The sequence below is a fragment of the Streptomyces sp. NPDC056231 genome, from assembly GCF_048270745.1.
Lineage (GTDB): Bacteria > Actinomycetota > Actinomycetes > Streptomycetales > Streptomycetaceae > Streptomyces.
Map to the genome: position 1 here is coordinate 24,728 of NZ_JBLVKW010000010.1, position 55,364 is coordinate 80,091.

At 70.0% G+C, this 55,364-nt stretch carries 55 protein-coding genes and 2 pseudogenes (1 of these 57 cut by a window edge); 33 read left to right on the forward strand and 24 right to left on the reverse strand.

Annotated features, from left to right (window positions below; genetic code table 11):
* Positions 1-77: 77 nt before the first annotated feature.
* Positions 78-527 (reverse strand): annotated as a pseudogene (locus ACNPQM_RS11025) (carboxymuconolactone decarboxylase family protein); the annotation flags it as partial.
* A gap of 401 nt (positions 528-928) precedes the next feature.
* Between ACNPQM_RS11025 and ACNPQM_RS11030 the strand changes: the two are divergent.
* Both ACNPQM_RS11030 and ACNPQM_RS11035 read left to right on the forward strand, forming a co-directional pair.
* Positions 929-1,381, forward strand: coding sequence for a DoxX family membrane protein (locus tag ACNPQM_RS11030; RefSeq protein ID WP_418083872.1), 453 nt, complete (start codon positions 929-931; stop codon positions 1,379-1,381).
* Positions 1,378-1,800, forward strand: a complete 423-nt coding sequence (locus ACNPQM_RS11035) for a Zn-ribbon domain-containing OB-fold protein (protein WP_418083873.1) — start codon at positions 1,378-1,380, stop codon at positions 1,798-1,800. The genes ACNPQM_RS11030 and ACNPQM_RS11035 overlap by 4 nt, the downstream gene beginning before the upstream one ends.
* 10 nt (positions 1,801-1,810) lie before the next feature.
* Here the strand turns inward: ACNPQM_RS11035 and ACNPQM_RS11040 are convergent, their stop codons facing one another.
* Complete coding sequence (locus tag ACNPQM_RS11040) at positions 1,811-2,401, reverse strand: DUF1707 SHOCT-like domain-containing protein (protein ID WP_358856805.1); 591 nt, start codon at positions 2,399-2,401, stop codon at positions 1,811-1,813.
* 22 nt (positions 2,402-2,423) lie between these two features.
* Positions 2,424-2,831 (reverse strand): hypothetical protein, encoded by a 408-nt coding sequence (locus ACNPQM_RS11045; protein ID WP_358856806.1) that lies wholly within the window; start codon positions 2,829-2,831, stop codon positions 2,424-2,426.
* A gap of 226 nt (positions 2,832-3,057) precedes the next feature.
* Here ACNPQM_RS11045 and ACNPQM_RS11050 point away from each other — a divergent pair, with 226 nt between their 5' ends.
* The gene (locus ACNPQM_RS11050) at positions 3,058-3,357 is read left to right on the forward strand and encodes a Scr1 family TA system antitoxin-like transcriptional regulator (RefSeq protein ID WP_418083874.1); all 300 of its coding nucleotides are present in this window, start codon (positions 3,058-3,060) and stop codon (positions 3,355-3,357) included.
* A 3-nt stretch (positions 3,358-3,360) separates the two neighbouring features.
* Here the strand turns inward: ACNPQM_RS11050 and pspAB are convergent, their stop codons facing one another.
* From pspAB to ACNPQM_RS11070, 4 genes are all read right to left on the reverse strand, one after another.
* Positions 3,361-3,945 (reverse strand): PspA-associated protein PspAB, encoded by a 585-nt coding sequence (gene pspAB, locus ACNPQM_RS11055; RefSeq protein ID WP_358856808.1) that lies wholly within the window; start codon positions 3,943-3,945, stop codon positions 3,361-3,363.
* A 10-nt stretch (positions 3,946-3,955) separates the two neighbouring features.
* On the reverse strand, positions 3,956-4,867 hold the full coding sequence (gene htpX, locus ACNPQM_RS11060) for a zinc metalloprotease HtpX (protein ID WP_418083875.1): 912 nt from the start codon (positions 4,865-4,867) through the stop codon (positions 3,956-3,958).
* 66 nt (positions 4,868-4,933) lie between these two features.
* On the reverse strand, positions 4,934-5,611 hold the full coding sequence (locus tag ACNPQM_RS11065; protein WP_358856810.1) for a pyridoxine/pyridoxamine 5'-phosphate oxidase: 678 nt from the start codon (positions 5,609-5,611) through the stop codon (positions 4,934-4,936).
* 46 nt (positions 5,612-5,657) lie between these two features.
* Entirely contained in the window at positions 5,658-6,839 is a 1,182-nt protein-coding gene (locus ACNPQM_RS11070; RefSeq protein WP_418083876.1) for a thiolase C-terminal domain-containing protein, read from the reverse strand.
* 162 nt (positions 6,840-7,001) lie between these two features.
* On the opposite strand from ACNPQM_RS11070, the gene ACNPQM_RS11075 reads away from it, so the two are divergent.
* Together ACNPQM_RS11075 and ACNPQM_RS11080 are read left to right on the forward strand one after the other, a co-directional pair.
* Complete coding sequence (locus ACNPQM_RS11075) at positions 7,002-8,231, forward strand: acyl-CoA dehydrogenase family protein (protein ID WP_418083877.1); 1,230 nt, start codon at positions 7,002-7,004, stop codon at positions 8,229-8,231.
* Positions 8,210-8,710: a nitroreductase family deazaflavin-dependent oxidoreductase gene (locus tag ACNPQM_RS11080; protein ID WP_418083878.1), complete on the forward strand. Its 501-nt coding sequence runs from the start codon at positions 8,210-8,212 to the stop codon at positions 8,708-8,710. The genes ACNPQM_RS11075 and ACNPQM_RS11080 overlap by 22 nt, the downstream gene beginning before the upstream one ends.
* A gap of 148 nt (positions 8,711-8,858) precedes the next feature.
* Here the strand turns inward: ACNPQM_RS11080 and ACNPQM_RS11085 are convergent, their stop codons facing one another.
* Positions 8,859-9,506, reverse strand: coding sequence for a TetR family transcriptional regulator (locus ACNPQM_RS11085; protein ID WP_358856814.1), 648 nt, complete (start codon positions 9,504-9,506; stop codon positions 8,859-8,861).
* Positions 9,507-9,805: 299 nt separating this feature from the next.
* Between ACNPQM_RS11085 and ACNPQM_RS11090 the strand changes: the two genes are divergently transcribed.
* Positions 9,806-10,711, forward strand: a complete 906-nt coding sequence (locus ACNPQM_RS11090) for a VOC family protein (RefSeq protein WP_358856815.1) — start codon at positions 9,806-9,808, stop codon at positions 10,709-10,711.
* Between the two features lie 176 nt (positions 10,712-10,887).
* Positions 10,888-13,290 carry a PQQ-binding-like beta-propeller repeat protein gene (locus tag ACNPQM_RS11095; RefSeq protein ID WP_418083879.1) on the forward strand — a complete coding sequence of 801 codons (2,403 nt, stop codon included), beginning with the start codon at positions 10,888-10,890 and terminating at the stop codon, positions 13,288-13,290.
* An 84-nt stretch (positions 13,291-13,374) separates the two neighbouring features.
* Here ACNPQM_RS11095 and ACNPQM_RS11100 read toward each other — a convergent pair whose 3' ends face one another.
* Positions 13,375-13,977, reverse strand: coding sequence for a hypothetical protein (locus tag ACNPQM_RS11100; protein WP_358856817.1), 603 nt, complete (start codon positions 13,975-13,977; stop codon positions 13,375-13,377).
* A gap of 190 nt (positions 13,978-14,167) precedes the next feature.
* On the opposite strand from ACNPQM_RS11100, the gene ACNPQM_RS11105 reads away from it, so the two are divergent.
* The gene (locus ACNPQM_RS11105) at positions 14,168-14,725 is read left to right on the forward strand and encodes a hypothetical protein (protein WP_418083880.1); all 558 of its coding nucleotides are present in this window, start codon (positions 14,168-14,170) and stop codon (positions 14,723-14,725) included.
* A gap of 12 nt (positions 14,726-14,737) precedes the next feature.
* On the opposite strand, the gene ACNPQM_RS11110 is transcribed toward ACNPQM_RS11105, so the two are convergent.
* The 3 genes from ACNPQM_RS11110 to ACNPQM_RS11120 are packed head-to-tail and all read right to left on the reverse strand — an operon-like array spanning position 14,738 to position 17,125.
* Positions 14,738-15,517 (reverse strand): enoyl-CoA hydratase/isomerase family protein, encoded by a 780-nt coding sequence (locus ACNPQM_RS11110; RefSeq protein ID WP_358856819.1) that lies wholly within the window; start codon positions 15,515-15,517, stop codon positions 14,738-14,740.
* Positions 15,518-15,527: 10 nt separating this feature from the next.
* The gene (locus ACNPQM_RS11115; RefSeq protein WP_358856820.1) at positions 15,528-15,968 is read right to left on the reverse strand and encodes a Zn-ribbon domain-containing OB-fold protein; all 441 of its coding nucleotides are present in this window, start codon (positions 15,966-15,968) and stop codon (positions 15,528-15,530) included.
* An 8-nt stretch (positions 15,969-15,976) separates the two neighbouring features.
* A complete protein-coding gene (locus ACNPQM_RS11120; RefSeq protein WP_418083881.1) occupies positions 15,977-17,125 on the reverse strand; it encodes a lipid-transfer protein in 1,149 nt (382 codons plus the stop codon).
* Between the two features lie 97 nt (positions 17,126-17,222).
* Here ACNPQM_RS11120 and ACNPQM_RS11125 point away from each other — a divergent pair, with 97 nt between their 5' ends.
* A complete protein-coding gene (locus tag ACNPQM_RS11125; RefSeq protein WP_418083882.1) occupies positions 17,223-18,779 on the forward strand; it encodes a FadD3 family acyl-CoA ligase in 1,557 nt (518 codons plus the stop codon).
* A 6-nt stretch (positions 18,780-18,785) separates the two neighbouring features.
* Here the strand turns inward: ACNPQM_RS11125 and ACNPQM_RS11130 are convergent, their stop codons facing one another.
* Positions 18,786-19,058 (reverse strand): hypothetical protein, encoded by a 273-nt coding sequence (locus tag ACNPQM_RS11130; protein WP_418083883.1) that lies wholly within the window; start codon positions 19,056-19,058, stop codon positions 18,786-18,788.
* Positions 19,051-19,410: a hypothetical protein gene (locus tag ACNPQM_RS11135; protein ID WP_418083884.1), complete on the reverse strand. Its 360-nt coding sequence runs from the start codon at positions 19,408-19,410 to the stop codon at positions 19,051-19,053. The genes ACNPQM_RS11130 and ACNPQM_RS11135 overlap by 8 nt, the downstream gene beginning before the upstream one ends.
* A gap of 121 nt (positions 19,411-19,531) precedes the next feature.
* Here ACNPQM_RS11135 and ACNPQM_RS11140 point away from each other — a divergent pair, with 121 nt between their 5' ends.
* Complete coding sequence (locus tag ACNPQM_RS11140; RefSeq protein WP_418083885.1) at positions 19,532-19,795, forward strand: hypothetical protein; 264 nt, start codon at positions 19,532-19,534, stop codon at positions 19,793-19,795.
* A pseudogene (locus ACNPQM_RS11145) lies at positions 19,795-20,189 on the forward strand (hypothetical protein). The gene ACNPQM_RS11140 and the pseudogene ACNPQM_RS11145 overlap by 1 nt, the downstream one beginning before the upstream one ends.
* 55 nt (positions 20,190-20,244) lie before the next feature.
* On the opposite strand, the gene ACNPQM_RS11150 reads toward ACNPQM_RS11145, so the two are convergent.
* The 3 genes from ACNPQM_RS11150 to ACNPQM_RS11160 form a co-directional block, all read right to left on the reverse strand.
* Positions 20,245-20,412, reverse strand: a complete 168-nt coding sequence (locus ACNPQM_RS11150) for a hypothetical protein (protein ID WP_418083886.1) — start codon at positions 20,410-20,412, stop codon at positions 20,245-20,247.
* A gap of 199 nt (positions 20,413-20,611) precedes the next feature.
* The gene (locus ACNPQM_RS11155; RefSeq protein ID WP_418083887.1) at positions 20,612-20,803 is read right to left on the reverse strand and encodes a hypothetical protein; all 192 of its coding nucleotides are present in this window, start codon (positions 20,801-20,803) and stop codon (positions 20,612-20,614) included.
* 209 nt (positions 20,804-21,012) lie between these two features.
* Positions 21,013-23,979, reverse strand: coding sequence for an AfsR/SARP family transcriptional regulator (locus ACNPQM_RS11160; RefSeq protein ID WP_418083888.1), 2,967 nt, complete (start codon positions 23,977-23,979; stop codon positions 21,013-21,015).
* Positions 23,980-24,267: 288 nt separating this feature from the next.
* Here ACNPQM_RS11160 and ACNPQM_RS11165 point away from each other — a divergent pair, with 288 nt between their 5' ends.
* Positions 24,268-25,494: an amidohydrolase family protein gene (locus ACNPQM_RS11165; protein WP_418083889.1), complete on the forward strand. Its 1,227-nt coding sequence runs from the start codon at positions 24,268-24,270 to the stop codon at positions 25,492-25,494.
* Positions 25,495-25,564: 70 nt separating this feature from the next.
* Here the strand turns inward: ACNPQM_RS11165 and ACNPQM_RS11170 are convergent, their stop codons facing one another.
* Both ACNPQM_RS11170 and ACNPQM_RS11175 read right to left on the reverse strand, forming a co-directional pair.
* On the reverse strand, positions 25,565-26,392 hold the full coding sequence (locus ACNPQM_RS11170; RefSeq protein WP_418083890.1) for a MerR family transcriptional regulator: 828 nt from the start codon (positions 26,390-26,392) through the stop codon (positions 25,565-25,567).
* A gap of 163 nt (positions 26,393-26,555) precedes the next feature.
* A complete protein-coding gene (locus ACNPQM_RS11175) occupies positions 26,556-26,759 on the reverse strand; it encodes a cold-shock protein (protein ID WP_037693088.1) in 204 nt (67 codons plus the stop codon).
* Positions 26,760-27,137: 378 nt separating this feature from the next.
* Between ACNPQM_RS11175 and ACNPQM_RS11180 the strand changes: the two genes are divergently transcribed.
* From ACNPQM_RS11180 to ACNPQM_RS11195, 4 genes are all read left to right on the forward strand, one after another.
* Entirely contained in the window at positions 27,138-28,016 is an 879-nt protein-coding gene (locus tag ACNPQM_RS11180) for a menaquinone biosynthetic enzyme MqnA/MqnD family protein (RefSeq protein ID WP_418083891.1), read from the forward strand.
* 374 nt (positions 28,017-28,390) lie between these two features.
* The gene (locus ACNPQM_RS11185) at positions 28,391-30,118 is read left to right on the forward strand and encodes a serine/threonine-protein kinase (RefSeq protein ID WP_418083892.1); all 1,728 of its coding nucleotides are present in this window, start codon (positions 28,391-28,393) and stop codon (positions 30,116-30,118) included.
* Positions 30,119-30,190: 72 nt separating this feature from the next.
* A complete protein-coding gene (gene mqnC / locus ACNPQM_RS11190) occupies positions 30,191-31,390 on the forward strand; it encodes a cyclic dehypoxanthinyl futalosine synthase (RefSeq protein ID WP_266982739.1) in 1,200 nt (399 codons plus the stop codon).
* A 7-nt stretch (positions 31,391-31,397) separates the two neighbouring features.
* Complete coding sequence (locus tag ACNPQM_RS11195; RefSeq protein WP_418083893.1) at positions 31,398-32,051, forward strand: imidazolonepropionase-like domain-containing protein; 654 nt, start codon at positions 31,398-31,400, stop codon at positions 32,049-32,051.
* 15 nt (positions 32,052-32,066) lie between these two features.
* On the opposite strand, the gene ACNPQM_RS11200 is transcribed toward ACNPQM_RS11195, so the two are convergent.
* The 3 genes from ACNPQM_RS11200 to ACNPQM_RS11210 are packed head-to-tail and all read right to left on the reverse strand — an operon-like array spanning position 32,067 to position 34,406.
* A complete protein-coding gene (locus ACNPQM_RS11200) occupies positions 32,067-32,975 on the reverse strand; it encodes a DUF3152 domain-containing protein (RefSeq protein ID WP_418083894.1) in 909 nt (302 codons plus the stop codon).
* Positions 32,965-33,885 carry a hypothetical protein gene (locus ACNPQM_RS11205; RefSeq protein ID WP_418083895.1) on the reverse strand — a complete coding sequence of 307 codons (921 nt, stop codon included), beginning with the start codon at positions 33,883-33,885 and terminating at the stop codon, positions 32,965-32,967. Before ACNPQM_RS11205 ends, ACNPQM_RS11200 begins: the two co-directional genes overlap by 11 nt.
* An 11-nt stretch (positions 33,886-33,896) precedes the next feature.
* Positions 33,897-34,406: a SigE family RNA polymerase sigma factor gene (locus tag ACNPQM_RS11210; protein WP_418083896.1), complete on the reverse strand. Its 510-nt coding sequence runs from the start codon at positions 34,404-34,406 to the stop codon at positions 33,897-33,899.
* Positions 34,407-34,554: 148 nt separating this feature from the next.
* Here ACNPQM_RS11210 and ACNPQM_RS11215 point away from each other — a divergent pair, with 148 nt between their 5' ends.
* The gene (locus ACNPQM_RS11215) at positions 34,555-35,250 is read left to right on the forward strand and encodes a demethylmenaquinone methyltransferase (RefSeq protein ID WP_418083897.1); all 696 of its coding nucleotides are present in this window, start codon (positions 34,555-34,557) and stop codon (positions 35,248-35,250) included.
* Between the two features lie 11 nt (positions 35,251-35,261).
* On the opposite strand, the gene ACNPQM_RS11220 is transcribed toward ACNPQM_RS11215, so the two are convergent.
* Positions 35,262-35,462 carry a hypothetical protein gene (locus ACNPQM_RS11220; protein ID WP_418083898.1) on the reverse strand — a complete coding sequence of 67 codons (201 nt, stop codon included), beginning with the start codon at positions 35,460-35,462 and terminating at the stop codon, positions 35,262-35,264.
* A gap of 129 nt (positions 35,463-35,591) precedes the next feature.
* On the opposite strand from ACNPQM_RS11220, the gene ACNPQM_RS11225 reads away from it, so the two are divergent.
* Positions 35,592-36,875 (forward strand): geranylgeranyl reductase family protein, encoded by a 1,284-nt coding sequence (locus tag ACNPQM_RS11225; protein WP_358856837.1) that lies wholly within the window; start codon positions 35,592-35,594, stop codon positions 36,873-36,875.
* 149 nt (positions 36,876-37,024) lie between these two features.
* On the opposite strand, the gene ACNPQM_RS11230 is transcribed toward ACNPQM_RS11225, so the two are convergent.
* Positions 37,025-37,837 (reverse strand): C40 family peptidase, encoded by an 813-nt coding sequence (locus ACNPQM_RS11230; protein WP_418083899.1) that lies wholly within the window; start codon positions 37,835-37,837, stop codon positions 37,025-37,027.
* A gap of 771 nt (positions 37,838-38,608) precedes the next feature.
* On the opposite strand from ACNPQM_RS11230, the gene ACNPQM_RS11235 reads away from it, so the two are divergent.
* The 15 genes from ACNPQM_RS11235 to recQ all read left to right on the forward strand — a co-directional run.
* Positions 38,609-38,968, forward strand: a complete 360-nt coding sequence (locus tag ACNPQM_RS11235) for an NADH-quinone oxidoreductase subunit A (RefSeq protein WP_003992243.1) — start codon at positions 38,609-38,611, stop codon at positions 38,966-38,968.
* Between the two features lie 18 nt (positions 38,969-38,986).
* Positions 38,987-39,541 (forward strand): NuoB/complex I 20 kDa subunit family protein, encoded by a 555-nt coding sequence (locus ACNPQM_RS11240; RefSeq protein ID WP_030926341.1) that lies wholly within the window; start codon positions 38,987-38,989, stop codon positions 39,539-39,541.
* On the forward strand, positions 39,538-40,248 hold the full coding sequence (locus ACNPQM_RS11245; protein WP_418083900.1) for an NADH-quinone oxidoreductase subunit C: 711 nt from the start codon (positions 39,538-39,540) through the stop codon (positions 40,246-40,248). Before ACNPQM_RS11240 ends, ACNPQM_RS11245 begins: the two co-directional genes overlap by 4 nt.
* Positions 40,248-41,606 (forward strand): NADH-quinone oxidoreductase subunit D, encoded by a 1,359-nt coding sequence (locus ACNPQM_RS11250; protein WP_418083901.1) that lies wholly within the window; start codon positions 40,248-40,250, stop codon positions 41,604-41,606. The genes ACNPQM_RS11245 and ACNPQM_RS11250 overlap by 1 nt, the downstream gene beginning before the upstream one ends.
* Before the next feature lie 29 nt (positions 41,607-41,635).
* Positions 41,636-42,397, forward strand: a complete 762-nt coding sequence (gene nuoE / locus ACNPQM_RS11255; RefSeq protein ID WP_358856918.1) for an NADH-quinone oxidoreductase subunit NuoE — start codon at positions 41,636-41,638, stop codon at positions 42,395-42,397.
* Positions 42,394-43,770, forward strand: a complete 1,377-nt coding sequence (nuoF, locus tag ACNPQM_RS11260; protein WP_366137058.1) for an NADH-quinone oxidoreductase subunit NuoF — start codon at positions 42,394-42,396, stop codon at positions 43,768-43,770. Before nuoE ends, nuoF begins: the two co-directional genes overlap by 4 nt.
* Positions 43,767-46,274 (forward strand): NADH-quinone oxidoreductase subunit G, encoded by a 2,508-nt coding sequence (locus ACNPQM_RS11265; protein WP_418083902.1) that lies wholly within the window; start codon positions 43,767-43,769, stop codon positions 46,272-46,274. The genes nuoF and ACNPQM_RS11265 overlap by 4 nt, the downstream gene beginning before the upstream one ends.
* Positions 46,271-47,707 (forward strand): NADH-quinone oxidoreductase subunit NuoH, encoded by a 1,437-nt coding sequence (gene nuoH / locus ACNPQM_RS11270; RefSeq protein ID WP_418083903.1) that lies wholly within the window; start codon positions 46,271-46,273, stop codon positions 47,705-47,707. The genes ACNPQM_RS11265 and nuoH overlap by 4 nt, the downstream gene beginning before the upstream one ends.
* Positions 47,700-48,314: an NADH-quinone oxidoreductase subunit NuoI gene (gene nuoI / locus ACNPQM_RS11275; protein ID WP_358856844.1), complete on the forward strand. Its 615-nt coding sequence runs from the start codon at positions 47,700-47,702 to the stop codon at positions 48,312-48,314. The genes nuoH and nuoI overlap by 8 nt, the downstream gene beginning before the upstream one ends.
* On the forward strand, positions 48,311-49,138 hold the full coding sequence (locus ACNPQM_RS11280; protein WP_358856845.1) for an NADH-quinone oxidoreductase subunit J: 828 nt from the start codon (positions 48,311-48,313) through the stop codon (positions 49,136-49,138). The genes nuoI and ACNPQM_RS11280 overlap by 4 nt, the downstream gene beginning before the upstream one ends.
* Positions 49,135-49,434, forward strand: coding sequence for an NADH-quinone oxidoreductase subunit NuoK (gene nuoK, locus ACNPQM_RS11285; RefSeq protein ID WP_037693122.1), 300 nt, complete (start codon positions 49,135-49,137; stop codon positions 49,432-49,434). The genes ACNPQM_RS11280 and nuoK overlap by 4 nt, the downstream gene beginning before the upstream one ends.
* Positions 49,435-49,448: 14 nt before the next feature.
* Positions 49,449-51,344, forward strand: coding sequence for an NADH-quinone oxidoreductase subunit L (gene nuoL / locus ACNPQM_RS11290; RefSeq protein WP_358856846.1), 1,896 nt, complete (start codon positions 49,449-49,451; stop codon positions 51,342-51,344).
* Between the two features lie 5 nt (positions 51,345-51,349).
* The gene (locus tag ACNPQM_RS11295) at positions 51,350-52,921 is read left to right on the forward strand and encodes an NADH-quinone oxidoreductase subunit M (RefSeq protein ID WP_418083904.1); all 1,572 of its coding nucleotides are present in this window, start codon (positions 51,350-51,352) and stop codon (positions 52,919-52,921) included.
* The gene (gene nuoN, locus ACNPQM_RS11300; RefSeq protein ID WP_358856848.1) at positions 52,918-54,582 is read left to right on the forward strand and encodes an NADH-quinone oxidoreductase subunit NuoN; all 1,665 of its coding nucleotides are present in this window, start codon (positions 52,918-52,920) and stop codon (positions 54,580-54,582) included. Before ACNPQM_RS11295 ends, nuoN begins: the two co-directional genes overlap by 4 nt.
* A gap of 141 nt (positions 54,583-54,723) precedes the next feature.
* Positions 54,724-55,364: the 5' portion of a DNA helicase RecQ gene (gene recQ, locus ACNPQM_RS11305; RefSeq protein ID WP_418083905.1), read on the forward strand. 1,375 nt of this gene lie beyond the right edge of the window; 641 of the gene's 2,016 nt are visible here — the first part of the coding sequence; the start codon lies at positions 54,724-54,726; its stop codon lies beyond the right edge, outside the window.

Here is a 55,364-nt window from a genome sequence, read left to right on the forward strand (position 1 = left end):
CCCCTTGTGCGGTTGGCAAACCGCGTCCCGCCCCGCGGGGGCGGGGCCCCCCATACCCCCCGCGCCCAACCCCTGGGGGCCGCCCCCGCCGGCTGCCTGGTGGTGGCGTTGAGCCGGTTGAAAAGGTTGGTGATGCCGATCATGAGGGTCAGCGCGGCGAGCCCCTGCTCGTCGAAGTGGTCGGCCGCGGCGTCCCAGATGTCGTCCGGCACCGCGTCGCCCCGGTCGCTCAGCCGGGTTGCCGCCTCGGTGAGTGCCAGCGCCGCGCGCTCCTCGTCGGAGAAGTACGGCGCCTCGCGCCAGGCCGCCACGGCGAACAGCTTCTCGTCGGACGTGCCCGCCTTCCTGGCGCTGCGGACCCCGTAGTCGACGCAGAAGCTGCATCCGTTGATCTGGCTCGCCCGCAGGTGGACGAGTTCCAGCGTCGAGTCCGGGACGCCACGGTTCCGGGTGGCCTTCAGGAGTTCCTGGATGGCGGGCATGGCCTCGGGGATGACGGCGGCCGGGTTCTTCATCCGTGCTTCCATGGTGCTGCTCCTCCGGATCTTCGGGGCCTGTGGTGACACCCGCTCGATTTCGTCCTTCACAGCAATGACGGAACGCGTCACGCGGATGTGACCGTCCGCGAGAATTTCTTTTCCGGACCGGAGAGGACGCCCTCGGCGGTGTCCGTGACGACGAGGCGTCCCGCGCCCTGGACCGGAACGGCGTCGTCCTCGACCTGTGAGCAGAGGTGTGTCCGTGGGCGGCAGGCCCTGTTCGGCGAGGCCGGGCACGACGACCCTGGCCATCAGCCGGCCAGCCCGGTCGACCAGGTGCACCGGCAGTCTGCGGACCGGGATGCCGGTCGCCTGCGCACCTCTTGCGCCGCAGTGCCGGATCGGGTGAACTGACGTACCGTCAGAATCATTGAACGGGAGGAGTCCTGATGCGGACGATCTGGCTCGGCGGAGCCGAGTGGCTCGCCGTCCTTCGAATAGGGCTCGGTCTGTGGTGGCTGGAGAGCTGGCGGCACAAGGACAAGAAGGGCTGGTTCGAACGCGGTACGGGCATTGCCTGGGCGGCGGACGTCGCGGGCAAGCACACGTGGCCGGCGGTCAGGAGCGGCTTCGAGAAGGTCGTAGCGCCCCGCCCCAAGGCAATGGCCTACCTCGTCGTGTACGCGGAACTCGCCCTCGGTCTCGGGCTGATCGTCGGCTTCCTGACCCCCGTCGCGCTCGCCGGCGGGCTGCTCCTCAATCTTCTCTATCTGGTGCTGATGATCCACGACTGGGCCGAACAGGGGCAGAACGCGATGATGGCGCTGATCTCGCTGGTCGCCCTCTTCGCCATGTCCTGGCAGGTCTGGTCCCTCGACCGTGCGATCGGACTTTTCGGATGACCGCCGCCACCCCTCGCTTCGACCTGCCCGAGCCGGACGACTTCACCCGCCCCTACTGGGACGCCGCCGCCGAGGGCCACTTGCTGCTGCGACGGTGCCGCGCCTGCGGCGCCGCCCACCACTATCCGCGCGAGTTCTGCCCCACGTGCTGGAGCGAGGACGTCGACTGGGAGCGGGCGAGCGGCCGCGCCACGCTCTACACCTGGTCCGTCGTCCACCGCAACGACCTGCCGCCGTTCGGTTCCCGCGTCCCGTACACGGCGGCCGTCGTCGACCTCGCCGAGGGGCCGCGCATGATGACGGAGATCGTCGACTGCGAGGAGTCGGCCCTCGCGATCGGCATGGAGTTGCGCGTCGCCTTCCGGCAGGAGGAGGGGTGCGAGGCGGTCCCGGTCTTCCGGCCGGAAGCCGGTGCCTGACGCGGCGGACTCAGCGCCGCTTGCTGCGGCGCAGCTTCCACCGCTCCCAGATGTTGGGGTGGCGGACGACCACTCCGCCCATGCCGCCCGAGCCGCTGAGGCGGAGCAGCGGTGCGCCCGGGAGTCGCTCGCCCCGGGTCCGGTCCTTGAAGCCGCCCATGCCGGGACGGACGTCGTCGGTCTGGGCCGCCCACCCCCTGGGCACGACGACGACAACCCCGCCCATCTGGCCGTTGACCTCCAGCTCGATCTGGCGCAGTCGGGTCTCGGTCTGCGTGAAGTCGAGCTTGGCGCCGCCCATGCCGCCGTCCACGTCGATGCGCGCAGGCACCTTCCACTGTCCGGTCCGTGCCAGGCCGTGGATACCGCCCTCGATGACCAGCGGCTCCGTCGCGTGCTGCGGCGCGGGTGCCAGATCGGCGGTGAGGGGTTCCAGCTCGGCGAAGGTCTTGGCGGCGAGCGCCTGCCCCAGGCGCGTATCCAGTTCGTCGAGATCGATGCGGCCCTCGGCCGCCGCCTCCTGGAGCTGCTCCACCACCGCTTCGCGGTCGGTGTCGGAGGCGCGAAGCCGGCTGACGGAATTCGGGCGCTCAGGAGTCATGAACCTGATGATACGGAACGGGTCACCACTCCTCCCGTACCAATTGCGCGACCACCACCCCGTGCAGCAGCTCCGCGTCCACGAACTGCCCCTCCTCCGGCGCCCCGCACCGCCAGCTCAGCGGATACGTGTTGCCATGCGCTGCCGGGATCCCCACGTACAGATCCCGCGCCGACGGGCCGAGACAGGTTGCCCCGGGCGGCCAGTCGTACCCCTTGCTCGCCCCGGGCGGGATCAGGAAGTACGTCCACCGCCCGCCCGCGACCTCCCGGACCACCGGACCCGGTTCGCCGTCCGTGAGGGTGGCGAGGTGGTGCAGGACGGCCTCGCCGCGCACGCCGCGTACCCGGATGGCGTCGAAATGGACCCCGGTCAGGTGAAGTTGGAGCCCCGCGGGCGGTACCCATTCGGGGAGTTTCTTGCTCGTCATGGATACGAGGATCCCGCCGACTGCGTAGCGCGACCAGAGAGACACGGTCTGCATTCGGCAATGTGGTGAGAGCGGTGGTGGCTGTGGCGGCGAGTGGTGAGCCGTCGCAGGTGCGGAGGCTTGTGGGGGATCTGATTCGGATCCACCGGGTGCGGGCGGGGCTCACGCAGAGAGACGCGTCGGAGAAGCTGTCGGTCTCGGAGTCCCTGATGGGGCGTACGAGCGGGTGGACCGGATCCCCTCGTCGGACTTCCTGCGGGATGCGGATCAAGTTTTCGATGCACGAGGGGCGTTGAAGGCGTGCCTGGAACTGGTCGACGAGGAGAAGTGCGCGCCGAAAATCCTCAACCGGGTGCGGCTGGACCGGTTGGCGCGGGTCATCAGCGCGTACGAACTGATGGTGACCCCCGGCCCGCTTCAGACGGAGGCGTACGCACGTGCGCTGTACACGTCCCGTGTGCCGGCGTGCACGGAGGAGGAAGTCGCCGCCCGGTCCGCTTTCATGGCCGGTGCACGCACCGCCTGATAGTCACAGGCCGGGCGCGCCCCAGACCGGAAACCACCGGGAGAGATCCTGCTCGACCCGCAAGTCATCGCCCAGTGTCGCCCTGACCTGCAGCTCCAGGGGGCTGTCGCGTCTCTCGGCGCCGCCCGGCACCGGGGCGAACGGATAGAACGTGCCGCGTTTGTAGAGGTAGACCAGGGCCAGCGGGCGCCCTTCGGCGTTCCGGAAGCCGATCAGTGAACAGAGCAGTTGCGGGCCGAAGCCGCCGTCCTGGAGGAGGGTGTTGACCGCGTGCAGGTCGTTGACCAGGGCGGCCACGTCGTCGGGGGAGTGGCGGGCGAGCAGCCAGGTGTAGCCGTACGAATCGTGGCTGAACTCCACCGGGATCCCGCCCCGGTCCGTGTCCGCGTCGAGCAGTTCCTGTACGTCCTGCTGGATACGGGCGAAGGTGCCGCCCTCCACGCCGGCGAAGCAGACCGAGCCCAGGCCGGTGGGGATGAAGCCCGCGCCCGCCTGGAGGGTGAGAGCGGCGGACGGTACGGCGAAGAGCTGGTCGAGGTCGGGGCGGACCGGTTTGCTGCGTCCAAGGATCGTGTCGAGCAGACCCACTGCGGACTCCTTACGGGCGGGCGAGTTCGGCGGAGATGCGGGCCAGCTGGTCGAGGCGCTGTTCGAGGGTCGGGTGGGAGGAGAGCAGCCGGCTGAGGCTCTCCTGCGAGGAGAACGCCGGGACGAAGTAGAAGGCGTTGAACGGCTCCGCCTTCCGCAGGTCCTCCGTCGGGATCCGGGCCATCTGCCCGCTGACCTTGGTGAGCGCCGAGGCGAGCGCGGAGGGGCGGCCGGTGAGGAGGGCGGCGGCGCGGTCGGCGGAGAGTTCGCGGTAGCGCGACAGCAGCCGGGTGAGCAGGAAGCTCAGGCAGTACACGACGGCGCTGACCAGCGGGACCAGCAGGATCGCGATGCCGACGGGGTCGTTGCTGCGGCTGCTGCGGGAGAAGCCGCCCCAGAGGGCGACGCGGGTGATCACTCCGGCCATGACACCGAGGAACGAGGCGATCGTCATGACGGCGACGTCCCGGTGTGCGACGTGCGACATCTCGTGTGCGAGGACGCCCTCCAGCTCCTCGGGCTGCAGTCTGCGCAGGAGCCCGGTGGTGGCGCAGACGAGGGCGGTCTTCTCGCCGCGGCCGGTGGCGAAGGCGTTCGGTACGTCGCTCTGGGCGATGGCCACCCGGGGCTTCGGCATGTCGGCCAGGGCGCAGATCCGGTCGATGGTGCCGTGCAGCTCGGGTGCTTCCTCGGGGGTGACCTCGCGGGCGCCCATGCTGAAGGCGGCGATGCGGTCGCTGAACCAGAACTGCGCGATGAACAGGCCACCCACGAGGATCAGGATGATCGGCCAGGCGCCCCGCAGCACCGCGAGGAGCACGCCCACCAGGACCACGTACAGCAGTCCGATTAGGAACATCGTGGTGACCATGCGTGTGGTCAGACCGCGGTCGGCGGCGTAACGGGAACGGGCTTGTGTCATGGAATGCCTCCAGCAACTCACCTGCTTCCCATAGTGCCCCTTTCTTGTCGAAATCGGTTTTCCGGCTCACGGCCAGAGCAGTTCCCGGGTCCAGTTGCCACCGTCCCGGCGGTAGCGGAGCCGGACGTGCCGTCGCCGCACGTCGCCCTGGAAGAACTCGACCTCGTGCGGCTCGACCACGTACCGCGTCCAGCTCGCCACGTCCGCCTCCGGTTCTGCCAGCGCCCGCTCCCATGCGGCGTCCGAGGCGCGGTTCAGCTCCTCGTACGAGCCGAGCACCTCGCTCTGCCGCCCCACCAGTGCCGAGGCCAGCGCCCCGGTCGAGCGGACGTGCAGATCGGCCCGGCTCTCGGCCGGGGTGCAGGCGGTGACCGGACCTCGTACCCGTACCTGTCGGCCCTGCGCGGGCCAGTAGAAACCGAGCGCCGCATGTGGACGCGCGGCGAGCTGGCGGCCCTTTGCGCTGGTGGCGTGGGTGGCGAAGTGCCAGCCTCGGTCGTCCGCGTCGTGAAGCATCAGCGTCCGTACATCGGGGTGGCCCTCGGCGTCGACGGTGGCCAGCGTCATGGTGTGCGGCTCGGTCTGCCCGGCGGCCACCGCCTCGGCGAACCAGGCGTGGAAGAGGGGGAGCGGGGTGCGGGGCGCGGCGGCCGGGTCGAAGGCGGGGAGGTCCACGTCCCAGACGCGCTGGGTGTGCAGGAGGTCCCGGAAGCTGCGCCGGGCAGAGGTCGATGCATCCGTCATGCGGCCATTGGACATCAGGACCCGGAGTGCCCCGTTGCTTCCCCCCTCACCCCCGCCCCAGCACCACCGTTCCCGACGAGCAGAACCAGCCGCCCGTGCCCGAGGCCACCGCCAGCTCCGGCAGCCGTCCGTCCGCCTTCCGGACCTGACGGTCTGCCGCTTCCCCGCGCAGTTGCCGTACCGCCTCCACCAGCAGGAACAGCCCGCGCATGCCGGGGTGGCAGGCGGAGAGGCCGCCGCCGTCGGTGTTGACCGGGAGTTCGCCGGTCAGGCCCGTGCGGCCCTTCTCGACGAAGGCGCCGCCCTCGCCCTTCGCGCAGAAGCCGAGGTCCTCCAGCGTCACCAGCGTCATATAGGTGAACGCGTCATAGATCTCGGCCAGGTCGATGTCCGCCGACCGTACCCCGGCGCGTTCGAATGCCAGGCGGCCCGACACGGCCGCCGGGGAGGCCGTGAAGTCGTCCCACTCCGACATCGTGGAGTGCGAGACGTGCTCACCGGTGCCGAGGATCCACACCGGAGCCTTCGCTGTGTCCGGCACGTACTCCTCCGCGGCCAGCAGCACCGCGCACCCGCCGTCGCTGCGGATGCAGCAGTGCAGCTTGGTGAACGGGTCCGCGATCATCGGGCCGGACAGCACGTCGTCCACCGTGATCGGGTCCCGGAACATCGCGTCCGGGTTGGCCGCCGCGTTCGCTCGTGCCTGGACCGCCACCTCGGCGAGCTGCTCCAGCGTCGTCCCGTACGCGTGCATATGGCGGCGGGCAGCCATGGCGTACTTGGCGATCAGCGAGTGCCCGTACGCCACCTCGAACTGGAGCGGGCCGCGTGAACCGAACGACAGGTTCGACGTGCGGCGCCCCGCCCTGATGTCGGCGCGGGCCGTCGATCCGTACACCAGGAGCACGGCGTTCGCGCGGCCTGCCGCGATCGCGTCGGCGGCGTGGGCGGCCATCACCTCCCAGGTCGCACCGCCGACCGCGGTGGAGTCCACCCAGGTGGGTTTCAGCCCCAGATACTCGGCGACCTCGACGGGGGCGAGCGTGCCGAGTCCCGCGGAGGCGAAACCGTCGACGACCGAGCGGTCCAGGCCCGAGTCGGCGAGTGCCCGGCGGGCGGCCTGGGCGTGGAGGGTGTACGGGGTCGGGCCGTCGACGCGTCCGCAGTCCGCGAGGGATATGCCGACGACAGCGACCTTGCGCGGGGGAGAGGAGGGTGAGGAAGGCATGAATCTGACGGTACATCAGATATGGCGCCACCGACCGGTGCGCGGGCGGACCGGGTCCGGGAGCAGAGGCGTGCGCGAGTCTGGGTTTCTGGCGTCATCGCACCTAACATGACGGCCCGTCAGATCAGGGGCCGACGGCCCCTGGGGGGAAGGAGCCCGACGATGGACGCCGCCTTCACCGCGGAGCAGGACGAGATCCGCCGCACCCTGCGCGAACTGCTGGCCAAACGCTGCGGACCCGCCGAGGTCAGGAGCGCCGTACGGACCGCGCACGGATACGACGAGACCCTGTGGCGGCAGCTCGCCCAGGACCTCGGGCTGCCCGGCCTCACGCTCGCGGAGGAGTACGAAGGAGCCGGCTGCGGCCCCGCCGAACTCGCCGTCGCCTGCGAGGAGGCCGGCCGCGCCCTGCTGCCGTCCCCGCTGCTCGCCACCGCCGTGCTCGCCGCCCCGCTGATCGCCGCCGTCGGCACCGACGCCCAGCGCACCACCCTGCTGCCGCGCATCGCCGCTGGCGAGCTGACCGCGACCCTCGCCGTCCCCGGCGGCTCGCCGGCCACCGCCCTCGGCCTCATCGGCGACACCAGCGGCGGCGCCTGGGCGGGCGGCGGCCGGTCCGGAGGTGTACAGGCCACGCCCGGCCCGGACGGGTGGCGGCTGTACGGGGAAGCAGCCCAGGTCCTCGACGGTCACAGCGCCGGACTTCTGCTGGTCGCCGCCCACACGGGTGGCTTCCCGCGCAGCCGGACTCTTCTCTTCCTCGTCCGCTCCGGCACGGCGACCGGGCTCGCCCGCACCCGGCAGACCTCGCTCGACGAGACACGGCCGGTGGCCCGTGTCGAACTCCGTGAGACCACTGCCGAACTGCTCGGCGCGGACGACACGGTGGACGTGTCCGGGCCGGCCGGAGCACTCGCCGCCGTCGGGCGCACTACCGCCGCCGCACTGGCGGCGGAGGCGGTCGGAGCCGCGTCGAGCGCACTCGACCGGACCATCGAATACGTCAAGGCGCGCGAGCAGTTCGGCCGCGCCATCGGCTCCTTCCAAGCGGTGCAGCACCGGCTCGCCGATCTGTACGTACGGGTGCAGGCGGCCAGGTCCGCGGCGTACTACGCGGCCTGGGACCCGGCGGCCGGGGGGCTCGCGCTCGCCCAGGCGCTGGAAGCGCTGCGGATCACCACCGCCGAGGCCGTCCAGCTGCACGGCGGCATCGGCTTCACCTGGGAACACGAGGCGCATCTCTACTTCAAACGGGCCGCCGCCGACGAACTGCTCTTCGGTCCGGTCCACCGGCTGCGCGACCACGCCGCCGAACAGGCCGGTCTGTTCACGCCCGGCGACCGGAAACCGCGCGAGGAGGTGGCCGTCCGATGGCGCCCGGAGTCCGGCTGATCCAGAAGGTGTCCTCGACCCGTACCTTCGCCAGGATCGCCCCGCACGTCGTGCCTGCCATGGACCGCACCGTCCACCGGCTCACCCGCGGCAAGGTGCTGCTCAGCGCCCGGATGCTGCCCGGGATGATCCTGACGGTGCCCGGGGCGAAGAGTGGACAGCCGCGCACCACTCCGCTGGCCTGCATGCCGGAGCGCCGCTCCGAGGGCGACGGGTGCGACAGCTGGATTCTGATCGGCAGCAACTTCGGCCGTCCGGGTCATCCTGCGTGGACCGCCAACCTGTTGGCCCATCCGGACGACGCCGTCATCAACTGGAAGGGGCACGACATCGCCGTGCGTGCCCGGCTGCTGGAGGGCGCGGAGCGGGCGGAGGTGTGGCAGGCGGCGCTGACGTTCTGGCCGCCGTACGCCACGTATCAGGCGCGGGTGGAGCGGGAGATCCGGCTCTTCCGGCTGGAACGGCGCAACAGTCCGTGACCCGGAGGCCGTCCGGATACGCCGATGGCGGACCACATCGGGTGGTCCGCCATCGGTGAGACAGGACGTGGGCAGCCCGGGATTGCCGTGCGAGGCCCAGTACAGGAAGAAGCGAGGCTGGAAGCCGGAAAGAAGGGTGCGCCCGGCGCTATCTTGTCGGTTTCTTGCCGGTGATGCCCAGATGCACCAACAGCGCGAGGTTCGGCTTGAGTTCCGCCTGTTTGACGCCCCAGGTCTGGAAACCCTTCTGGTGCGAGGCGACCGCCGCCAGCATCGCGACGAGCGAGCCCGCCATCGCAGCCGGACTGACGTCCTTGTCGACCTTGCCCTTGGCCTGGAGCTCCTTCACCGAATCGGTGAGGGAGTTGGTGACCGAGTTCAGGATCTTCATGCGGATCTTGTAGAACCGCTTGTCGCCTTCGGCCGCCCCCAGGTCGACCACGCGCAGGATCGCGTCATGGTGTCGCCAGAAGTCGAGGAACCCCTCGACGAGCTCTTCGGAGGTCTGCCAGCCCGCCTTGCCGACCCAGGAGCGGCCGGCGACCAATTCGGTCAACGCGGCGCCCTCCTTGGCCATTTCTTCGGCGATCTCGAGGACGGCTCCCTCGACGTCGGGGAAGTACTGGTAGAAGGTTGCGGGTGAAGTCCCCGCCCGACGGGCGACGTCGATGACTTTGACGTCCCGGTAAGGCGAGGAGCTGAGCATTTCGCTGAGGCAGTCGAGCAGCTTCTGCCGCGTCGCCTGTCCGCGTCGACCGGCCACGCGGCCGTCGACGGTGCGCACTTGTCCTGTCATGCCGTCAGCTTACCGAGGGGTGATCGGAGCGCGATTCGGCCGACTGCAAATGGGGAGTTCCGCAGGTGCGGTGGGGTGGCGTGGGGGAAGTGGCCGGATTTCGGCGGATGCGATCCACAGCCAGAATGTTGTTATCAACAGCCTGTGGACAACATCGGTGGATAACTTTCCGTGACGCGACGGCCAAGGAACTCCAATATCGAATCTTCGTTCGACAAGGGGCATTCGCTGCGCGGTACACGCGGTGCGCGGCTACTTTGGGTGTGACGAGCGTCACGTCGATGGAAGGACCCGGACCCATGGCCGCATTCCCGCGCTCCGCGCCGTGCTGGGTGGACGCGCAGCTGCCCGATCTCGAAGCGGGCAAGCGTTTCTACGGCGGGCTCTTCGGGTGGACCTTCCGGGCCGGGGACGCCGCCGGGGGCGCGTACGCCGAGGCCCTCAGCGACGGCAAGCTCGTCGCCGCACTCGCCGCCAAGCAGGACGGCCGGATGCCGACCGCCTGGGGTGTTTATTTCGCCACCGACGACATCGTCGCAACCGTCGCTCTGATCCGGCAGGAGGGCGGCCAGGTCATCACCGAGCCCGTCCGGGTCGGCCGCGCGGGCGTGCTCGCGCAGGCCGCCGACCCGGGCGGTGCGGTCTTCGGGCTCTGGCAGGCCGGTGACCGCAGCGGGTTCCAGAAGCGGAACGAGCCCGGGTCCTTCTGCTGGACCGAGGTCTACACCCGGCAGAAGAACCGCGTCGACGCCTTCTACGAGAAGGTCTTCGGCTTCCTCGGAACCGATCTCGGCGAGTCCGGCACCGATCACGGCGAGCCGGGCACCGGCGACGGGGACACCGCCGATGGAGACGCCGGCGACGGGGGCGCCGCCGATTCCGGATCCGCCGAGTCCGGGTCCGGCGGTGCGGGCGCCTCCGAGTCCGGGGCCGACTTCCGCATGTGGTCCCCCGAAGGCACCGAACCCGGACCCGACACCGCGATCGGCGGACGCAGTGTGATCACCGACGCATTCCCGGCCGAGATGCCCAGCTATTTCCTCATCTGCTTCGCCGTCGCGGACTGCGACGCCGCCGCCGAGACGGCGGTCGGGCTCGGCGGCCGGGTCTCCGCGCCGCCCTTCGACATCCCGCACGGGCGGATGGCGGTCCTGCACGACGATCAGGGCGCCGAGTTCGCCGTACTTCAGCCCCCGCTGTCCTGAAAGAGGACAGAGTGACATGTGACACCCCGATCCGCCCCCGGGTTCGCAACCATCGCCTCAGCCAGGAACAATCAGGGAGCGCACCGCCGGGTGGTGCCCAGTGGTGAGACGCTGCAGAGGGCGGGGTTTTTCGCGGACTTCTGTTCCTGAGGTCCGTACGGGGAGGTGGCAGGCAAGTGGTGGAGCAGCTGACGCAGCACGACCCGAGGCGGATCGGCCCGTTCGAGGTGCTGGGACGGCTCGGGGCCGGCGGCATGGGGCTGGTCTATCTCGCACGCTCGGCGTCCGGCCGACGGGTGGCGATCAAGACCGTTCGTACGGAGCTCGCCGAGGACCAGCTCTTCCGGGTCCGCTTCACGCGTGAGGTGGAGGCCGCCCGCGCGGTCAGCGGCTTCTACACGGCCGCCGTGGTGGACGCCGACCCGCGCGCCGCCGTGCCGTGGCTCGCCACCGCTTACGTGCCCGCTCCCTCGCTCGAAGAAATAGTGAATGAGTGCGGCCCGATGCCGACCCAGGCGGTGCGCTGGCTGGCCGCCGGGATCGCCGAGGCGCTCCAGTCCATCCACGGCGCGGGGCTGGTTCACCGCGACCTCAAGCCGTCGAACGTGCTGGTGGTCGAGGACGGTCCGCGGGTGATCGACTTCGGGATCGCGTCCGGAGTCTCCAACACCAGGCTGACCATGACCAACGTGGCGGTCGGCACCCCCGCGTACATGTCGCCGGAGCAGGCCAGGGACTCGCGCAGTGTCACGGGCGCGAGCGATGTGTTCTCGCTCGGCTCGACGCTCGTCTTCGCCGCCACCGGACATGCGCCGTTCCACGGGGCGAACCCGGTCGAGACGGTTTTCATGCTGCTGCGGGAGGGCCCCGATGTGGAGGGGCTGCCCGACGACCTGCGCCCGCTGATCGAGTCCTGCATGCAGATGGACGCCGGGATGCGGCCCAGCCCGGCCGATCTGCAGGCCCAGCTCGCCCCGCACCTCTTCGCCTCCGGCAGCGACGACAGCGGTACGGCGTCGGCCTGGCTGCCGACGTCCGCCACGGCGATGATCGAGCAGCGCCGTGGCGGGGGGCGCACGGCAGTCCCCGCCCCGGCGCCTGCTCCGGCGCCCGCCCCGGTGCCGCCGCCGCCCCAGCACCCGCCGCGGGGTGCGGACTGGGAGTCGGCGTGGCGCAGCGGTGCTGACCTGAGATCGCCGTCCCCCGCCCCGTCACCTGTCCGGGCGGCCGAGTCCGACGGGGGCGGTCCGGTGCGGCTGCCCGGGGCGAAGGTGCCGATCGGACCCGGGCCGCGTGCCGCGGACGTGCGTGCGATGGCCGGCGCGGAGGCGGGTCCCGCGACCGGGTGGGTGCGCCCGCCCGCCGGGCTGAACGGCGCGGTCCCGGCCGCCGCCCCGCTGCCCCCTCCGGCGCACGCCTCCGAGACGCTGCCCGCGGAGCCGGACCGCTGGCGGCCCTGGCGGTTCCGGATGTCCAACGACGTGTGGGGTACACCGGTCGTCGCCGGGGACCTGCTGTACGTGACGTCGTTCGAGGTGCACGCGCTGGACGTCGGCAACGGGCGGCGCCAGTTCAAGACCCGTGACGTCGCCTGGTCGATGACGCTCGACGGCGGTCGCATCCATGGCTCCGACGGCCCTTCGCTGTACGCCCTGGACGCGCTGACCGGCGCCGAACGGTGGCGGCTGCAGACCGACGCCTGGGTGTACTCGCTCAAGGCCGACCGGGGCACCGTCATCACCGGCACGCGCGGTGGCGGCGCGCAGGCGTGGGAAGCGTCCACCGGCGAGAAGCTGTGGGAGACCGGAGGCGTACAGACCGACTTCGAGACGGCCGAGGCCGGGCCCGCGATCCACGACGGCACGGTGTACCTGTGGCAGGACGCCCGGCTGCGCGCGGTGGACGCCCGCACGGGCATCGAGCGCTGGTCGTACCCGATCGGTGACGCGGCGTCCTGCGGGGGTGTGCCGGTACGGGTGACGCCCGCCGCGGACGGCCACGTGTACATCGCCGCGGGCACCCGGGTCCTCGCGGTGGACATCGCGTCGGGGCTGGTGCGCTGGCACTTCGAGTCGCCCGCGGTCTTCGTGTCCCCGCCCGCGTTCGCGCCGGGGCCCGCGGTCACCGGTGGCGGGGTGTACCTGGCCGACTACCTCGGCACGGTGTACGCACTCGACGCGACGACCGGCAAGGACCGGTGGCGCATCGCGACGGAGGCGCGCCAGTCGATCGAACCGGTACTGGTCGCGGCGGGCAATGTCCACGTGGGCAGCGGCAGCGCGCTGTACACACTGGACGCGGTGACGGGTACCCCGAAATGGCGGTTCGCCGCGGGCGGCGAGGTCGTCGGCGCACCGGTCGTCGCGGACGGCCGCCTCCACTTCGGTTCCGCGGACCACGTGCTGTACACGCTGGACGCGGCGGGCGGCCAGCTGCGCTGGAAGCTTGCGACGGGCGGCGAGATCACGGGGTCGCCGGTGGCGAAGGGGGGCGTCGTGTACGCGTGCAGCAAGGACCGCTGCGTGTACGCGCTGGACGCGCTGAAGGGGACGGGCACGGGGAACCGGGCGCGGGCGTAGGCGTTCACGACTCGTCCGTGTGAGACCGGAACCGTGCGCCACGTGGGGGGCGAGCCGCGGAGGGCGTCGGCTTCGTCCGGCGCGTCAGGGGCCCGGCGGGCGGCGCGGGTCCGGGGGCTCGGGGCCCGTGTACGGGTCCGCCTCCGGCTCCGGCAGGGGGCTCGTCTGCACCGATGGCCCCGGCTCCTGCGTCGGCGGCCAGGTGTCCGGATCGTCTGACCCCGGCGGCGCGTAGGGCCGCTTCCGGTCCACGCGCTCCAGACGCCCGTGGCCGGCCCGCCACCCCGGCATCACCACAGCCCCCACCAGCATCAGTGCCCCGCCCACCGCTGCGGTCGCCACCCCCACCTGCAGCCCGGACCCGTTCGCCGCCACCGTCAGGCTCCCGGTCGCCTGCCCCTGCCGCACCATCCACAGCACGGTGAAGCCGAGGACGACGACCCCCGCGCACGCGACCAGCAGCCGAGACCGCAGCCACACACCCACCACCGTCACGGCCGCGGCGAAGAGAAGCGGCAGCCAGACCGACCCCCACAGTCCCGGCCGCGCACCGCTGATGCCGTTGAAGAGGTCCGCGATCCGGTACTGCCGCCCGAGGCGGCCGTCGTACCAGTCACGGAAGGGGCTCAGCACGGCGGCCGCCGCTCCCGCGAGAGCGACGGTCGAGCCGAGGATGTAGCGGATCATCATCGGCCTCCTGCGGTCGTGCGGACCGGCGTCGCGCGTCAGCACCGCTCTCGACGCCGACGCTACGCCGGGCCCCTGACCCCTGCCACAGGGACGCACCGGCCGGACGGCCCTTCCCGTGCGCCGTGCGTTACGGTGTCGCGCGGTCGTTCGACAGCAGCATGACAACAACACAAGGGGGGCTGCATCGATGATGCGGCAGCATCTGAAACTCTCGGCGGTCCTGGTGGCGGTGGTGCTCGCACTCACCGGCTTCTCGACCTCGAGCCACAGCGGCAAGGGCCGAGGCGGCAAGAGCCGAGGCAGCAAGAGCCACGGTTCGAGCAGTAGCGGCGGCGGCTGCTCCAACTCCAAGAAGAGCAACGGCAGCTACCACCACAACGACGACGATGACTACGACGACTCGTCGAGCAGTTCGTCCGGCGGCTCCACCTACGAGACCGCGACGCCCGGCGCCACCGCGACCGACGCGCCCCAGGTGACCGTCGTCCGCTGCGCGCAGCCCCGCAAGGGCAAGCGGCGCGCCCTGACCGCCTCCACCGTCCGCATCACGGCCGTTGCGTACGACACGCACATGTACGACATCGACGTCACCTTCCTCGACGCGGCCGGCCACACCGTCGACACAGGCGAAGCGAGCGTGGAGGTTGACGGCGGCGCGAGCCGGACCCTGTCCGTGCGGATGGACACCCCGGGCAAGGTGTCCCGGGTGAAGAAGTGCCGGGTCGACGCCACGCTCGGCTACTGACCGCGCTCACGCTCACCGCAGTCCGAATCCGCTGTCGCCACGTCCCCGCGCCGCGAACAGCTCGCCCTGCCGCTCCACCGGCAGGTTTCCGAGCGCGATCAGGTGCGGGGCGTGGGCCAGTGCCTGGGTGCGCGCCGCTTCCTTGGCGGACCACACCGCCCGCACCGTTCCCTGCACCGCCCCGGTCGGGTAAGACGCGATGACGGCCGCCGCCCGCACCGCCGCCGCCACCGCGCCGCCGGGCGCCGTCACCTCGCTGACCAGCCCGGTCTCGTACGCACGACGGGCCGTCACCCGTTCGGCCGTACCCATCAGGGACATCCGGGCGACCTCCCCGAACGGCATCCGCTGCGCCATGTGAATCGCCTCGTACGCGCTGACCATGCCGTAGGTCGTATGCGGGTCGAAGAACGTCGCTTCCTCCGACGCGATGACGAACTCCGCCTCGCCCAGCAGATAGAACGCCCCGCCGCACGCCATCCCCTCCACGGCGGCGATCACCGGCTTCCACAGGTCGTTCGCCTTCGGTCCGACCGCGAGCAGCGGGTCGTCGATCGTGTACGGGGACGAGGGCTGCGGCACCGCCACGTCCCGGTCGATCCCAGTACAGAAGGCGCGCCCGCCCGCACCGGTGAGGACGACGGCCCGCACCCCGTCGTCGAACCGGAACGCCCGCCACGCGGCGGCGAGTTCGTCCGCCGTCGCCAGGTCGATCGCGTTCAGCTTCTCCGGCCGGTCGAGGGTGACGACCGCGACCCCGGTCTCCTTGTCGGTCTCCGTCCGCAGCGTCATCGTCGTCCGCTCACCCTTCCAGCAGCCAGCGGACCACGGTCAGCTCCGGGCTCACGGGCGCGAAGACCGCCCGCACCGGTGCCCCGATCCGCAGCCGCGCCGGATCGACCGAGTCGAGCGGTGCCGCGGGGCCGCTGACCACATTGCCGACCAGCCGGATGTGCGGAGCGTCGGCGAGTTCGACGACGACCGCGTTGTACGGGGCCTGCGCGGCGTACGCGGGCAGCAGCGGCGGATGCGGCAGCACGTACGACCAGATCCGGCCGCGGCCGCTCATCGGCCGCCACTCGCTCTCGAAGGACTGGCAGTGCGGGCAGCACGGCCGTGGCGGGAAACGGAGGGCGCCGCACGCGGGGGCGGCGCACGCCTGGACGCGGAGTTCGCCCCGGGCGGCGTACTCCCAGAAGGGGGCACCGTCCTCGTCGGCGACGGGCAGCAGCAGCGATTCCATTCGTGATCTCAGCTCCTCAGCAGTACGGCGGAGGTGGGCACGCCCTCACCGGCGGTGACCAGGCAGGTGGCGGCGTCCGGCACCTGCGCGGTGGAGATCCCGCGCAGCTGCTTCACTCCCTCATTGATGAGGTTGAAGCCGTGCACATACGCCTCGCTGAGCCCGCCGCCCCCGGTGTTGATCGGCAGTCGGCCGCCGCTCTCCAGCGCCCCGCCCTCGGTGAACGCGGCGCCCTCGCCGCGCCCGCAGAAGCCGTAACCCTCCAGGGAGAGCGGGATGAGCGGGGTGAACGCGTCATAGATCTGCGCGACATCGACATCGTCCGGCCCGAAGTCGGCGTGCTTCCACAGCTGCCGGGCGGCCGTCCAGGCGGGGCCGGTCAGCGGGTCGTCGTTCCAGTAGTTGACCATCCCGTGGTGCTGGGCCGGTAGCCCCTGGGCGACGGAGTGGATGTAGACGGGCTTCTGGCGGCAGTCCCGGGCCCGCTCGGCGGAGACGACGACGCAGGCCAGTGCCCCGTCCGTCTCCAGACAGTTGTCGAAGAGACAGAGCGGCTCGCTGATCCAGCGGGAGGTCATATACATGTCGCGGGTCAGCGGCCGTTCGTACATCACCGCGTCCGGGTTCTGGTTGGCGCGGTTGCGGCAGGCGAGCGCGACATTGAAGAGATGGTCGCGAGTGGCCCCGTACTCGTGCATGTACCGCCGCGCGAGCATCCCGATCTCGTCGGCGGGCCGCAGCAGACCGTACGGGCGGGTCCACTGGGCGGGGGTGGGCAGCTGGGCGGTGGTGTTCTTCCAGGGCCTCGGCCCCGAGCCGCGCTTCCGCGAGCGCCAGGCGACCCCGACGCTCGCCTGTCCGGTGGCGACGGCGGCGGCGAGATGCGCGATCGTCGCGCACGAACCACCGCCCCCGTAGCCGACCTTGGAGAAGAAGGTGACGTCACCGGCCCCGATCGCCTTGGCGACCTCGACCTCGTCGGTCTCCTCCATCGTGTACGAGGCGAACGCGTCCACCTCCGACGCGGCGATGCCCGCGTCGTCGAGCGCCGCGACGATGGCCCGGCAGGCCAAGGTCTTCTCGGATTCCGGTAGTTGTTTCGCGAAGGCCGTCTGCCCGATCCCGGCTATCGCCGTCACGTCCTTGAGCGTCGCCACCCGTCACCTCCGCGATCGTCATGACTGCTGACAGCGGCAGAGGCTACAGCTAATCTGACGGATAGTCAGCTGTTGCGGTTCGGTGGGAGGGCATGCGATGCGCGGCGACGAGGAGTGGGGCAGCATCCCGAGGCTGGTGCGAGCGGCAGCGCAGCGGTACGGGGAGCGTGAGGCCGTCGTCGAGGGCCGGACCCGCATCTCGTACGCCGAACTCGGTGACCGCGTCGAACGAGCCGCCGCGGCGTGCATGGCCTCGGGTGTGGAGCCGGGGGACCGGGTCGCCGTCTGGGCGCCGAACACCCTGGACTGGATCGTCTCCGCCCTCGGGGCGGTCACGGCGGGCGGGGTCCTGGTCCCCCTCAACACGCGCTTCAAGGGCGCGGAGGCGGCGTACATCCTGGAGCGGAGCCGGGCGAAGCTGCTCTTCATCACCGGCACCTTCCTGGGCACGTCGTACGTGGCGTCGCTGCGCCGGGCGGAGGCGGAACTCCCTCACCTGGAGCGGGTGGTGGTGCTCGCGGACACGGCACCCGAGTCCTACGTCACCTGGAAGGACTTCCTGGCGGCGGGGGAGCGGATATCGCCCGCGGCGGTACGGCAACGGGCCGACGCCATCACCCCCTCGGCCGCCTCCGACATCATCTACACCTCGGGCACCACGGGCCACCCCAAGGGCGCGGTCATCACCCACGCCCAGACCCTGCGCTGCTACGCGATCTGGAGCGAGCTGGCCGGCCTGCGCGAGGGCGACCGCTATCTGATCGTGAACCCGTTCTTCCACACCTTCGGCTACAAGGCGGGCATCATCGCGTGCCTGATGCGGGGCGCGACGATGATCCCGCAGCCGGTGTTCGACGTGGACACCGTCCTCGCGAACATCGCCGCTGAACGCATCTCGGTCCTCCCCGGCCCGCCCACCCTCCACCAGTCCCTGCTGGACCACCCGGCGCGGGCGACGCACGACCTCTCCGCCCTGCGCCTGGTGGTCACGGGCGCGGCGGTGGTCCCCCTGCTCCTGGTGGAACGTCTGCGCACGGAGCTGGGCATCGCGACGGTCCTCACGGCATACGGCCTCTCCGAGGCGAGCGGCATCGTCACGATGTGCCGCAGGGGCGACCCGCCCGAGACGATCTCCTCCACCTCGGGCCGGGCGATCCCCGGCACGGAGATCCGCGTCCTGGCGGACCCCGGCACGCCCGGCGAGGTCCTGGTCCGCGGCTTCCACGTGATGCAGGGCTACTTCGAGGACCCCGACACCACAGCAGCCGCCATCACCCCGGACGGCTGGCTCCACACGGGAGACGTGGGCATCCTCGACGAGGCGGGCAACCTGCGCATCACGGACCGGATCAAGGACATGTTCATCGTCGGCGGCTTCAACGCGTACCCGGCCGAGATCGAACAGCTCCTGGGCCTGCACCCGGATGTGGCGGACGTGGCGGTGATCGGCATCCCGGACCCGAGACTCGGCGAGGTCGGCAAGGCGTACGCGGTCCGTCGGGCGGGCGCGACGCTGACGGCGGACGACCTGATCGCCTGGTCCCGGCGCGAGATGGCGAACTACAAGGTGCCGAGGGCGGTGGAATTCGTGGGGGAGCTGCCGCGGAACGCGAGCGGCAAGGTGGTGAAGGGGGAGTTGCGGGGGCGGGGGTAGGGCCGCTCAGGCCGAAGGCCAAGGCGTCACGTGAAGCACGTAGACGCACTGGTGCCGGATGATGGTGAGGTAAAGGAACATCCCGCCCGGCACGAAAGCGGTCTGCACGCCGTCACCAGCCCCTTGGAACGATGTCCCGTCGAGATGCAGGGCGGATGCGGCCCTTACGAGCTCATCGGCGTGCTTTTCGACCTCGGCGACAAAGACGGGCGGGGGCGGAGTGGCGCCTCCGATGACGTGGGTCTCGTCCGGGTCGTACTCCCAACGCCACTCACTCACCGGCGAGAGATGCCCGTGCGTACGTGTGGAGGTTACGGATCTCGTCCATGGCTGCCCGCCAGGCAGGGGCATCCCTGTCAAGGTTCTGCACCGCGTACTCGGCGGAGTGCAGGCGGGCGGCGGCAACAGGCAGCCGGGCGATCTCCACAGCGACGGCCCACGACTCCAGGAACTGCGTGATCGGCCCCAGGCTGCCGGTGTCCGCGGCCAGGGCGATGGCTGCGTCCTTCTGCTGCTCCATCTCGCCCAGCCGGTGCGGAGCCACCTGCGCGAGGGCGATTCGGAGTGCCGCCGGGGTCCGCTGCGGGCGGGGGATGAGGGGCCCCGCGGGGTCGATGTGCTGTGCGGTCATTCCGGTCCCTTCGCGCGGCTTCACGGCAACGGTACGGGAGAGGCGTACGGCGGCGCATGTGCTTCACCGGATGGGGTGAATCGGGCGGTGGGGCACCGATCACCCAGGCATCGTGATTGGTATGGCAACCAAGAAGTACACGGTCACCCTGCCGGAGGAGATCCGCAGCGAGGTCGGCCCCGGTGCGTTCAGCGCGTATGTCACGCGCGCCATAGAACGCCAGCGCGAGCATGACCGGCTGGGGGAGCTGGTGGAGCGGATGGAGGGCGAGTACGGCCCGCTGACGGATGGGGACCTGGCGGCTGCCGAGGCGGAGCGGCGCGAGATCGAGCAGTGGTTCGGCGAGCAGGACGCGGGCACGGAGTCGCACCGGAGTGCGGCTTGATGCCAGACATCTCATACGTACTGGATTCCGAGTCCCTTTCCCGGGCGGCGCTCGGAGACCCGGAGATGAAGGCTCGTCTCACGGATGCCCACCGTACGGGCATCCGCGTGGTGACCAGTTCGATGACCTTGATCGAGGCGTACCACAGCAAGATCCGGCGGCCCGTCTGGAACTGGGCGATGCCCGGCATCGTCGTCGAGTCCGTGACCAAGGACATCGCCGACGAGGCGATCAGGCGGCTGGGTGAGACCGGTCTGCACGGCCACAAGTACGCCATCGACGCGGCGCTTGCGGTGATCGCGGGGCGACAGCCGGGCCGGGTGGCGGTCTTCACCGGGAGTAGGACGACATGGGGAAGCTGTGCGGGGCGGGGGTGCTGGCGCGGGGGCTGTAGGGAAATGGAGAGGGCCCGAGCGGTTGGCTCGGGCCCTCTTGCGCGCGGGTGTGGCTCAGCTGGCGTGGCTGTCCTGCGGGGTCATCACGGTGGCGTGCGCGTCCTGAGTGGTGACGGGGGTGTCGCCGGTCATGTGGCTGTCAGCCAGCGCCGGGGTGGCCGCGCCGAGGCCGAGGGCCACGGCGAACGCGGCGGCGACGAGCGTCTTCTTCGTGCGGGTCATTCCAACTCCTGTGGGAGAAGAGAGCTTGCGGGCGTGAAGTGACGCTAGTGGCAGGGGGGGGGCGATGGCGGAACCCTGTTGGCGCGAAGCGGTTGAACGTTGACGCGATTACGTCAACCGGCGCAGACGTGCAGCGGCCGCGACGGCTCCCCCTCCGTGCCGCCGCGGCCGTCCCCCGTGCCCCCGCCGAAAAGAAGAACTAGTTCGTGGGCTCCGACGTCGCGTGCATGTCGTCGGTCGTGGCCGTGCCGCCCGTGGCGTGCATGTCCTGCGGCTTGATTGGTCCGCCGGTCGCGTGCATGTCCAGAGTGGTGATCTGGTCGGCGTTACCACCGGTGGCGTGCATGTCCTGCGGCTTGATCTCCGGGTCCTTCTTCGTCGCGTCAGCCATGATGATCTGCTCCCCTTGGCATTTCTTCGTGATGGGTGGGCAAGGCCCGCCCGGCTGTTCCCCCGTGGACCGCCGGACGGGCCTTTCAGGGCCGCTCACATTAGTGCCACGGCCGTCTGTCGCCCCGTCTGCCCCCCGACGCGACGGATCGACTAAGAGAAGAATGCCGGGTCGCGATAAACGAACGATGAACGCCCCCGGCAGGCGTCCTACGCAGTCGTCACGGTGGGATCGGCGGACAGCAGGGCGCGCACATCGGTCGCCTCGTGCGAACCCAGTTCCTCGTAGATGGCCAGGGCCTCGTGCCAGCAGACCTGAGCGCGCCCGAACTGCCCGATCTCCCCAAGGGCGCGCCCGAGCACGGTGAGCACGTTGCCCCTCCGCCATTCGCCACCGATGCCTCGCAGCGCGGTCAGGGCCTGCTCGGCCTTAGCCGCGGCATCGGCCGAGCATCCGGCAGCGAGGTCGACCTCGGCGAGCCTGAAGAGTGTCATCCCTTCCCACAGGCGTTGGCGGCTGTCCCGGAAGACGGCCAGTGCTTCCAGAAGTCTCTCCGTCGCATCGGTGAACTGGCCGCTCTGCGTGAGGGCCATGCCGAGCGCATAGCGGCCGTTGGCACTCCGAAGGGCGTGACCCAGGCTGTCGTATATGTCTATGCCCTGCTTGGCCAGAGACACCGCACTGCCGGTGCGGCCCGTGGCCAGGTGAATGCGCGACAAGTTGCACAGCGCGCTCGCCTCGCCCGGCCGGTCCTGGATCCGACGGAAGCTGTCGATGGCTTGGGTCAGATATCTCTCGCCGTCGTCGTGTCGACTCTGGTAGAGCGCCATGATGCCGCGAGCGTTCGGAGCCCAGCACCCGGGCAACGGGTCGAGGTCGGCTTCGACGAGCCGCATGATCTCCTTCGCCTCCTGCTCGGCCCGGTCGAAACGCCCCGATGTGTGATGCACATCGGCCAATGTGACCAGAGCACGCACCTCGGTGCGTTGGTCGCCACAGGCACGGGCAGCGTCCCGTACGGCAAAGGCGATGGTCTCGTACTGTCTCGAGTTGGCGCCGGACTCGCCCAGATCCAGCGATGCCCAGAGAAGGTCCACGGCCCGGCGCAAGGTGCCGGGGCCGGACGATTGGCGTACGCAGGCGAGAAGCGTGTCGGCCTCCGCGTAGAGCCAGTCCAGCGCCGAGTGCCGGTCTGCGAACGACAGGCCCTCGTGCTGCGTCGGTTCCAGGTGGTCCACCAGCCGATCCCCCGGCCGCTCCAGCGCATACACCCCCGCCGCCGTGGCCAGATAGAAGTCCAGCAGGCGCGAAAGCGCCAACTCCCGCTCCTCCGGCGGCTGTTCGTCCCGTTCCGCGCACGCACGCGCGTAGAGCCGTACCAGGTCGTGGTACCGGTACCGACCTGGCGCCGCCGATTCCAGCAGACTCGTGTCGACCAGGGACTCCAGCACGTCCTCCGCCGCATGCACCTCCAGGTTCAGCAGCGCCGCAGCTGCCGCCAGGGAGATGTCCGGGCCGTCTGCCAGGCCCAGCAGGCGGAACGCGCGGGCCTGGGCCGGTTCCAGCTGGCCGTAGCCGAGTTCAAAGGTGGCCTTCACCGCCAGGTCGCCCGCCTGGAGCTCGTCCAGCCGGCGTCGCTCGTCCGCGAGTTTGGCCGCGAGGACCGAGACCGTCCAGGTGCGGCGGGCGGCCAGGCGGGAAGCGGCGATGCGGATCGCCAGGGGGAGGAAGCCGCACGCGGCGACCACGTCCAGGGCCGCCTCGCGCTCCGAGCCGACCCGCTCCTCGCCGACGATCCGGGTGAAGAGCTGGAGCGCCTCCTCGGGGGACATCACGTCCAGGTCCACCAGGTGCGCGCCCGCCAGGTCGACCATGCGGACGCGGCTGGTCACCAGGGCCGCGCAGCCTGCCGTGCCGGGCAGCAGGGGGCGGATCTGCGCCGCGTCGTGCGCGTTGTCCAGGAGGACCAGGATGCGGCGGCCGTCGAGCGTGGAGCGGTACAGCGCCGCCCGTTCGTCCAATGAATCGGGGATCGCCGAGTCCGCGGTGCCGAGGGCGCGCAGGAACGAGCCGAGCACCGTCTCCGGCTCCGCCGCCCGTGCTCCGGCTCCCTGCAGGTCGACGTAGAGCTGGCCGTCCGGGAAGTGCGGGCGCGCCTGGTGGGCGACGTGCACGGCGAGGGTTGTCTTGCCGACGCCGCCGATGCCCGCGAGCGCCGACACGGCCATGACCGAACCCTCCGCCGTCGCCAGCCGGTCGCCCAGTTCGCGCACGAAGGAGGCGCGGCCGGTGAAGTCCGGGACCGTCGCCGGGAGCTGGGCCGGCCGGACCGCGGCAGGTGCGGGGGCCGCCTCGTCGGCCGGGTGGGCCAGTTCCTCGTCGGCCTGCAGGATCCGCTGCTGGAGCTGCGAGAGCTCCGGCCGCGGGTCGACGCCGAGTTCGTCGGCGAGCAACCGTCGCGTGTCGGCGTACACGGCGAGCGCTTCCGCCTGGCGGCCGCTGCGGTACAGGGCGATCATCAGCAGTTCGCGCAGCCGCTCCCGCAGCGGGTGCGCCGCGGTGAGTGCGGTGAGTTCGGAGACCGCCTCCGCGTGGCTGCCGACCTCCAGATCCAGGTCGAGCCGGGTCTCGGTGAGCTGGAGCCGCCACTCGGCGAGCCGGGTGCGCTGGTTCTCGGCATAGGGGCCCGGGACGGAGGCCAGCGTTTCGCCGTCCCACAGCGCCAGCGCCTCGTTGAGCAGGGTGCGGGCCCGGCGCCGGTCCCCGCCCGCCCGCGCCTTCTCCGCGTCGGCGGTCAACTCCTGGGCCACCGTGAGGTCGAGTGCGTCGGGGCTGGTCCGGATCGCGTACCCGCCGGCGTCGCTGACCAGCGTGGACGGGTCGAGGATCTTGCGCAGCCGGGACGCGTACGTCCGTACGGCGGCGAGCGCCTGGGACGGCGGCTCGTCGCCCCAGATGGCGTCGATGAGTTCGGCGGCGGTGGCCGTGCGCCCGTCGCGCAGCAGCAGCGCGACCAGCAGGGCCCGCTGCTGCGGCGAGCCGGACGCCAGCGGTTCGTCGTCGCGCCAGGCGCGTACGGGGCCGAGCACGGCGAACCGCAGGCCGGTCCCGGTCGTCTGTTGCTGAGCAGCGCGCTGCTCCGGAACGCGCACACGTGGCCCGTGGTCACGGTCCATTGATGCCCCCTGTCCTGCTCGCCCCGCCAGTCCTGCCGGTCGCACTGAACCCGCTGGTGTTGATGGTCCCGCTGGTGTCTCTGCCCGGAATGACCGCCGCTGCACCGATGTGGTCCGGGTGGATCCGGATTACGACCTACCGCTGGTATCGCGGTCAACAGTCTGCCTTGTCATGGGCGGACACGTCAGCAGTGGGTGACGCTCTGCACAAGCCCTCGACAACGATTTGGGACAGGGGCCCGGCCCAGAGAGCTGACGGTTCGTCAGATCGGCGCTACCGTAGTGCACATGGAGACCTTCCCGAAGATCATCTCGGTGGACGATCACACGGTGGAGCCCGCTCATGTCTGGCGGGACCGGCTCCCGTCCAAGTACCTCGACCGCGGCCCGCGCATCGTCCGCGCCCCCCTGAAGGAAATGACCTTCATGGGGGGCAGGTTCGCACCGGTGATGGGCGCAAAGGGCGACGAGGGGCCGATCGGCGACTGGTGGGTGTACGAGGATCTGCACCGGCCGCTCACCCGGCTCGACACCTCCGTCGGCTACGACCGGGACGAGATCAAGCTCGAAGTCATCACGTACGAGCAGATGCGCCCTGGTTCGTACGCGGTCCCGGACCGGCTCGCCGACATGGACATCAACCACGTCCAGTCCGCGCTCTGTTTCCCGACCTTCCCGCGGTTCTGTGGTCAGACGTTCACGGAGGCGAAGGACCGTGAGCTCGGACTGCTCGGCGTGCGCGCGTACAACGACTGGATGGTGGAGGAGTGGTGCGGCCCCGACGCGCAGGGCCGGCTGATCCCGCTGACCCTCGTCCCGCTCTGGGACTCACAGCTCGCCGCCGACGAGGTCCGGCGGAACGCCGCGCGCGGGGTGCGTGCTGTCGCGTTCTCCGAGATACCCCCACATCTGGGACTTCCGTCGATACATACGGACGCGTGGGATCCGTTCCTGCGGGCCTGCGACGAGACGGGGACCGTGATCGCGATGCACATCGGCTCGTCCTCGAAGATGCCGTCCACCTCGGCCGACGCCCCGCCCGCGGTCGGCTCCACCATCACCTTCGCCAACTGCTGCTTCTCGATGGTCGACTGGCTGATGAGCGGCAAGTTCGAACGGTTCCCGAACCTCCGGATCATGTACGCGGAGGGCCAGATCGGCTGGATCCCGTACATCCTGGAACGGGCCGACGTGGTCTGGGAGGAGAACCGGGCCTGGGGCGGTGTCGCCGACAAGGTGCACCGGCCGCCGTCCGAGCTCTTCGCCGAGCATGTGTACGGGTGCTTCTTCGATGACGCGTTCGGGCTGAAGAACCTGGACGCGATCGGCGTGGGAAACGTTCTGTACGAGACCGACTACCCGCACTCGGATTCGACCTGGCCCGAGTCGCGCGAGGTCGGCGAGGCGCAGATGGGGCACCTGGACCCGGATGTGGTGGACCGGGTCGTGCGCCGCAACGCCATCGATCTGCTGGGGCTCACGGACGAGGGGCTGTGGGCGGGGCCGGGGGCGTGAGGCCGTAGGCCCTGCCGGCCGGTGGTGCGGCACGGGGCCCACCGTGTCCGGCGGGCCCCGTGGGACGTGGTCAGGCCCTGGCCACCGGCTCCTGGAGCTCCGTCACCCACTTGTCCTTGTCCTCCGGGCACTCCAGGTTGATCTCCCGGGTGTACCCCAGTGACCGGTACCCATTGGTGTCCAGCCAGCGGGCCAGCGTCTGCTCGGTGGCGAGGACCCCGTCCATCGAACCGCGGTGGACGATGGTCGCCGCCTCGAACGCGGGCAGGTCGACCACCGTGACGCCGGTGTCACCGACCGGGCCGACCGGGGCGGAGACCGTCACCCCCGCGTGCACGGTGATCGCGCCGTCGCCCGCGGGGGCGTCCTCGTAGCGCGCGATGCCCGGGCCGGTGGGGCTGATTCCGGCCGCCTTCAGCAGCGGGAACAGCCGGTCGTACAGCGGTCCGATCACCGGAGTGATGGCCTGCGGCTCGTAGCCGGCCGCGGTCCCCGTCAGCTCCGCCACCCGTACCGCGGGAACGTTCTTGATCACAACGTCGTCCGTGGGCATGTGCCCCTCGCTCTCGATCGACCGGAGCCTCGCCTCGACCTGCGCCAGCCGTGCCGCCGCCGCGGCCATGGCCGCCTCCAGCTCCGCCTGCCGCAGTCGCAGCATTCCGCGGATCTCCTCGGGTCCGACCTGTTCGTCGAGGACGGCCTGCACCTGCTGGAGCGTGAAGCCGAGACCCTTGAGAGCGATGATGCGGTTGAGGCGGGCGAGCTGAGCGGCACCGTAGAAGCGGTAGCCGGTCGCGGGGTCGGTGCGGTCGGGAGGCAGCAGTCCGATGGCGTCGTAGTGACGCAGCATCCGGGCCGACACCCGTCCGTACCTGGCGAAATCTCCGATGGTGAACATGATGTCTCCCAGTGCACGCCCTCACACGGTGTCAAGGTCAAGCTCCCGTCCGCGGCGGCACCGGGCGGGCCATCACAAGGCAGGAGCCCCGCTCCTCCGCCGAGGCGGGGGAGCGGGGCTCCTTGGGTACTGCATGCCGGCCGCGATCGGCCGACCCGGGCAACTAGGCCGGGCTGACGTTCTCAGCCTGCGGGCCCTTCGGCCCCTGAGTGACGTCGAAGTTCACGACCTGGTTCTCCTCGAGGGAGCGGAACCCGGACGCGTTGATCGCGGAGTAGTGGACGAAGACATCCGGGCCGCCGCCGTCCTGGGCGATGAAGCCGAAGCCCTTTTCAGCGTTGAACCACTTGACGGTTCCGGTAGCCATAAGCCCTCCTTGGGCCAAAGGGTTGCCCTGCTCCAGAACCTGCAAAGAAGTCTGAAAACTACAAAAGCCTGCGGGTTACATGCTCCGCAGGCTCTGTACTGCAAGGGAAACCAAACTGCAACTTGCGTCGAGCCTAGCACGCAGCGTGTGCGGAACGGTAGAGGGAAAGATCACTTCACCCGGATGTTTGATTGCCCTGCCGAGAGACTGACGGAGATAGCGGTCAGAAGGGGGCCCGGGGGTGTCGTTCGGGTGGCGCGGAGGTGGCCGCGGAGACACGCCGGGGCGTGGGACCGGCAGACACGGAGGGGCGGGACCGGGCGGGTCCCTCCGCGCCCCGGTGGTGGCGGGATGTCCGCACGGGTCTAGCCTCGCGATGTGGACAATTCAACCGTCTCCCCCGCAGCAGGCGACGACCGTCGCAGCAGGCCGCGCGTCGGCCACATCCAGTTCCTGAACTGCCTCCCCCTCTACTGGGGCCTGGCGCGGACCGGAACCCTGCTCGACCTGGAGCTGTCGAAGGACACCCCGGAGAAGCTCAGCGAGCAGCTGGTACGCGGTGACCTCGACATCGGCCCCATCACCCTCGTCGAGTACCTGCGCAACGCCGATCAGCTCGTCGCCTTCCCCGATATCGCGGTCGGCTGCGACGGGCCCGTCATGTCATGCGTGATCGTGTCGCAGCTGCCCCTGGAGCAGCTCGACGGGGCCCGGGTGGCGCTCGGTTCGACCTCGCGCACCTCCGTACGCCTCGCTCAGCTGCTGCTCGCCGAGCGGTACGAGGTGACGCCCGACTACTACACCTGCCCGCCCGACCTCGGCCTGATGATGCAGGAGGCGGACGCCGCCGTGCTGATCGGCGACGCCGCGCTGCGCGCCTCGCTGCACGACGCGCCGCGCCTCGGTCTGCAGGTCCATGACCTGGGGCAGATGTGGAAGGAGTGGACGGGGCTGCCGTTCGTCTTCGCGGTCTGGGCGGCGCGCAAGGACTTTCTGGCCGCGCACCCGGCCATGGTGGAGGAGGTGCACCGGGCGTTCCTCGCCTCGCGGGACCTGTCGCTGGAAGAGGTCACCAAAGTCGCCGAGACGGCGGCGCGGTGGGAGGTCTTCGACGCGGAGCTGCTGGAGCGGTACTTCACGACGCTGGACTTCCGCTTCGGTCCGGACCAGCTGTCGGGCGTACGTGAGTTCGCCCGCCGGGTCGGGGCGACGACCGGTTTCCCGGTGGACGTGAACGTCGAGCTGCTCGGCCACTGATCCGGCACCGGCCACTGCGCGGGGGGAATGGGTCCGGGCGATTGGTGAATACTGAACCTTCTTCTGGCTTCCCCGTTCCCTCCCGTGCTGTTTATCGCACTGCCTCATGGATTCCTTTCCAGCGAATGCCACGAATGCCGCGGCCGGACAGCTCGCACGTCCTATCCCGAATAGAGGGAGGACGGAGTACGGGGTGAGCCCAGGTCGAGTCCCGGATTCGATCGGGTGAACGACTCATTCGCGCCTTTTACTGTGCCGAAAACCGCGGTTCGTTCCCATAGGGGCGAAATCGGCCGATGGTTTCTCTGTGATCGCGCGACCTCCGACCCCTAGGCTTCGGTCGGAGGTCCGGCCGGTCCACAGGGGGAGTCCGTATGCAGCCGCTGGAAGCCGGCGAACCGCTCACCATCGGTGCCTACCGGTTGCTCGGCAGACTCGGTGCGGGCGGCATGGGCCGGGTGTATCTGGGACGCAGTGCGGGTGGACGCACCGTCGCGGTCAAGGTCGTCCATCCGCACTTCGCGCTCGACGAACAGTTCCGTGCGCGGTTCCGGCGCGAGGTCGACGCGGCGCGGCGGATCGGCGCCCAGTGGACGGCGCCCGTCCTGGACGCCGATCCGGATGCCCCCGTGCCGTGGGTCGCCACCGGCTATGTCGCCGGGCCCCCGCTGTCGGCCGCGGTCACGGAGCACGGGCCACTGCCCGAGCAGGCGGTACGGACCCTGGGCGCCGGACTCGCGGAGGCCCTGGCCGTCGTGCACGGGCAGGGGCTCATCCACCGCGACGTGAAGCCGTCCAACGTCCTGCTCGCCCTCGACGGCCCCCGCCTCATCGACTTCGGCATCGCCCGCGCGATCGACGCCACCGCCTCGCTCACCTCCACCGGGGTTTCGGTCGGCTCGCCCGGCTACATGGCACCGGAGCAGATCCGGGGTCTGGAGATCTCGGGCGCCGCCGATGTCTTCTCGCTCGGCGCGGTGCTCGCGTACGCGGCGACGGGCGACGCCCCCTTCCTCGGCGACTCCTCGGCGGTGCTCCTCTACAAGGTGGTGCACGAGGAGCCGGAGCTGGGTGAGATCGAGGGCGAACTGCGGGACGTGATAGCCACGTGCCTGGCGAAGGACCCGGCGCGTCGGCCCACCCCGACGGAGCTCGCCCGGCAGCTGGCACCCGGCGGGGCGGCGGCGGCAGTGGCGGCGGGCTGGCTGCCCGGAGCACTGGTGCGTGAGGTCAGCCGCTCGGCAGTGGCGCTGCTCGACCTGGAGCCGCAGGACGGGCCGGTGCAGTCGGGACCGGTGCCGTTCAGCAACGCCTCCCTCACCGCCTCCGGCTCCGCCGACAGCAACGGCGCGCGTGGAGAGTTCGGGCCGCCGATCGAGCCGGCCCGCCCGCCCCGGACATTCCCGCCGGCCGAGGCCGCGGACCGCGACCCGGGCGGACTCCCCGGCCCCCGTACCCCCGATTCCCGGTTCTCCGTCACTGTCGGCGCCGGCTCCGAGCCCGGCGCCGCCGGCCGCAGCCGCGGCCGCAGGCTCAGCTGCACCGTCGCCCTCGCCGTGGCGGGCGCGCTCGCCGCCGTGACCGTCGGCAGCGCCCTCCTCTTCGACCTGCTGCCGGGCATCGGTGGCGGCGACGCCGAGCACGGCGGGGTCGCCCAACCCCCTGGCGCGTCCTCCAGCGCGTCGCCGGACCCGGCGGACGGCTACCCCGGTGCGGGCCAGGTCACCGCGCTGCCCAAGACGTTCGTCGGTACCTGGAAGGGGCCGCTGACCGAGAAGACGACCGGGCAGCCGCACGGCACCCTCACCGCGGTGTTCACCGAGGGGAAGAAGGGCACGGATGTCGTCCGTATGAACACCACCTTCTCCACCCTCGGAGTGACCGTCAGCTGCAACAGCATCGCGAAGCTCTCCTCCGGCACCGCCGAGGAACTGACGCTCCGGGAGCGCGCCGACCCGGACCGGCCCGGAACCGCCGGGCTCTGCACGCAGACCACGACCGACGTCACCTTCACCCTCGCCGGGGACGGCACACTCCGCTTCCGGTCCGAGGAGCGGGGTGCGGGGCTTCCGTACGGCACACTCGCCCGGTCCGGCAGCTGACCCCGGGAGGGGCTGGCGTAGGCTGAACCGGTCCATGGATCCGTTGAAAAACCGCCGAAAGGTGACAGCCCGGTGACCGAGAAGGCCGACCTCCAGCCCATCCTCGACCGAGCCGCCGAAGGCGGCCGGATCACTCCGGAGGAGGCCCTCGACCTCTACCGGTCGGCGCCCCTGCACGCGCTGGGCGCCGCTGCCGACGCTGTGCGCCGACGCCGCTACGCCGGTACGGAGCACATCGCGACGTACATCATCGAGCGCAACATCAACTACACCAACGTGTGCGTCACGGCCTGCAAGTTCTGCGCCTTCTACGCCGCACCGAAGGACACTGCCAAGGGCTGGTCCCGCGACCTCGACGACATCCTGCGCCGCTGTGCGGAGACCGTCGAGCTCGGCGGCACGCAGATCATGTTCCAGGGCGGACACCACCCGGACTACGGCGTCGAGTACTACGAGGAGCACTTCTCCGCGATCAAGAAGGCGTTCCCGCAGCTGGTCATCCACTCGCTGGGCGCCTCCGAGATCGAGCACATGGCCCGGATCTCCAAGGTCTCCGTGGAGGAGGCCATCCAGCGGATCCACGCCGCCGGTCTCGACTCCTTCGCGGGCGCCGGCGCCGAGCTGCTGCCGGCCCGGCCGCGCAAGGCGATCGCCCCGCTCAAGGAGTCCGGCGAGCGCTGGCTGGAGATCATGGAGGCGGCGCACCGGCTCGGTGTCGAGTCCACCTCCACGATGCTGATGGGCACCGGCGAGACCAACGCCGAGCGCATCGAGCACCTGCGGATGATCCGCGACGTACAGGACCGGACCGGTGGTTTCCGTGCGTTCATCCCGTATACGTACCAGCCGGAGAACAACCACCTGAAGGGCCGGACGCAGGCCACGCTCTTCGAGTACCTGCGGATGATCGCCATCGCCCGGCTCTTCCTCGACAACGTCGCCCACATCCAGGGCTCCTGGCTGACCACCGGCAAGGAGGTCGGCCAGCTGTCGCTGCACTACGGCGCCGACGACCTCGGCTCGATCATGCTGGAGGAGAACGTCGTCTCCTCCGCCGGTGCCAAGCACCGCTCCAACCGGCTGGAGATCATCGACCTGATCCGCAAGGCGGGCCGGGTCCCGGCGCAGCGCGCCACGACGTACGAGCACCTCGTCGTCCACGACGACCCGGCGAACGACCCGGTCGACGAGCGCGTCGTCTCACACATCTCGTCCACCGCGATCGAGGGCGGCACCGCACACCCGGAACTCAAGCTCCTCAGCGCCAACTGAGGCTGTCGTGCTGACCGTTCACGCCGCGCCGCTGGTTCTTCCGGTCGGCGCGGCTGCCGTCGCGCAGGGCGCGGTCGCCGTGGACGGCGACCGGATCGTCGCCCTCGGACCGCACGACGAGGTCGTCGCCGCCCACCCGGCGGCCCGGGTCCGCCAGTGGCCGGGAGTCCTGACGCCCGGCCTGCGGCAGTGGCACGCAGTCTGGCTGCTGACCCGCTGCTACCACCCCGACCCGCGCGAGGCGGACGAGCTCGGTGACCGGCCGCTGTGGGGCGAGGCGTTCGAACGGCTGGCCGGCGAGATGGACGCGGCGCGGTGGGCGGGCAGCGTACGGCGCGGGCTGCAGCAGATGCTGCGGCACGGCACCACACACCTCGCGGGCCGGTTCCACGACCCGGCCGTCCGCACCGCCGTGGACCGCTCGGGGCTGACCGAGGTTTCGGCCGTCGGCGCCCCCGGCATCCTGGTCGGCGAACCGAGCCTGGACCCGTTCTCGGAGGGGTATGACCTGCCCGGTTCCGTGCACGGCCCGCTCACCGTCGGCGGCCGCGCCGACCTCGCCGTCTTCGACGTACCGGACGAGGACGCGCTCTGTGCGGCGGGCGCCGGGGCGTGCATCGCCACGGTGCTGGGCGGGCGGCTGGTGTACCGGCGGCGGTAGGCGCTCCGGAGCGCGTCAGGGCACGGACGGGCCACCTACGTACCTGCCCGTGGCCGTGTACGGCCAGGCGTTGGCGACGCACCCCCGTAGCCCGTCGATCTGCTGCATCATCGCGGGCGCGGGACGTCCTGGCCCCGGGCAGGTCTCGTGGCCGTGGCCCAGCCAGTGGCCGACCTCGTGGTTGATGATCAGCGCCCGGTACTCGGCGAGCGGCCCGTCGAACTGCGGCGAGCCCTGCATCCACCGCTTCAGGTTCACCACGACCGTGCTGCCGACGCGACAGTTGACCTCGCCCCGCGTGTGCAGCCCGTACGCCCCGCAGAGCCGGTCGACGGTGTCCGGCGTGGCGATACGGATCACCAGACCGGCCGGTCCCGAGCCGACCTGCCGGAACGCGTCGTGCCCGGTGCGGGTCCAGCCGCGTGGGTCGGCGAGCACACCGGAGACCTCGGCGGCAGCCGGACCGGCGGCCAGACCGCTGCCCTGTTCCACCTCGACGCGGTAGCGGTGGACGGTGCCCGTGCCGTGAGCGGCCGCGGACGCCGGGGCGGCAGGGACGAACGTGCCGGAGCCGTGGCCGGGCACGGACCCGGGCGGGTTCCGCGTCCCGGCCACCCGCTTCTTCTTGCCGTCGCGGGAGCCGGCCGCCGAGCCGACGGGTTCCGGACTGCTCGGTACGGAACGGGAGTCGGGCCCGACGCCTGTGGCCGACCGGGTCACCGACGGCCGGACCGACGGGGTGTTCGACGCCGCCGACGCCCCGTCCCCACCGCCCCACGGCCCCCACACCAACGCCCCGCAGAGCAGCGCGCCCGGCACCAGCACGGCACCCAGCATCCGTATCCGGGTCCGTCGGCGGCGGGCGCGCCGGGCCGCGCCGCGGCTGCGGCCACGCGCCCGGCGTCCCCGTGCCTCACCCGCCACGGACGGACCCCTGCTTCGGCTCCATCGGGTACGCGTCCGCGTAACGCACCAGGTCCAGGAAGCGGGGGTCCCGTGCGATGCGGAGCAACTGGTCCACGGTGACCGGCGCCGAGACCATGGAGGAGTCGTCGCCGTCCGCCGAGAGGACGACGGCGCTGTCCCCGAACTCGAAGCGGACACTCACGCCGACGATGTCCTTCCCGCCCTTCGAGTTCCCGCTCGCGGTGACGGCGCGGGCCACGATGCCGCCGGGCAGCTGTGCCTTCTCGCAGCGGTACTTCTTCGTCGGGCCGTACGAGCAGGGGGCCTCCGGGCTGTTGGACGAGTCACCGATGGGGCGTACGGAGAAGACGACGGGGAAGACGCTGCCCTTGGACGCGCCCTGGTACCGGCTGACCGCCAGATCGACCGGGCGGACGGTACCGAACGCCGCCGGCAGCATCGTGTCGAACAACGCCGCCGCGTCCTGCTGGAACTGCTCCATCCGCTTGCGCTCGGCGGCGGGCAGGTCCGCCATGGACGACTCGCCCGGGGTGGGCTTGACGTGCACCGGCGTGCGCGGCGGCTCGCCGGGAACGGCGGTCGGCTTGACGACGTCGCTCGCGGGCCCGGTGGGGGCGGGCGCGTCGCTGCGGCCCTGGGCGGGCGCCCCGACCTGTGCGGCGCCGTTGCCCGTACCGCTGCCCGTGCCCCAGGACGGCAGCGTCGCACCGAACACCCCGAGCGCCACCACCCCGGCCACCCCCGCGCCGATGGCCGCACGCGCCCTGGTGCGACGCCTGCGCCCCTCGGCAAGCGCGACCGGCAGCAGGTCCGGCAGCGGTGGCGCCCCCTCGGCCGCCTCCGCCATCGCCTCCCTGATCCGCTGCGTCCCGGTCTCCTCCAACGCGCCTTCCGAAAGCATGTCCATGACGGTTCTCCTCAGCTGCGAATGGTGTAGAGGTGCGGGTCGCCCAGCCGCGTACGCAGCGTGGCGAGCGAGCGCGAGCACTGGCTCTTGACGGTGGATTCGCTGCAGCGCAGCAGCTCGGCGACCGTCTGCACGCCCAGGTCCTCCCAGTAGCGCAGGACGACCATCGCCCGTGCACGGGGCGGCAGTTCGGCCAGGGCGGTCAACAGCGTCACCGTCAACTCGGGACCCACCACGGGGGGCGGTGCGTCGACCCGGCTGTGGGCCAGGAAGTCGCGGAGCCGCCGCCGGCGCTCGGCGAGATACGTCCGGGTGAGGACGGTGCGCGCATAGGCGGCGGGATGGTCGGCGGCGCTCGCCCGGTGCCAGTGCTGGAACAGCTTGGCGAGCGTCGTCTGCGTCAGATCGCGGGCGCTCTCCGCATCGCCGCACAGCAGATATGCGGTCCGGTACAGACGCCGTTGGTTCGCCCGGGCGAACTCCTCGAAGCCGGTGGAGTCCCGACTGCGGTCTGCGGTCATCTGTCCCCCTCTCCGGTTCCTCGGTGATCTCTCACCCCTGTACTGAGTCGTCTCGCGCCCAAAAGGTTGAAGCCGGCTTTCGAGCGGCTCCGGGCGCCGACGCACGACCGGCGCGAGGCAGCCGCGGCCGGGCTGCTTGAATGGGTGGGTGACCCGAGCATCCCTGGACAAGCAGCCGCACGAAGTCGCCTCGATGTTCGACGACGTGGCGGCGAACTACGACCTCACCAACGATGTGCTGTCGCTCGGCCAGGCCCGGCTGTGGCGCAAGGAGGTTGCGAAGGCGGTGCACGCCCGCCCCGCGGAAAAGGTCCTCGACCTGGCCGCGGGCACGGCGACCTCCTCGCAGCCGTTCGTCCGTGCCGGGGCCTACGTCGTGCCGTGCGACTTCTCGATCGGCATGCTCCAGGTGGGCAAGAAGCGACACCCGTGGATGCCGTTCACGGCGGGCGACGGCATGAAGCTGCCCTTCCGTGACGACGTCTTCGATGCGGTCACGATCTCCTTCGGCCTGCGCAACATTCAGGACACCGAGGCGGCGCTGCGCGAGCTGTACCGGGTGACGAAGCCCGGCGGCCGTGTCGTGATCTGCGAGTTCTCGCATCCGACGTGGGCGCCGTTCCGCATGGTGTACGAGGAGTATCTGATGCGCGCGCTGCCACCGGTGGCGCGAGCCGTCTCCTCCAACCCGGACGCGTACGTCTACCTCGCCGAGTCCATTCAGTCCTGGCCCGACCAGCCGGCCCTCGCGGAGATGCTCCAGAAGGCCGGCTGGTCGCAGGTGGCCTGGCGGAACCTCACCGGCGGCATCGTCGCGCTCCACCGGGGTTCCAAGGCTGTCTGAAGCCCCAGGCCCTACTTCGCGTACATGCCGTAGCCGCCGACACCCGTGTACACCGCGTCGGCGACCCGCCGGTGGACGTACTTCGGTCCGTACGGATCCTTGCCCGAGTCCGTCGGCGGCAGAGCACGGCGAGGGCGGCGGCGATCAGGGAGCCGCGCAAGGTGATGATCTTCTTGGCTGCCACGGACGGTGATCGTGCCAGCGCCGTCCACGAGGGGCTAGTAGATATCGGGACCGGTCTCGGCCGCGACCCACCGCCCCCCACCCGCTCTCCGGCTCCGGGCGGCCCCCCATAGACTGCCCAGGTTCACCATGTTGTCGAGCCTTCGGGAGATCCTGCCGTGACCGAGCCCCTCTCCGAACACAGCGCGGATGTGATCGTCGTCGGGGCAGGCCCAGCCGGCTCCACGACCGCGTACTACCTCGCCAAGGCCGGACTCGACGTTCTCCTGCTGGAGAAGACCGCCTTCCCGCGCGAGAAGGTCTGCGGCGACGGTCTCACCCCGCGCGCCACCAAGCAGCTCGTCGCCATGGGCATCGACATCTCCGAAGAGGCCGGCTGGCTGCGCAACAAGGGGCTGCGCATCATCGGCGGCGGTGTCCGGCTGCAGCTGGACTGGCCGGATCTCGCCTCGTACCCGGACTACGGACTGGTCCGCAAGCGCGACGACTTCGACGAGCAGCTGGCCCGCCAGGCGCAGAAGGCGGGTGCCCGGCTGTACGAGCGGTGCAATGTCGGCGCCCCGATCATCGACGAGCGCACCGGCCGCATCACCGGTGTGAACGCGAAGCTCGGCGAGGAGAAGACCCCGGTCACCTTCCACGCCCCGCTCGTCGTCGCCGCCGACGGCAACTCCACCCGGCTGTCGCTCGCCATGGGTCTGCACCGCCGCGAGGACCGCCCGATGGGTGTCGCGGTCCGTACGTACTTCACCTCACCGCGCCACGACGACGACTACCTGGAGTCCTGGCTGGAGCTGTGGGACCGGCGCGGCCCCCAGGACCGGCTGCTGCCCGGCTACGGCTGGATCTTCGGGATGGGCGACGGCACGTCCAATGTCGGCCTCGGCATCCTCAACTCCTCGTCCGCCTTCCGGGAGCTGGACTGGCGGGAGGTCCTCAAGGCGTGGTGCGCGTCCATGCCGGAGGACTGGGGCTACACCCCGGAGAACATGACGATGCCGATCCGCGGCGCCGCGCTCCCCATGGCGTTCAACCGCCAGCCGCACTACACCAAGGGGCTGCTGCTCGTCGGTGACGCGGGCGGCATGGTCAACCCGTTCAACGGCGAGGGCATCGCGTACGCCATGGAGTCGGGCCAGATCGCCGCGGACGTCATCGTCCAGGCGCACGCCCGCGCGACCCCCGCCCAGCGCGAACTGGCGCTGCACAGCTACCCGAAGATCCTGAAGGAGACCTACGGCGGCTACTACACGATGGGCCGCGCCTTCGTGAAGCTGATCGGCAACCCGAAGGTCATGAAGGTCGCCACCCAGCGCGGCCTGACGCACCCGCTGCTGATGAAGTTCACGCTGAAGATGCTCGCCAACCTCACCGACCCGACGGGCGGCGACGCGATGGACCGCATCATCAACGGCCTCTCGAAGGTGGCCCCGAAGGCCTGACCACCACTCCCGTTCGCGGCCTCGCCCGGTTCACGGGCGAGGCCGCGAACCGGGCCGGCAACAGCACCCGGCTCGCCGTTCCACGACGAAGGGCCGTCGCTCCCGAGCGGGGGAGTGACGGCCCTTCGCCGTGTTCGCGCGCTTGTGAATCAGAGAACGCGGACCGCGCCCGACGGCGGGTCGTAGCTCAGCGGGCGCAGCACCACGCCGGTGCTCGGGTTCTGCGCACCGACGAACTGGCCGCCGCCCACGTAGACGCCGACGTGGTACGCGGAGCCCGCACCGCCCCAGTACAGGATGTCGCCCGGCTGGAGGTTGCTCAGCGAGACCTGGGTGCCGGCGGTCGACTGGGCCTGCGAGACGCGCGGCAGGTCGACACCCACCGTGCGGAACGCGGCCTGGACCAGGCCGGAGCAGTCCCAGGAGTTGGGTCCGGTGCCGCCGGAGACGTACGCGTCGCCGACCTGGGCCCGGACGAACGAGACGACGGAGGCGGCGGAGCCGGTGGCGCTCGACGAGGAGGACGCCACGGCAGTGGCGCCGGACGACGCGCTGAGCGTCGTACGGGCCTCGGAGCGGGAGGCGCGCAGGGCGGCCTCCGCCTTGGCCTTGGCGGCCGCCTCTGCCTTCTTCTTGGCCTCTGCCTTGCGGACCGCCTCGGCCTTGGCCTTCGTGGCGGCCTTGGCCGCGCTGGTGGCCGCGGCGTCCTCCTGGGCCTGCGTCTCCAGGTCCAGGGCGACCTGCTGCGTGGCCTCGGCGGACGCGGCGACGGCGGTGGAGAGCCCGGAGGTGAGGGTGGGCATCTCGATGGTCTGGGTCACCGGCTCGGCCTGGGCAGGACCAGCAGCGCCTGCGACCGCGATGGTGCTGAGGACGCCACCGGCAACTCCGGCCCGCAGTGCCGATTTCGGGGCGCTTCGGCGGGGCTTCCGGTGGCTGGGTATGTGAGCGGTGAGGGACATGAGTACTAGCGCTATCAGGGCACCTGGGTTTCCTTCAAGAAACGTGTGTTGCGACACAGTTACGTTCGGAATCTGTGAATCCGCTTTCCGGTGGCCCTTATTGACGCCGTAACCGGCAAATCGGTCATGCGTGATCACCGCTGTGATCACGGACTTTCAGCAATTCGCCCGAATTGCCCGTCGCTTACCATCCGTTCGCACCGATGGCCAAGCCCGCTTTTATTGAAGGCCCGATGAAGTGATGCAGGTCACAGTGTGACTGTGGCGTGGTGGCCCTGCGGGCGGCCGATGCGCGCGGCGGCGTCGGCGGCAGGCCGTCCGGCGCGTTGTGGGCGCTTCGCCCGGAAGATCGCGAATGTGGATACGCGTCCACATCGCGCCTCGCGAGCCCCTCGCACGGGTGACCCCGAAGTGGGACGGATCCCCTTATCACCCCTCGGTCGTCCATTGCCAATTTGCTAGTCGAGGCGTCTGATTGTTAGAGGAGCATCGCCTTGACCAGCAACAACAACACCAGATGTCACGTCTCGTGATCGCACGGCCGCTTTGTGTACGAAGGTCACCCCTCATCCGGCTTCATGATCCTTCGCCGGGTGGTGGAGATCACAAAGTCGTTGTAGTACCCCGTGTCGCAGATCACAGGACGGCAGGCATAGGATGCGGGGCAGTCGGGCTTGTGAACTGCCTCACATGTGCACGATCTTGGTGAGGTGGCGAGCCGGTCGCCCGATGCGGTCCAACGGTCAAGGACGACTGGAAGGAGCGAGGAGCGTGAATGCCTACGCGCCAATCCTCGTGCTCGGCGCCCTCGGGGCAGGGTTTGCGATCTTCTCCGTGGTCATGGCCACGCTTATCGGCCCAAAGCGGTACAACCGAGCAAAGCTCGAAGCGTACGAGTGCGGTATTGAACCCACCCCCACTCCAGCCGGAGGCGGCCGCTTCCCCATCAAGTACTACCTGACGGCGATGCTCTTCATCGTCTTCGACATCGAGATCGTCTTCCTCTATCCCTGGGCAGTCACCTTCGACGCCCTGGGGATCTTCGGGCTCGTCGAGATGCTGCTCTTCGTGCTCACCGTCTTCGTCGCCTACGCGTACGTATGGCGTCGCGGCGGCCTGGAATGGGACTGAGGGGCTGAGGGGCACACCATGGGACTCGAAGAGAAGCTGCCCAGCGGCTTCGTGCTGACCACTGTCGAGCAGGCCGCCGGCTGGGTGCGGAAATCCTCCGTCTTCCCTGCCACATTCGGTCTTGCCTGCTGCGCCATCGAGATGATGACGACCGGAGCCGGGCGCTACGACCTGGCCCGATTCGGGATGGAGGTCTTCCGCGGATCGCCGCGGCAGGCGGATCTGATGATCGTGGCGGGTCGGGTCAGCCAGAAGATGGCGCCCGTCCTGCGGCAGGTCTACGACCAGATGCCGAACCCCAAGTGGGTTATCTCCATGGGGGTTTGTGCATCCTCGGGTGGGATGTTCAACAACTACGCCATTGTGCAGGGTGTTGATCATATTGTCCCGGTCGACATCTATTTGCCGGGCTGTCCGCCGCGCCCGGAGATGCTGATGGACGCCATTCTCAAGCTCCACCAGAAGATCCAGGGCTCCAAGCTCGGGGTCAACGCGGAGGAGGCTGCCCGCGAGGCGGAGGACGCGGCACTCAAGGCGCTTCCCCTGATCGAGATGAAGGGGCTGCTGCGGTGAGCGACGAACAGAACAACAACGGCGTACCCGCGCCGCGCGACGAGACCGGCGAGGTCATCGGCGTACGCAAGGGCATGTTCGGCGCCAACAACGGCGGCGACACCTCCGGCTACGGCGGGCTCGTCCGCACGGTGACGCTGCCGGGAGCCACGTCCCGGCCGTACGGCGGCTGGTTCGACGAGGTGGCCGACGAACTCGAAGGGGCCCTGGAGGAGCAGGATCTGCTTCCCGGGAACGCCATCGAGAAGACCGTCGTCGACCGCGGTGAGCTCACCTTCCACATCGCCCGCGAGCACCTGCCCACCGTGGCTCGGACCCTGCGCGACGACCCGGCCCTGCGCTTCGAGCTCTGTACCGGGGTGAGCGGTGTCCACTTCCTCGGCGACAAGGGCCGCGAGCTGCACGCCGTCTACCATCTGCGGTCGATCACTCACGGCCGGCTGATCCGGCTGGAGGTCTCTGCCCCGGACAGCGACCCGCACATCCCGTCGCTGGTCGCGGTCTACCCGACCAACGACTGGCACGAGCGCGAGACCTACGACTTCTTCGGGCTCGTCTTCGACGGGCACCCGGCCCTCACCCGGATCATGATGCCGGACGACTGGCAGGGCTTCCCGCAGCGCAAGGACTACCCGCTCGGTGGCATCGCCGTCGAGTACAAGGGCGCCCAGATCCCGGCTCCGGACCAGCGGAGGTCGTACTCCTGATGACTACTCCCCATGCCCACCCCTCGTCGGGTCCCTCCGGGACGCACCTCTCGAATGCCAGGGCCACGACCGAGGGGGCTGTATATACAGTCACCGGCGGCGACTGGGACGAGGTCGCCGAGTCGGCGGTCAAGTCCGACGACGAGCGCATCATCGTCAACATGGGTCCCCAGCACCCGTCCACGCACGGCGTGCTGCGGCTGATCCTGGAGATCGACGGCGAGACCGTCACCGAGGCTCGCTGCGGCATCGGCTACCTCCACACCGGCATCGAGAAGAACCTCGAATTCCGGAACTGGACGCAGGGCACCACGTTCGTCACGCGCATGGACTACCTGACGCCGTTCTTCAACGAGACGGCGTACTGCCTGGGCGTCGAGAAGCTTCTCGGCATCGAGGACCAGATCTCCGACCGGGCGAGTGTCCTGCGCGTGCTCCTGATGGAGCTGAACCGGATCTCCTCGCACCTGGTGTGCATCGCCACGGGCGGCATGGAGCTCGGCGCGACCACGATCATGATCTACGGGTTCCGCGATCGTGAACTCGTTCTCGACCTCTTCGAGCTGATCACCGGGCTCCGGATGAACCACGCGTTCGTCCGGCCCGGCGGACTCGCCCAGGACCTGCCGCCGGGCGCGGTCGACCAGCTGCGCGAGTTCGTGAAAACCATGAAGAAGAACCTGCCGGAGTACGACAAGCTCGCCACCGGCAACCCCATTTTCAAGGCCCGCATGCAGGACGTCGGCTATCTCAACCTGACCGGCTGTATGGCGCTCGGCGCCACCGGCCCGATCCTGCGCTCCGCCGGACTCCCGCACGACCTGCGCAAGACCGATCCCTACTGCGGCTACGAGACCTACGAATTCGACGTCCCCACCGCAGACACCTGCGACGCCTACGGCCGCTTCCTCATCCGTCTGGAAGAGATGCGGCAGTCGCTACGGATCGTCGAGCAGTGCATCGACCGGCTCGCCCCCGGACCGGTCATGGTCGCCGACAAGAAGATCGCCTGGCCCGCTCAGCTCGCGCTGGGACCCGACGGGCTCGGCAACTCGCTCGACCACATCAAGAAGATCATGGGGACCTCCATGGAGGCCCTGATCCACCACTTCAAGCTGGTGACCGAGGGCTTCCGGGTCCCGGCCGGACAGACGTACACCGCCGTCGAATCGCCCAAGGGCGAGCTCGGCGTGCACATCGTCTCGGACGGCGGAACCCGCCCCTACCGGGTCCACTTCCGCGACCCGTCCTTCACCAATCTGCAGGCCATGGCGGCGATGTGCGAGGGCGGCCAGGTCGCCGATGTCATCGTCGCCGTCGCGTCCATCGACCCCGTGATGGGAGGCGTCGACCGGTGACCGAAGCACGTCAGGAAGTCAGTCTGGGGATGCCGCAGCTCCCCGCCCCCGCCTACCCGGCCGAGGTGCGCGCCAGGCTCGAAGCGGATGCGAAGGAGGTGATCGCCCGCTATCCCGACAGCCGCTCCGCGCTGCTGCCGCTGCTGCACCTGGTGCAGTCCGAGGAGGGATACGTCTCCCGTACCGGCATGGCACTCTGTGCCGAACTGCTCGGCCTCACCACCGCCGAGGTCACCGCGGTCGCCACCTTCTACACGATGTACCGGCGCAAGCCGAGCGGCGACTACCAGGTGGGGGTCTGCACCAACACGCTGTGTGCGGTGATGGGCGGCGACGCCATCTTCGACCGGCTCAAGCAGCATCTCGGCGTCGGCAACAACGAGACGACCGAGGACGGCAAGGTCACCCTCGAACACATCGAGTGCAACGCGGCCTGCGATTTCGCACCCGTGGTGATGGTCAACTGGGAGTTCTTCGACAACCAGACGCCGGAGAGCGCGACACAGCTCGTCGACGACCTGATCGCCGGGCGCACCGTCGAACCCACCCGCGGCGCCCCGCTCTGCTCGTACAAGGAGACCGCGCGGATCCTGGCCGGCTTCCCCGACCAGCGCCCCGGCGCCGTCGAGGCGACCGGTGGAGCGGGCCCCGCCTCGCTCGTCGGCCTCCGGCTGGCGAAGGGCGAGGAGCTGCACCCGAAGGTCGTCGCCCCGCGTGGCGAGCCGGCCCGCACCGACGCCCCGCAGGACCCGGACCACTCGGCCGGCACCGCAGCAGAGGAGGGAGAGTGATGACGTTGGCAGCCGAAATCAACGACGGAGGCGGCAACGGGGCCAGCCCCGAGAAGCTGCTCTCGCCCGTCCTCTCTGCCTTCTGGGACGAGCCCGGGTCATGGACCCTGGACACCTACAAGCGGCACGGCGGCTACGAGGGGCTGCGCAAGGCCCTCGCCATGTCTCCGGACGACCTCATCGCGTACGTCAAGGACTCCGGCCTGCGCGGCCGCGGCGGCGCAGGCTTCCCCACCGGCATGAAGTGGCAGTTCATCCCGCAGGGCGACGGCAAGCCGCACTACCTGGTGGTCAACGCCGACGAGTCGGAGCCCGGGACCTGCAAGGACATCCCGCTCCTCTTCGCCAATCCGCACAGCCTCATCGAAGGCATCGTGATCGCCTGCTACGCGATCCGCTCCTCGCATGCCTTCATCTATCTGCGCGGCGAAGTCGTCCCCGTACTGCGGCGGCTCCACGAGGCCGTGCGCGAGGCGTACGAGGCGGGCTACCTCGGGACGAGCATCCTGGGCTCGGGACTCGACCTGGAGCTCACCGTGCACGCGGGCGCGGGCGCGTACATCTGTGGTGAGGAGACCGCACTGCTCGACTCGCTCGAAGGGCGACGCGGCCAGCCCCGGCTGCGGCCTCCCTTCCCCGCGGTCGCCGGTCTGTACGCCTGCCCCACTGTGGTGAACAACGTCGAATCCATCGCCTCGGTTCCCGCGATCCTGAACAAGGGCAAGGACTGGTTCAAGTCGATGGGCAGCGAGAAGTCCCCGGGCTTCACGCTCTACTCGCTCAGCGGCCACGTCGCCAGCCCGGGACAGTACGAGGCCCCGCTCGGTATCACGCTGCGCCAGCTGCTCGACATGAGCGGCGGCATGCGCGCCGGCCACCGGCTGAAGTTCTGGACCCCGGGCGGCTCCTCCACCCCGATGTTCACCGACGAGCACCTCGATGTGCCCCTCGACTACGAGGGCGTCGGCGCCGCCGGTTCCATGCTCGGCACCAAGGCGCTCCAGTGCTTCGACGAGACGACCTGCGTCGTGCGGGCCGTCACCCGATGGACCGAGTTCTACGCCCATGAGTCCTGCGGCAAGTGCACGCCATGCCGTGAAGGCACCTACTGGCTCGTCCAGTTGCTCCGCGACATCGAGGCCGGCAAGGGACAGATGGCCGACCTCGACAAGCTGAACGACATCGCCGACAACATCAACGGCAAGTCCTTCTGCGCCCTCGGCGACGGCGCCGCCTCGCCGATCTTCTCCTCGCTGAAGTACTTCCGCGAGGAGTACGAGCGGCACATCACCGGCCGGGGCTGCCCCTTCGATCCCGCCAAGTCGACCGCCTGGGCCGACGACAAGAACGCTCACCAGGGGGTGAACGCATGACAGTCACCACGAGTGCGCCCTCCGGGGGCGGCGAGGCGGCGGTCCCGCCCGAGGACCTTGTCACGCTGACGATCGACGGCATGGAGATCAGCGTGCCCAAGGGCACCCTGGTCATCCGCGCCGCCGAACTCCTCGGCATCGAGATCCCGCGCTTCTGCGACCACCCGCTCCTCGACCCGGTCGGCGCCTGCCGCCAGTGCATCGTCGAGGTCGAGGGCCAGCGCAAGCCGATGGCGTCCTGCACCATCACGTGCACCGACGGCATGGTGGTCAAGTCGCAGCTCACCTCGCCGGTCGCCGGCAAGGCGCAGCGCGGGGTGATGGAGCTGCTGCTCATCAACCACCCGCTGGACTGCCCGGTCTGCGACAAGGGCGGCGAGTGCCCGCTGCAGAACCAGGCGATGTCGCACGGCGACCCGGACTCCCGGTTCGACGGAAAGAAGCGGACGTACGAGAAGCCCGTCCCGATCTCCACCCAGGTGCTGCTGGACCGTGAGCGGTGTGTGCTCTGCGCGCGCTGCACCCGGTTCTCCAACCAGGTGGCGGGCGACCCGATGATCGAGCTGATCGAGCGCGGCGCGCTCCAGCAGGTCGGCACGGGCGAGGGCGACCCCTTCGAGTCGTACTTCTCCGGCAACACCATCCAGATCTGCCCGGTCGGCGCGCTCACCTCGGCGGCGTACCGGTTCCGTTCCCGCCCCTTCGACCTGGTGTCGTCGCCGTCGGTGTGCGAGCACTGCGCGGGCGGCTGCGCGACCCGCACCGATCACCGGCGCGGCAAGGTCATGCGGCGGCTCGCCGCCAACGACCCCGAGGTCAACGAGGAGTGGGTCTGCGACAAGGGCCGCTTCGGCTTCCGTTACGCGCAGCAGCGGGACCGGCTTATCACGCCGCTGGTACGGAACGCGGACGGTGTCCTCGAACCGGCGAGCTGGCCCGAGGCACTGGCTGCCGCGGCCGCCGGGCTCGCCGCCGCACGCGGCAGGACCGGCGTCCTCACCGGCGGCCGGCTGACCATCGAGGACGCGTACGCGTACAGCAAGTTCGCCCGGATCGCACTCGATACGAACGACATCGACTTCCGGGCCCGGGTGCACAGCAGCGAGGAGGCCGACTTCCTGGCCGCCCGCGTCGCCGGGCGCGGACGCGACCTGGACGGCAGCGGGATCACCTACACCTCGCTGGAGAAGGCCCCGACCGTCCTGCTGGTCGGCTTCGAGTCCGAGGAGGAGGCGCCCGGCGTCTTCCTGCGTCTGCGCAAGGCCCACCGCAAGCACGGCCAGCGCACCTTCGCCGTCGCCTCGCACGCCACCCGCGGTCTGGAGAAGGCGGGCGGCACGCTGCTGGCCGCCGCGCCCGGCACCGAGACCGAGTGGCTGGACGCGATCGCGGGCGGCGTCGGACTCGACGGCGACGGAGCCGCGGCGGCCGAGGCGCTGCGCGGTGAGGGCGCCGTGATCGTGGTGGGCGAGCGACTGGCCGGCGTACCGGGCGGGCTGACCGCCGCGGTACGGGCGGCCACCGCGACCGGGTCCCCGCTGGTGTGGATCCCGCGCCGGGCCGGCGAGCGCGGTGCGGTGGAGGCGGGTGTGCTCCCGTCGCTGCTGCCCGGCGGCCGCCCGGCCACCGACCCCCGTGCCAGGGACGAGGTGGCGGCCGTGTGGGGCGTCGCCGAACTCCCCTCCCGGTTCGGCCGCGACACCGGCCAGATCGTCGAGGCCGCCGCCACCGGAGAACTGGGCGCGCTGCTCGTCGCCGGGGTGGAGACCGCCGACCTGCCGGACCCGGCCCGCGCCCTGGAGGCGCTGGAGCGGATCGGCTTCCTCGTCTCGCTGGAGCTGCGGCCCAGCGAGATCACCGAGCGGGCCGACGTCGTCCTCCCGGTCGCCGCGGTGGCCGAGAAGCCCGGCACCTTCCTCAACTGGGAGGGCAGGGCCCGGATGTTCGAGGCGGCGCTGAAGCCCGAGCAGATGACGCGGAGACTCGCGCCGACCGACGCCCGGGTGCTGCACATGCTCGCCGAGGCGCTCGACGTCCACTTCGCGCTGCCGGATCTGAGGTCCGTACGCCGTGAGCTGGACCGGCTCGGCGGCTGGACCGGTGCGCGCGCCACCGACCCGCACGAGTCGGCGCAGCCGCTGCCCCGGCCCGGCGACGGCGAGGCGGTCCTCGCGGGCCACCGGCTGCTGCTCGACCAGGGGCGGCTCCAGGAGGGCGACGCGGCGCTGGCCGGCACCCGGCACGCCGCGGTCGCCCGGCTCTCCGCCGTCACCGCCGCCGAGACGGGTGTGAAGGACGGCGATCTGCTGGCCGTCACCGGACCGTCCGGCAGCGTCGAACTCCCGCTGCAGGTCACCGACATGCCGGACCGGGTGGTCTGGGTGCCGCTGAACTCCGTCGGGCGGGGCGTACCGGCCGACACCGGCGCCCAACCCGGCGGTCTGGTCCGGATCGGCCCCGCCGCACCGGGTACTCCCGACGTCACATCGGAGGTGCGAGCGTGACTGCCCTCGCTCAACTGGCCGCGGCACCCGACCGTGCCGTACTCGCCGCCGAGGATCTGTCGATGTTCGGCACCGACCCCTGGTGGCTCGTCGTCATCAAGGCGGTGTTCTGCTTCGCGTTCCTGATGGTGACCGTGCTCTTCTCCATCGTGTGGGAGCGCAAGGTCGTCGCCTGGATGCAGCTGCGCATCGGCCCCAACCGGCATGGCCCCTGGGGCATGCTCCAGTCGCTCGCCGACGGCATCAAACTGATGCTGAAGGAAGACGTCGTCGTCAGGCGGGCGGACAAGGTCGTCTACATCCTCGCGCCGATCGTCGCCGCCGTACCGGCGTTCATGGCGATCGCCGTGATCCCGTTCGGGCCGTCCGGCAACGAGGTCTCGATCTTCGGCCACCGTACGGCGATGCAGCTCACCGACCTGCCGATCGCGATGCTCTACGTCCTCGCGGTCGCGTCGGTCGGGATCTACGGCATCGTGCTGGCCGGCTGGTCCTCCGGATCGACGTACCCGCTGCTCGGCGGACTGCGCTCCTGCGCGCAGATGATCTCGTACGAGATCGCGATGGGCGCCGCGTTCGCGTCCGTCTTCCTCTACTCCGGCTCGATGTCGACCTCGAAGATCGTGGAGGCGCAGCAGGACCGCTGGTTCATCATCCTGCTGCCGGTCTCGTTCATCATCTACATCGTCACGATGGTCGGTGAGACCAACCGCGCACCGTTCGACATGCCGGAGTCCGAGGGCGACCTCGTCGGCGGCTTCAACACCGAGTACTCGTCGATCAAGTTCGCGATGTTCATGCTCGCCGAGTACGTCAACATGGTCACCGTCTCCGCCGTCTCCACGACGCTGTTCCTGGGCGGCTGGCGGGCCCCGTGGCCGATCAGCACCTTCTGGGAGGGCGCGAACCACGGCTGGTGGCCGATGCTCTGGTTCGTCCTCAAGGTCCAGCTGCTGCTGTTCTTCTTCATCTGGCTGCGCGGCACGCTGCCCCGTGTCCGCTACGACCAGCTGATGAAGCTCGGCTGGAAGGTCCTGATTCCGGTCTCCGTGGTCTGGCTGATGCTGGTCGCGACGGTGCGGGCGCTGCGCAACGAGGGCTACGACTTCTCGAAGATCGTGCTCTACGTGGCCGGGGCCGTGATCGCGATCCTGCTCATCTCCTTCGTCGCCGACATCTTCCGGGACCGCTCGGCCAAGGCGCCCAAGGCGGCCGGGGAGACCGGGACGGAAGCGGGACCCGGGCCGGAGTTCGACCCGATGGCGGGCGGGTTCCCGGTGCCGCCACTGCCCGGACAGACCCTGCCGCCGGTACCGCGCCGCAGGCCACGGCACGAGCGGGAGCTCGTTGTCAGTGGCGGGTCGGACACTCAGAGTGACGGCAGTCAGATTGGTGGAAGTCCGAGTGACGGAAAGGAGGCTGACGGTGTCTGAGCCATCGGAGTCCACTGGGGACAAGTTCCAGAATCCTGTGGCCGGCTTCGGCGTGACCTTCAAGGCCATGTTCAAGAAGAGGCTGACCGAGCAGTACCCCGAACAGCAGAAGGTGACGGCGCCGCGCTTCCACGGCAGGCACCAGCTCAACCGTCACCCGGACGGCTTGGAGAAGTGCGTCGGCTGCGAGCTGTGCGCCTGGGCCTGTCCCGCCGATGCCATCTATGTGGAGGGCGCGGACAACACCGACGAGGAGCGCTACTCCCCGGGTGAGCGCTACGGGCGCGTCTACCAGATCAACTACGCGCGCTGCATTCTCTGCGGACTGTGCATCGAGGCCTGCCCGACCCGGGCGCTGACGATGACCAATGAGTTCGAGCTCGCCAACACCACCCGCGAAAGCCTCATCTACACCAAGGACGAGCTGCTCGCGGGCCTGGAGGAGGGCATGGTCGACACTCCGCACGCGATCTTCCCCGGCATGGACGAGCAGGACTACTACCGGGGGCTGGTCACCGAGGCAGCGCCCGGCACGGAGCGTCAGGTCGCGCTCTCCAAGGGCGAGTCCAAGGAGAAGCCGGCCAAGGACGAGGAGGTGGACGCATGACCGGCCTGGCCGCAGCGGCCTCCACCACATCCATCGGCGAGGCCGTGCAGTTCTGGGTGCTCGGCACGGTCGCCGTGATCGGCGCGCTGTCCACCGTACTGATGAAGAAAGCCGTGCACAGCGCGCTGAGCCTCGCCGGGACCATGATCGTCCTGGCGGTGTTCTACCTGGCCAACGGCGCCTACTTCCTCGGCGTCGTCCAGATCGTCGTCTACACCGGCGCGATCATGATGCTGTTCCTCTTCGTGGTCATGCTCGTCGGTGTCACGGCGGCGGACTCGCTGAAGGAGACCCTCAAGGGCCAGCGCTGGCTGGCCGCGGGATGCGGGATCGGCTTCGGCGTCCTGCTGATCGCGGGCATCGGCCACGCCTCGCTGAACAGCTTCAACGGACTCGGCACCGCGAACGCCGCGCACGGCGGGAACGTCGAGGGGCTGGCCAGCCTCATCTTCACCAAGTACGTCTTCGCCTTCGAGATCACCGGCGCCCTGCTGATCACGGCGACGGTCGGCGCGATGGTGCTCACCCACCGGGAGCGCACCGAACGGGCCAGGACCCAGCGGGAGCTGTCGGAGGAGCGGGTGCGCGGCAAGCACCTGCCGCCACTGCCCGCCCCCGGTGTCTATGCCCGGCACAACGCCGTGGACATCGCCGGTCTGCTCCCGGACGGCACCGCGTCCGAGCTCACCGTCATGCAGACGCTGCGGCGGCGCGGCCAGATCCGTGACGTGTCGAACGAGTCGCTGGCCGACCTCAAGGCGCTGGAGCAGCGCTCCGAGGAGCGGCTCGGCCGTGACCAGGACGAAGAGGAGGCCGCCAAGTGAATCCGGTCAACTACCTCTATCTCTCCGCCCTGTTGTTCACCATCGGCGCGTCCGGGGTGCTGATCAGGCGGAACGCGATCGTGGTGTTCATGTGCGTGGAGCTGATGCTCAACGCCTGCAACCTCGCGTTCGTCACCTTCTCCCGGATGCACGGCAACCTCGACGGCCAGATCATCGCGTTCTTCACGATGGTCGTCGCCGCCGCCGAGGTAGTGGTCGGGCTCGCGATCATCGTGTCGCTGTTCCGTTCCCGCCACTCGGCCTCGGTCGACGACGCCAGCCTGATGAAGCTGTAAGGGGACGCTGAATCGTGGACAACCTCATTGCGCTGCTCATCGCGGCGCCCCTGCTCGGAGCGGCCGTGCTGCTCTGCGGCGGCCGACGGCTGGACCGCTCCGGCCACTGGCTAGGCACCCTGCTCGCCGCCGCCTCGTTCGTCATCGGGGCGGTGCTCTTCACCGACATGCTGGGGAAGGGCGCCGGTCAACGGACGCTGCACCAGCACCTGTTCAGCTGGATCCCGGTCGAGAGCTTCCAGGCCGATGTGGCCTTCCAGCTCGACCAGCTGTCGATGACGTTCGTGCTGCTGATCACCGGTGTGGGCACCCTGATCCACCTCTACTCGATCGGCTACATGGAGCACGACGAGCGCAGGCGCCGCTTCTTCGGGTATCTGAACCTGTTCCTCGCGGCGATGCTCCTGCTGGTCCTCGCCGACAACTACCTGCTGCTGTACGTCGGGTGGGAGGGCGTCGGTCTGGCGTCGTACCTGCTGATCGGCTTCTGGCAGCACAAGCCCAGCGCGGCCACCGCCGCCAAGAAGGCGTTCCTGGTCAACCGGGTCGGCGACATGGGCCTGTCGATCGCGATCATGCTGATGTTCACCACGTTCGGCACGTTCGCCTTCGGCCCCGTACTGGCCTCGACCGGGGAGACCAGCGAGGGCAAGCTGACGGCGATCGGCCTGATGCTGCTGCTCGCCGCCTGCGGCAAGTCGGCCCAGGTGCCGCTGCAGTCCTGGCTCGGTGACGCGATGGAGGGTCCGACCCCGGTCTCGGCCCTCATCCACGCCGCCACCATGGTGACCGCGGGCGTCTACCTGATCGTCCGCTCCGGCGCGATCTTCAACGCCGCCCCGGACGCGCAGTTGGTCGTCGTGGTCGTCGGTGCGGTCACGCTGCTGTTCGGTGCGATCGTCGGTTGCGCGAAGGACGACATCAAGAAGGCCCTCGCCGGGTCGACGATGTCGCAGATCGGCTACATGATCCTGGCCGCCGGGCTCGGCCCGATCGGCTATGTCTTCGCGATCATGCACCTGGTGACGCACGGCTTCTTCAAGGCCGGACTCTTCCTCGGCGCCGGTTCGGTCATGCACGGCATGAACGACGAGGTCGACATGCGGAAGTTCGGCGGCCTGCGGAAGTACATGCCGGTCACCTTCGTCACCTTCGGCCTCGGCTATCTGGCGATCATCGGCTTCCCCGGTCTTTCCGGCTTCTTCTCCAAGGACAAGATCATCGAGGCGGCGTTCGCCAAGGGCGGCACCGAGGGCTGGATCCTCGGCGCCGTCACGCTGCTGGGCGCCGCGATCACCGCGTTCTACATGACGCGCGTGATGCTGCTGACGTTCTTCGGCGAGAAGCGCTGGCAGCCCGACGCCGAGGGCCACGATCCGCACCCGCACGAGTCCCCGAAGTCGATGACCATCCCCATGATCGTCCTGGCGTTCGGTTCGGTCTTCGCCGGAGGATTCTTCTCCATCGGTGACCGCTTCCTGAACTGGCTGGAGCCGGTCACCGGACACAGCCACGGAGACTCCCCGGTCAGCGCCATGACGGTCACCGCCGCCACCATGGTGGTGCTCGTCATCGGCGTCGCCATTGCCTGGGCCATGTACGGGCGCGGTCCGGTCCCGGTCGTCGCCCCGCGCGGCTCGCTGCTCACCCGGGCCGCCCGCCGCGATCTCCTCCAGGACGACTTCAACCACGTGGTCCTGGTCCGCGGCGGCGAGCACCTCACCCGCTCCCTCGTGTACGTCGACCACACCCTGGTCGACGGCGTGGTCAACGGCACGGCCGCATCGATGGGCGGGCTCTCCGGCCGGCTGCGTAAGCTGCAGAACGGCTACGCCCGGTCCTACGCGGTCTCGATGTTCGGCGGTACGGCGATCGTCATCGCCGCGACCCTGCTGATGAGGGCGGTCTGATCACCATGTCCTTTCCCCTCCTGACAGCGACGGCGGCGCTCCCGGCGATCGGCGCGATCGCCACCGCCGCCGTCCCGGCCGCCCGGCGCACCGCCGCCAAATGGCTGGCGCTGCTCTTCTCGCTGGCCACCCTCGTGCTGGCGGGCATCGTGCTTGCCCGCTTCGAGCCCGGCGGCGCCCGCTACCAGCTCACCGAATCACACGCCTGGATCAAGGACTTCGGCGTCCGGTACGAACTGGGTGTGGACGGCATCGGGGTGGCGCTCCTTGCGCTCACCGCCCTGCTGGTCCCGTTCGTCATGCTGGCCGGCTGGCACGACGCCGATCCCCTGGAGACGAAGTCCTCGCGCTGGCGTCCCACCCAGGGCTTCTTCGCCCTGATCCTGATGGTCGAAGCGATGGTGATCCTCTCCTTCGAGGCCACCGACGTCTTCCTCTTCTACATCCTCTTCGAAGCCATGCTCATCCCGATGTACTTCCTCATCGGCGGCTTCGGGGACCGGGCGCACTCCGGCAGCGACGAGAACGCCGCGGCGCAACGCTCGTACGCGGCAGTCAAGTTCCTCCTCTACAACCTGGCCGGCGGGCTCATCATGCTGGCCGCCGTCATCGGCCTGTACGTCGTCGCGGGCACCTTCTCGCTCTCCGAGATCGCCGAGGCCCGCGCCAACGGCTCGCTCTCCATGGCGACGAGCACCGAACGCTGGCTGTTCCTCGGGTTCTTCTTCGCCTTCGCGGTGAAGGCCCCGCTCTGGCCGCTGCACACCTGGCTGCCCAACGCCATGGGCGAGGCAACCTCCCCGGTTGCCGTCCTGATCACCGCAGTCGTCGACAAGGTCGGCACCTTCGCGATGCTCCGCTTCTGCCTCCAGCTGTTCCCGGATGCCAGCAAGTGGGCGACGCCGGTGATCCTGGTCCTCGCGCTGATCAGCATCGTGTACGGGGCGCTGCTCGCCGTCGGCCAGCGCGACATCAAGCGCCTGATCGCCTACGCGTCGATCTCGCACTTCGGCTTCATCATCCTGGGCATCTTCGCGATGACCAGCCAGGGCCAGTCGGGCGCCACGCTCTACATGGTCAACCACGGCATCTCGACGGCCGCTCTGATGCTGGTGGCCGGCTTCCTGATCACCCGGCGCGGTTCGCGGCTCATCGCCGACTACGGCGGGGTGCAGAAGGTGGCGCCGGTCCTGGCCGGTACGTTCCTGATCGGCGGGCTCGCCACTCTGTCGCTCCCCGGCCTCTCCCCGTTCGTCAGCGAATTCCTGGTTCTGGTCGGCACATTCAGTGCGTACCCGGTGGCCGGCATCATCGCCACCACCGGCATCGTGCTCGCCGCGCTCTATGTCCTCGTCCTCTACCAGCGGACGATGACGGGCCCGGTGAAGGCCGATGTCCGGGGCATGGCCGACCTGAAGGTCAGGGAGCTGGTGGTGGTCCTCCCGCTCGTCGCGCTGCTGGTCTTCCTGGGCGTCTATCCGAAGCCGCTCACGGAGATCGTCAACCCGGCGGTGCAGCACACCATGTCGGACGTACACAAGAAGGACCCCCAGCCTGAGGTGGAGGCCGCCAAGTGAGCGCAACAGCTGTCCACAGCCTGTGGGCAATGGCGGGTGGGGCGACATCCGCCGCCCCGCACGAGAAGTTCAAGGCGCCGGTCATCGAGTACGCCCAGCTGACCCCGGTCCTCATTGTGATCGGTGTCGCCGTCGTCGGCGTACTCGTCGAGGCCTTCGTGCCGCGCCGGGCCCGCTACTACACACAGGTCTTCCTGACCGTCGTCGCCCTCGCCGCGGCGTTCGCCGCGGTCATCGGCCTGGCGGCCGGGGGGTACGGCACAACGAAGGCGCACATCGCCGCGATGGGCGCCATCGCGATCGACGGGCCGACACTCTTCCTGCAGGGCACCATCCTGCTGACCTCACTGGTCGCCGTCTTCACCTTCGCCGAGCGGCGGCTCGACCCCGCCGCGCACGGCAAGCACGTCGACTCGTTCGCCGCACAGGCCGCGTCGGTCCCCGGCAGCGACAGCGAGAAGGCCGCAGTCAGGGCCGGATTCACCACCACCGAGGTCTTCCCGCTGGTCCTCTTCTCGGTGGCGGGCATGCTGGTCTTCCCGGCGGCCAACGATCTGCTGACGCTCTTCGTGGCCCTGGAAGTCTTCTCCCTCCCGCTCTACCTGCTGTGCGCCGTCGCCCGCCGCAAGCGGCTGATGTCGCAGGAGGCGGCGGTGAAGTACTTCCTGCTCGGCGCCTTCTCCTCGGCGTTCCTGCTCTTCGGGATCGCCCTGCTGTACGGGTACTCGGGCTCCGTCTCGTACGCGGCCATCGCCAACGTGGTCGACGGCTCCGTCACCCAGATCGACCCGGCGCTCGCCGCCACCATGGGCAACGACGTGCTGCTGCTGATCGGCGGCGCGATGATCCTGACCGGGCTGCTCTTCAAGGTCGGTGCCGTCCCGTTCCACATGTGGACCCCGGACGTCTACCAGGGCGCCCCGACCCCGGTCACCGGCTTCATGGCCGCGGCCACGAAGGTCGCCGCGTTCGGTGCGCTGCTGCGCCTGCTGTACGTGGTGCTGCCGGGTCTCAGCTGGGACTGGCGGCCGGTCATGTGGGCCGTCGCGATCGTCACGATGCTGGGCGGTGCGATCGTCGCCATCACCCAGACCGACATCAAGCGGCTGCTGGCCTACTCCTCCATCGCGCACGCCGGCTTCATCCTCGCCGGTGTCATCGCGACGACCCCCAGCGGCATCTCCTCGGTGCTCTTCTACCTGGGTGCGTACTCCTTCGTGACGGTCGGCGCGTTCGCCGTCGTCACGCTGGTGCGCGACGCGGGCGGCGAGGCGACCCACCTGTCGAAGTGGGCCGGGCTGGGCCGGCGCTCGCCGCTGGTCGCCGCGGTCTTCGCGGTGTACCTGCTGGCCTTCGCCGGTATCCCGCTGACCTCCGGCTTCGCCGGAAAGTTCGCGGTCTTCAAGGCGGCGGCGGAAGGCGGCGCGGGCGGCCTGGTCGTGGTCGGTGTGATTTCGTCCGCCATTGCCGCGTTCTTCTACATCCGGGTCATCGTGCTCATGTTCTTCAGCGAGCCGAAGGCGGACGGCCCGACGGTCGCCGTCCCGTCCCCGCTGACGATGACGACGATCGGGGTCGGGGTCGCGGTCACGCTGGTGCTGGGTCTGGCCCCGCAGTACTTCCTGGATCTGGCGAGCCAGGCGGGAGTGTTCGTGAGGTAGCACACACGCACACAGCTGGAACAACGCCGGACGGGCCCGAGAAGTCAAGCCCGTCCGGCGTTGTCGTAGGCGGCGCCTATCGTGGCAGGGGACGGCGGCAGGACGAAACGGGACGGACCCGGGATCTCGGGGGACAGAGCGATGAGCGTGATGGACGGGACCATGGATGTGACCGGGAGCGACGCGCGGCAGACGCTGCACCGGGTGTTCGGGTACGAGGCGTTCCGCGGCGAGCAGGAAGCGATCGTCGACCATGTGGTGGCGGGCGGGGACGCCGTCGTGCTCATGCCGACCGGTGGCGGAAAGTCCCTCTGCTACCAGATTCCGGCCCTGGTCAGAGCCGGTACAGGTATCGTCATCTCACCCCTGATCGCCCTGATGCAGGACCAGGTGGACGCGCTGCGGGCGCTCGGAGTGCGGGCCGGTTTCATCAACTCCACGCAGGATTTCGACGAGCGTCGCTCGATGGAGGCCCAGTTCGTCGCCGGAGAGCTCGACCTGCTCTATCTGGCCCCGGAGCGGCTCCGCCTGGACAGCACGCTCGGCCTGCTCTCCCGTGGCGAGATCTCCGTCTTCGCAATCGACGAGGCGCACTGCGTCGCCCAGTGGGGCCACGACTTCCGTCCGGACTATCTGGCCCTCTCCGTCCTCGGCGAGCGCTGGCCCGACGTACCGCGCATCGCCCTGACGGCCACCGCGACCAACGCCACGCACCAGGAGATCACGCAGCGCCTGGGCATGCCGGACGCGAAGCACTTCGTCGCCAGCTTCGACCGGCCCAA

Excerpts from the sequence above, each read along its gene's own strand:
- ACNPQM_RS11100 (WP_358856817.1), bottom strand. The coding sequence starts at position 13,977 with ATGATCCGCTACATCCTCGGCTCGACCGTCGCTCTCGCGGGAGCGGCG.
- ACNPQM_RS11160 (WP_418083888.1), bottom strand. The coding sequence starts at position 23,979 with ATGGACCGTGACCACGGGCCACGTGTGCGCGTTCCGGAGCAGCGCGCT.
- ACNPQM_RS11155 (WP_418083887.1), bottom strand. The coding sequence starts at position 20,803 with ATGGCTGACGCGACGAAGAAGGACCCGGAGATCAAGCCGCAGGACATG.
- ACNPQM_RS11090 (WP_358856815.1), top strand. The coding sequence starts at position 9,806 with ATGGCCGCATTCCCGCGCTCCGCGCCGTGCTGGGTGGACGCGCAGCTG.
- ACNPQM_RS11035 (WP_418083873.1), top strand. The coding sequence starts at position 1,378 with ATGACCGCCGCCACCCCTCGCTTCGACCTGCCCGAGCCGGACGACTTC.
- ACNPQM_RS11280 (WP_358856845.1), top strand. The coding sequence starts at position 48,311 with ATGACCGGCCTGGCCGCAGCGGCCTCCACCACATCCATCGGCGAGGCC.
- ACNPQM_RS11115 (WP_358856820.1), bottom strand. The coding sequence starts at position 15,968 with ATGGAATCGCTGCTGCTGCCCGTCGCCGACGAGGACGGTGCCCCCTTC.
- ACNPQM_RS11185 (WP_418083892.1), top strand. The coding sequence starts at position 28,391 with ATGCAGCCGCTGGAAGCCGGCGAACCGCTCACCATCGGTGCCTACCGG.
- ACNPQM_RS11265 (WP_418083902.1), top strand. The coding sequence starts at position 43,767 with ATGACAGTCACCACGAGTGCGCCCTCCGGGGGCGGCGAGGCGGCGGTC.
- ACNPQM_RS11140 (WP_418083885.1), top strand. The coding sequence starts at position 19,532 with ATGGCAACCAAGAAGTACACGGTCACCCTGCCGGAGGAGATCCGCAGC.
- ACNPQM_RS11295 (WP_418083904.1), top strand. The coding sequence starts at position 51,350 with ATGTCCTTTCCCCTCCTGACAGCGACGGCGGCGCTCCCGGCGATCGGC.
- ACNPQM_RS11085 (WP_358856814.1), bottom strand. The coding sequence starts at position 9,506 with ATGACAGGACAAGTGCGCACCGTCGACGGCCGCGTGGCCGGTCGACGC.
- ACNPQM_RS11240 (WP_030926341.1), top strand. The coding sequence starts at position 38,987 with ATGGGACTCGAAGAGAAGCTGCCCAGCGGCTTCGTGCTGACCACTGTC.
- ACNPQM_RS11150 (WP_418083886.1), bottom strand. The coding sequence starts at position 20,412 with ATGACCCGCACGAAGAAGACGCTCGTCGCCGCCGCGTTCGCCGTGGCC.
- ACNPQM_RS11030 (WP_418083872.1), top strand. The coding sequence starts at position 929 with ATGCGGACGATCTGGCTCGGCGGAGCCGAGTGGCTCGCCGTCCTTCGA.
- ACNPQM_RS11135 (WP_418083884.1), bottom strand. The coding sequence starts at position 19,410 with ATGACCGCACAGCACATCGACCCCGCGGGGCCCCTCATCCCCCGCCCG.
- ACNPQM_RS11040 (WP_358856805.1), bottom strand. The coding sequence starts at position 2,401 with ATGACTCCTGAGCGCCCGAATTCCGTCAGCCGGCTTCGCGCCTCCGAC.
- ACNPQM_RS11070 (WP_418083876.1), bottom strand. The coding sequence starts at position 6,839 with ATGCCTTCCTCACCCTCCTCTCCCCCGCGCAAGGTCGCTGTCGTCGGC.
- ACNPQM_RS11165 (WP_418083889.1), top strand. The coding sequence starts at position 24,268 with ATGGAGACCTTCCCGAAGATCATCTCGGTGGACGATCACACGGTGGAG.
- ACNPQM_RS11170 (WP_418083890.1), bottom strand. The coding sequence starts at position 26,392 with ATGTTCACCATCGGAGATTTCGCCAGGTACGGACGGGTGTCGGCCCGG.
- ACNPQM_RS11075 (WP_418083877.1), top strand. The coding sequence starts at position 7,002 with ATGGACGCCGCCTTCACCGCGGAGCAGGACGAGATCCGCCGCACCCTG.
- nuoE (WP_358856918.1), top strand. The coding sequence starts at position 41,636 with ATGCCGCAGCTCCCCGCCCCCGCCTACCCGGCCGAGGTGCGCGCCAGG.
- ACNPQM_RS11045 (WP_358856806.1), bottom strand. The coding sequence starts at position 2,831 with ATGACGAGCAAGAAACTCCCCGAATGGGTACCGCCCGCGGGGCTCCAA.
- ACNPQM_RS11175 (WP_037693088.1), bottom strand. The coding sequence starts at position 26,759 with ATGGCTACCGGAACCGTCAAGTGGTTCAACGCTGAAAAGGGCTTCGGC.
- ACNPQM_RS11125 (WP_418083882.1), top strand. The coding sequence starts at position 17,223 with ATGCGCGGCGACGAGGAGTGGGGCAGCATCCCGAGGCTGGTGCGAGCG.
- ACNPQM_RS11210 (WP_418083896.1), bottom strand. The coding sequence starts at position 34,406 with ATGACCGCAGACCGCAGTCGGGACTCCACCGGCTTCGAGGAGTTCGCC.
- ACNPQM_RS11230 (WP_418083899.1), bottom strand. The coding sequence starts at position 37,837 with ATGTCCCTCACCGCTCACATACCCAGCCACCGGAAGCCCCGCCGAAGC.
- ACNPQM_RS11065 (WP_358856810.1), bottom strand. The coding sequence starts at position 5,611 with ATGACGGATGCATCGACCTCTGCCCGGCGCAGCTTCCGGGACCTCCTG.
- ACNPQM_RS11250 (WP_418083901.1), top strand. The coding sequence starts at position 40,248 with ATGACTACTCCCCATGCCCACCCCTCGTCGGGTCCCTCCGGGACGCAC.
- ACNPQM_RS11105 (WP_418083880.1), top strand. The coding sequence starts at position 14,168 with ATGATGCGGCAGCATCTGAAACTCTCGGCGGTCCTGGTGGCGGTGGTG.
- htpX (WP_418083875.1), bottom strand. The coding sequence starts at position 4,867 with ATGACACAAGCCCGTTCCCGTTACGCCGCCGACCGCGGTCTGACCACA.
- ACNPQM_RS11110 (WP_358856819.1), bottom strand. The coding sequence starts at position 15,517 with ATGACGCTGCGGACGGAGACCGACAAGGAGACCGGGGTCGCGGTCGTC.
- ACNPQM_RS11080 (WP_418083878.1), top strand. The coding sequence starts at position 8,210 with ATGGCGCCCGGAGTCCGGCTGATCCAGAAGGTGTCCTCGACCCGTACC.
- ACNPQM_RS11205 (WP_418083895.1), bottom strand. The coding sequence starts at position 33,885 with ATGGACATGCTTTCGGAAGGCGCGTTGGAGGAGACCGGGACGCAGCGG.